58 protein-coding genes are annotated in these 57,671 nt (G+C 36.1%); 30 read left to right on the forward strand and 28 right to left on the reverse strand.

Going from position 1 to position 57,671, the window contains the following annotated elements; all coding sequences use genetic code 11:
* The coding region (locus DET49_RS12020; protein WP_166636574.1) for a transposase at positions 1–218 on the forward strand (218 nt) is incomplete at its 5' end.
* Positions 219–363: 145 nt separating this feature from the next.
* Here the strand turns inward: DET49_RS12020 and DET49_RS12025 are convergent.
* The 4 genes from DET49_RS12025 to DET49_RS12040 all read right to left on the reverse strand — a co-directional run bounded on the left by DET49_RS12025 (position 364) and on the right by DET49_RS12040 (position 4,214).
* Positions 364–636, reverse strand: coding sequence for an HU family DNA-binding protein (locus DET49_RS12025; RefSeq protein WP_006990442.1), 273 nt, complete (start codon positions 634–636; stop codon positions 364–366).
* A gap of 185 nt (positions 637–821) precedes the next feature.
* Positions 822–1,769: a methionyl-tRNA formyltransferase gene (gene fmt / locus DET49_RS12030; protein WP_133548439.1), complete on the reverse strand. Its 948-nt coding sequence runs from the start codon at positions 1,767–1,769 to the stop codon at positions 822–824.
* Entirely contained in the window at positions 1,769–3,670 is a 1,902-nt protein-coding gene (locus tag DET49_RS12035) for an ATP-dependent DNA helicase RecQ (protein WP_133548354.1), read from the reverse strand. The genes fmt and DET49_RS12035 overlap by 1 nt, the downstream gene beginning before the upstream one ends.
* 10 nt (positions 3,671–3,680) lie before the next feature.
* Entirely contained in the window at positions 3,681–4,214 is a 534-nt protein-coding gene (locus DET49_RS12040; protein ID WP_133548355.1) for an AAA family ATPase, read from the reverse strand.
* Between the two features lie 79 nt (positions 4,215–4,293).
* Here DET49_RS12040 and DET49_RS12045 point away from each other — a divergent pair, with 79 nt between their 5' ends.
* The 3 genes from DET49_RS12045 to murA all read left to right on the forward strand — a co-directional run bounded on the left by DET49_RS12045 (position 4,294) and on the right by murA (position 6,659).
* Positions 4,294–4,587 carry a DUF493 family protein gene (locus DET49_RS12045; RefSeq protein WP_133548356.1) on the forward strand — a complete coding sequence of 98 codons (294 nt, stop codon included), beginning with the start codon at positions 4,294–4,296 and terminating at the stop codon, positions 4,585–4,587.
* 94 nt (positions 4,588–4,681) lie between these two features.
* Positions 4,682–5,329, forward strand: coding sequence for a DUF4290 domain-containing protein (locus DET49_RS12050; RefSeq protein WP_133548357.1), 648 nt, complete (start codon positions 4,682–4,684; stop codon positions 5,327–5,329).
* Positions 5,330–5,345: 16 nt separating this feature from the next.
* Positions 5,346–6,659: a UDP-N-acetylglucosamine 1-carboxyvinyltransferase gene (murA, locus tag DET49_RS12055; RefSeq protein WP_133548358.1), complete on the forward strand. Its 1,314-nt coding sequence runs from the start codon at positions 5,346–5,348 to the stop codon at positions 6,657–6,659.
* A 76-nt stretch (positions 6,660–6,735) separates the two neighbouring features.
* On the opposite strand, the gene DET49_RS12060 is transcribed toward murA, so the two are convergent.
* A complete protein-coding gene (locus tag DET49_RS12060; protein WP_133548359.1) occupies positions 6,736–8,196 on the reverse strand; it encodes a TonB-dependent receptor in 1,461 nt (486 codons plus the stop codon).
* 105 nt (positions 8,197–8,301) lie between these two features.
* Between DET49_RS12060 and DET49_RS12065 the strand changes: the two genes are divergently transcribed.
* Together DET49_RS12065 and DET49_RS12070 are read left to right on the forward strand one after the other, a co-directional pair.
* Positions 8,302–9,063 carry an MBL fold metallo-hydrolase gene (locus tag DET49_RS12065; protein ID WP_133548360.1) on the forward strand — a complete coding sequence of 254 codons (762 nt, stop codon included), beginning with the start codon at positions 8,302–8,304 and terminating at the stop codon, positions 9,061–9,063.
* A gap of 1 nt (position 9,064) precedes the next feature.
* Entirely contained in the window at positions 9,065–9,562 is a 498-nt protein-coding gene (locus tag DET49_RS12070; protein ID WP_133548361.1) for a hypothetical protein, read from the forward strand.
* On the opposite strand, the gene DET49_RS12075 is transcribed toward DET49_RS12070, so the two are convergent.
* The 8 genes from DET49_RS12075 to DET49_RS12110 all read right to left on the reverse strand — a co-directional run bounded on the left by DET49_RS12075 (position 9,559) and on the right by DET49_RS12110 (position 17,929).
* Positions 9,559–10,218, reverse strand: a complete 660-nt coding sequence (locus tag DET49_RS12075) for an alpha/beta hydrolase (protein ID WP_133548362.1) — start codon at positions 10,216–10,218, stop codon at positions 9,559–9,561. The two genes, DET49_RS12070 and DET49_RS12075, sit on opposite strands and share 4 nt — an antisense overlap.
* Entirely contained in the window at positions 10,219–10,545 is a 327-nt protein-coding gene (locus DET49_RS12080) for a DUF4870 domain-containing protein (RefSeq protein ID WP_133548363.1), read from the reverse strand. It abuts the gene before it with no gap.
* A 32-nt stretch (positions 10,546–10,577) separates the two neighbouring features.
* Complete coding sequence (locus DET49_RS12085; RefSeq protein WP_133548364.1) at positions 10,578–11,840, reverse strand: dihydroorotase; 1,263 nt, start codon at positions 11,838–11,840, stop codon at positions 10,578–10,580.
* Between the two features lie 53 nt (positions 11,841–11,893).
* Positions 11,894–13,819, reverse strand: coding sequence for a BatA domain-containing protein (locus tag DET49_RS12090; RefSeq protein ID WP_133548365.1), 1,926 nt, complete (start codon positions 13,817–13,819; stop codon positions 11,894–11,896).
* Between the two features lie 43 nt (positions 13,820–13,862).
* On the reverse strand, positions 13,863–15,065 hold the full coding sequence (locus DET49_RS12095; RefSeq protein ID WP_133548366.1) for a sensor histidine kinase: 1,203 nt from the start codon (positions 15,063–15,065) through the stop codon (positions 13,863–13,865).
* A gap of 143 nt (positions 15,066–15,208) precedes the next feature.
* A complete protein-coding gene (locus DET49_RS12100; protein ID WP_133548367.1) occupies positions 15,209–16,426 on the reverse strand; it encodes a sensor histidine kinase in 1,218 nt (405 codons plus the stop codon).
* Positions 16,427–16,484: 58 nt separating this feature from the next.
* A complete protein-coding gene (locus tag DET49_RS12105; protein WP_133548368.1) occupies positions 16,485–17,249 on the reverse strand; it encodes a TIGR02757 family protein in 765 nt (254 codons plus the stop codon).
* A gap of 5 nt (positions 17,250–17,254) precedes the next feature.
* Positions 17,255–17,929 carry an ABC transporter ATP-binding protein gene (locus tag DET49_RS12110; RefSeq protein WP_133548369.1) on the reverse strand — a complete coding sequence of 225 codons (675 nt, stop codon included), beginning with the start codon at positions 17,927–17,929 and terminating at the stop codon, positions 17,255–17,257.
* Between the two features lie 151 nt (positions 17,930–18,080).
* Here DET49_RS12110 and msrA point away from each other — a divergent pair, with 151 nt between their 5' ends.
* From msrA to DET49_RS12130, 4 genes are all read left to right on the forward strand, one after another.
* Entirely contained in the window at positions 18,081–18,623 is a 543-nt protein-coding gene (gene msrA, locus DET49_RS12115) for a peptide-methionine (S)-S-oxide reductase MsrA (RefSeq protein ID WP_133548370.1), read from the forward strand.
* A 2-nt stretch (positions 18,624–18,625) separates the two neighbouring features.
* Positions 18,626–19,219, forward strand: coding sequence for a GTP cyclohydrolase I FolE (gene folE / locus DET49_RS12120; RefSeq protein WP_133548371.1), 594 nt, complete (start codon positions 18,626–18,628; stop codon positions 19,217–19,219).
* 44 nt (positions 19,220–19,263) lie between these two features.
* Positions 19,264–19,566: a hypothetical protein gene (locus DET49_RS12125; RefSeq protein ID WP_133548372.1), complete on the forward strand. Its 303-nt coding sequence runs from the start codon at positions 19,264–19,266 to the stop codon at positions 19,564–19,566.
* A gap of 159 nt (positions 19,567–19,725) precedes the next feature.
* Positions 19,726–19,992, forward strand: coding sequence for a hypothetical protein (locus tag DET49_RS12130; RefSeq protein ID WP_133548373.1), 267 nt, complete (start codon positions 19,726–19,728; stop codon positions 19,990–19,992).
* Positions 19,993–20,071: 79 nt separating this feature from the next.
* Here the strand turns inward: DET49_RS12130 and DET49_RS12135 are convergent, their stop codons facing one another.
* The 8 genes from DET49_RS12135 to DET49_RS12170 form a co-directional block, all read right to left on the reverse strand.
* Positions 20,072–22,381, reverse strand: coding sequence for a TonB-dependent receptor (locus DET49_RS12135; RefSeq protein ID WP_133548374.1), 2,310 nt, complete (start codon positions 22,379–22,381; stop codon positions 20,072–20,074).
* A gap of 45 nt (positions 22,382–22,426) precedes the next feature.
* Complete coding sequence (locus DET49_RS12140; protein ID WP_133548375.1) at positions 22,427–22,744, reverse strand: hypothetical protein; 318 nt, start codon at positions 22,742–22,744, stop codon at positions 22,427–22,429.
* Positions 22,745–22,749: 5 nt separating this feature from the next.
* On the reverse strand, positions 22,750–23,052 hold the full coding sequence (locus DET49_RS12145) for a DUF6787 family protein (protein WP_133548376.1): 303 nt from the start codon (positions 23,050–23,052) through the stop codon (positions 22,750–22,752).
* Between the two features lie 44 nt (positions 23,053–23,096).
* Positions 23,097–23,516 (reverse strand): DUF6146 family protein, encoded by a 420-nt coding sequence (locus DET49_RS12150; RefSeq protein WP_133548377.1) that lies wholly within the window; start codon positions 23,514–23,516, stop codon positions 23,097–23,099.
* Positions 23,517–23,585: 69 nt separating this feature from the next.
* Positions 23,586–24,206, reverse strand: a complete 621-nt coding sequence (locus tag DET49_RS12155; RefSeq protein WP_133548378.1) for a DUF937 domain-containing protein — start codon at positions 24,204–24,206, stop codon at positions 23,586–23,588.
* A 68-nt stretch (positions 24,207–24,274) separates the two neighbouring features.
* Positions 24,275–25,228 carry a D-2-hydroxyacid dehydrogenase gene (locus DET49_RS12160; RefSeq protein WP_133548440.1) on the reverse strand — a complete coding sequence of 318 codons (954 nt, stop codon included), beginning with the start codon at positions 25,226–25,228 and terminating at the stop codon, positions 24,275–24,277.
* Positions 25,229–25,297: 69 nt separating this feature from the next.
* Entirely contained in the window at positions 25,298–26,362 is a 1,065-nt protein-coding gene (gene serC, locus DET49_RS12165; protein ID WP_133548379.1) for a 3-phosphoserine/phosphohydroxythreonine transaminase, read from the reverse strand.
* Positions 26,363–26,413: 51 nt separating this feature from the next.
* Positions 26,414–27,463 carry an acyl-CoA reductase gene (locus tag DET49_RS12170; protein WP_133548380.1) on the reverse strand — a complete coding sequence of 350 codons (1,050 nt, stop codon included), beginning with the start codon at positions 27,461–27,463 and terminating at the stop codon, positions 26,414–26,416.
* Between the two features lie 133 nt (positions 27,464–27,596).
* Between DET49_RS12170 and DET49_RS12175 the strand changes: the two genes are divergently transcribed.
* A complete protein-coding gene (locus tag DET49_RS12175) occupies positions 27,597–27,950 on the forward strand; it encodes a 4Fe-4S dicluster domain-containing protein (RefSeq protein ID WP_133548381.1) in 354 nt (117 codons plus the stop codon).
* A 104-nt stretch (positions 27,951–28,054) separates the two neighbouring features.
* On the opposite strand, the gene DET49_RS12180 is transcribed toward DET49_RS12175, so the two are convergent.
* Positions 28,055–28,933 (reverse strand): AraC family transcriptional regulator, encoded by an 879-nt coding sequence (locus DET49_RS12180; RefSeq protein WP_133548382.1) that lies wholly within the window; start codon positions 28,931–28,933, stop codon positions 28,055–28,057.
* Positions 28,934–29,162: 229 nt separating this feature from the next.
* On the opposite strand from DET49_RS12180, the gene DET49_RS12185 reads away from it, so the two are divergent.
* From DET49_RS12185 to mscL, 7 genes are all read left to right on the forward strand, one after another.
* Positions 29,163–29,735 carry a T9SS type A sorting domain-containing protein gene (locus DET49_RS12185; RefSeq protein ID WP_133548383.1) on the forward strand — a complete coding sequence of 191 codons (573 nt, stop codon included), beginning with the start codon at positions 29,163–29,165 and terminating at the stop codon, positions 29,733–29,735.
* 323 nt (positions 29,736–30,058) lie between these two features.
* On the forward strand, positions 30,059–34,399 hold the full coding sequence (locus tag DET49_RS12190; RefSeq protein ID WP_133548384.1) for a PAS domain-containing protein: 4,341 nt from the start codon (positions 30,059–30,061) through the stop codon (positions 34,397–34,399).
* Positions 34,400–34,515: 116 nt separating this feature from the next.
* Positions 34,516–34,944: a response regulator gene (locus DET49_RS12195; RefSeq protein WP_133548385.1), complete on the forward strand. Its 429-nt coding sequence runs from the start codon at positions 34,516–34,518 to the stop codon at positions 34,942–34,944.
* Between the two features lie 123 nt (positions 34,945–35,067).
* Positions 35,068–36,930: a DNA topoisomerase IV subunit B gene (locus DET49_RS12200; protein WP_133548386.1), complete on the forward strand. Its 1,863-nt coding sequence runs from the start codon at positions 35,068–35,070 to the stop codon at positions 36,928–36,930.
* Positions 36,927–37,409, forward strand: coding sequence for a hypothetical protein (locus tag DET49_RS12205; RefSeq protein WP_133548387.1), 483 nt, complete (start codon positions 36,927–36,929; stop codon positions 37,407–37,409). The genes DET49_RS12200 and DET49_RS12205 overlap by 4 nt, the downstream gene beginning before the upstream one ends.
* Entirely contained in the window at positions 37,409–40,057 is a 2,649-nt protein-coding gene (locus DET49_RS12210) for a DNA gyrase/topoisomerase IV subunit A (RefSeq protein ID WP_133548388.1), read from the forward strand. The genes DET49_RS12205 and DET49_RS12210 overlap by 1 nt, the downstream gene beginning before the upstream one ends.
* Complete coding sequence (gene mscL, locus DET49_RS12215) at positions 40,058–40,513, forward strand: large conductance mechanosensitive channel protein MscL (RefSeq protein WP_133548389.1); 456 nt, start codon at positions 40,058–40,060, stop codon at positions 40,511–40,513.
* Between the two features lie 3 nt (positions 40,514–40,516).
* Here the strand turns inward: mscL and DET49_RS12220 are convergent, their stop codons facing one another.
* Together DET49_RS12220 and DET49_RS12225 are read right to left on the reverse strand one after the other, a co-directional pair.
* Positions 40,517–40,891 (reverse strand): DNA topoisomerase IV, encoded by a 375-nt coding sequence (locus DET49_RS12220; RefSeq protein ID WP_133548390.1) that lies wholly within the window; start codon positions 40,889–40,891, stop codon positions 40,517–40,519.
* Positions 40,892–40,936: 45 nt separating this feature from the next.
* Complete coding sequence (locus DET49_RS12225; protein WP_133548391.1) at positions 40,937–41,347, reverse strand: helix-turn-helix domain-containing protein; 411 nt, start codon at positions 41,345–41,347, stop codon at positions 40,937–40,939.
* A 287-nt stretch (positions 41,348–41,634) separates the two neighbouring features.
* Here DET49_RS12225 and DET49_RS12230 point away from each other — a divergent pair, with 287 nt between their 5' ends.
* The 6 genes from DET49_RS12230 to DET49_RS12255 all read left to right on the forward strand — a co-directional run bounded on the left by DET49_RS12230 (position 41,635) and on the right by DET49_RS12255 (position 48,225).
* Entirely contained in the window at positions 41,635–42,789 is a 1,155-nt protein-coding gene (locus DET49_RS12230) for a M14 metallopeptidase family protein (RefSeq protein WP_133548392.1), read from the forward strand.
* 75 nt (positions 42,790–42,864) lie between these two features.
* Positions 42,865–43,344, forward strand: a complete 480-nt coding sequence (locus DET49_RS12235) for an Lrp/AsnC family transcriptional regulator (protein ID WP_037314044.1) — start codon at positions 42,865–42,867, stop codon at positions 43,342–43,344.
* Between the two features lie 95 nt (positions 43,345–43,439).
* Entirely contained in the window at positions 43,440–46,013 is a 2,574-nt protein-coding gene (locus DET49_RS12240; protein ID WP_133548393.1) for a phosphoenolpyruvate carboxylase, read from the forward strand.
* A 1-nt stretch (position 46,014) separates the two neighbouring features.
* Positions 46,015–46,539, forward strand: a complete 525-nt coding sequence (locus DET49_RS12245; RefSeq protein ID WP_243729636.1) for a DinB family protein — start codon at positions 46,015–46,017, stop codon at positions 46,537–46,539.
* Entirely contained in the window at positions 46,536–47,546 is a 1,011-nt protein-coding gene (locus DET49_RS12250) for a YihY/virulence factor BrkB family protein (RefSeq protein WP_133548394.1), read from the forward strand. The genes DET49_RS12245 and DET49_RS12250 overlap by 4 nt, the downstream gene beginning before the upstream one ends.
* Positions 47,547–47,676: 130 nt before the next feature.
* Positions 47,677–48,225 (forward strand): type 1 glutamine amidotransferase domain-containing protein, encoded by a 549-nt coding sequence (locus DET49_RS12255; RefSeq protein ID WP_133548395.1) that lies wholly within the window; start codon positions 47,677–47,679, stop codon positions 48,223–48,225.
* A gap of 77 nt (positions 48,226–48,302) precedes the next feature.
* Here DET49_RS12255 and DET49_RS12260 read toward each other — a convergent pair whose 3' ends face one another.
* Positions 48,303–49,592: a dipeptidase gene (locus tag DET49_RS12260; protein WP_133548396.1), complete on the reverse strand. Its 1,290-nt coding sequence runs from the start codon at positions 49,590–49,592 to the stop codon at positions 48,303–48,305.
* Positions 49,593–49,731: 139 nt separating this feature from the next.
* Here DET49_RS12260 and DET49_RS12265 point away from each other — a divergent pair, with 139 nt between their 5' ends.
* The 3 genes from DET49_RS12265 to DET49_RS12275 are packed head-to-tail and all read left to right on the forward strand — an operon-like array spanning position 49,732 to position 53,087.
* Positions 49,732–51,183 (forward strand): RimK family protein, encoded by a 1,452-nt coding sequence (locus DET49_RS12265; protein WP_133548397.1) that lies wholly within the window; start codon positions 49,732–49,734, stop codon positions 51,181–51,183.
* A gap of 3 nt (positions 51,184–51,186) precedes the next feature.
* Entirely contained in the window at positions 51,187–52,407 is a 1,221-nt protein-coding gene (locus DET49_RS12270; RefSeq protein WP_133548398.1) for a glutamate-cysteine ligase family protein, read from the forward strand.
* Positions 52,404–53,087: an N-formylglutamate amidohydrolase gene (locus tag DET49_RS12275; RefSeq protein ID WP_133548399.1), complete on the forward strand. Its 684-nt coding sequence runs from the start codon at positions 52,404–52,406 to the stop codon at positions 53,085–53,087. Before DET49_RS12270 ends, DET49_RS12275 begins: the two co-directional genes overlap by 4 nt.
* A gap of 71 nt (positions 53,088–53,158) precedes the next feature.
* Here the strand turns inward: DET49_RS12275 and DET49_RS12280 are convergent, their stop codons facing one another.
* Both DET49_RS12280 and DET49_RS12285 read right to left on the reverse strand, forming a co-directional pair.
* Positions 53,159–53,572: an OsmC family protein gene (locus tag DET49_RS12280; RefSeq protein WP_133548400.1), complete on the reverse strand. Its 414-nt coding sequence runs from the start codon at positions 53,570–53,572 to the stop codon at positions 53,159–53,161.
* 153 nt (positions 53,573–53,725) lie between these two features.
* A complete protein-coding gene (locus DET49_RS12285; RefSeq protein ID WP_133548401.1) occupies positions 53,726–54,157 on the reverse strand; it encodes a peptidylprolyl isomerase in 432 nt (143 codons plus the stop codon).
* Positions 54,158–54,442: 285 nt separating this feature from the next.
* On the opposite strand from DET49_RS12285, the gene DET49_RS12290 reads away from it, so the two are divergent.
* From DET49_RS12290 to DET49_RS12300, 3 genes are read left to right on the forward strand one after another with little or no spacing between them, the layout of a single operon-like run.
* A complete protein-coding gene (locus DET49_RS12290; RefSeq protein WP_133548402.1) occupies positions 54,443–55,909 on the forward strand; it encodes a Gfo/Idh/MocA family protein in 1,467 nt (488 codons plus the stop codon).
* A gap of 24 nt (positions 55,910–55,933) precedes the next feature.
* On the forward strand, positions 55,934–56,392 hold the full coding sequence (locus tag DET49_RS12295; RefSeq protein WP_133548403.1) for a 3D domain-containing protein: 459 nt from the start codon (positions 55,934–55,936) through the stop codon (positions 56,390–56,392).
* Positions 56,389–57,459, forward strand: a complete 1,071-nt coding sequence (locus tag DET49_RS12300) for a transporter substrate-binding domain-containing protein (protein WP_133548404.1) — start codon at positions 56,389–56,391, stop codon at positions 57,457–57,459. The genes DET49_RS12295 and DET49_RS12300 overlap by 4 nt, the downstream gene beginning before the upstream one ends.
* On the opposite strand, the gene DET49_RS18840 is transcribed toward DET49_RS12300, so the two are convergent.
* Positions 57,460–57,591: a hypothetical protein gene (locus DET49_RS18840; RefSeq protein WP_262707992.1), complete on the reverse strand. Its 132-nt coding sequence runs from the start codon at positions 57,589–57,591 to the stop codon at positions 57,460–57,462. It lies immediately after the preceding gene.
* Positions 57,592–57,671 lie beyond the last annotated feature (80 nt).

A 57,671-nucleotide genomic window follows, 5' to 3' on the forward strand; every position in this document is an offset into this window, starting at 1 on the left:
ACCTGATTCGTCTCAAGAAAAAAGCCAGGAACCTATTATTAAGTGAGGAGGGAATAACACATCGCAAAAGAAGATGCTGGGATGTAGAAGCAGTCTTTGGAAATATCAAGCAAAATATGGGTTTTAAGCGATTTATGCTCCGGGGAATGGATAAAGTAACTACTGAAATAGGCCTAATAGCAATGGCACACAACTTAAAGAAGTTCAGTATAGCCTAGGCGAGGGGATCTCTCTGCCATTTTTTATCACAAAGAAGATTTACAAAAAGAAAAGTGCTTCTGTTAACAAAAAAATTATCAAAAAAAAAAGGCCATCTAAATACTTTTTAGACGGCCTCCTTAAAAGTTTTACTAATACAAATTATTAGTTTACAGCTTTTTGTAAATCTGCTCCGGCCTTAAATTTAACTACATTTTTAGCAGCAATTTTAATTGTTTTACCGGTTTGTGGGTTTCTTCCTTCACGGGCAGCTCTTTTAGAAACTGACCAAGATCCAAATCCTACCAAAGAAACACGATCCCCTTTTTTAAGAGATTTTTCAACGTTTTCTAAGAAAGATTCTAAGGCTTTTTTTGCTGCTGCTTTTGAGATTCCAGCGTTTTCAGCCATTGCATCAATTAAATCTGTTTTGTTCATAATTTGAATTTTAAATAAATTGTTGGTTAAACATTCTGTTAAATTGCTTTACAAATTTATATGGAATTCTCGGCCGTGCAAGTAATATCAAGGGAAATGCAGATTTTTGTTAATAAGTCGGCTATTTTGTTAATAAACAAGTCAGCTTTTAGTTGATTTTTATCCCTTTCAGCAACCATAAGGGCTTAGAAGAATTTTGCAGTTTCTGTAAAATTATATCCGTTTAAAAGTGATTTTATATCCATTTTTCGCTTTCCCGGAAGTTGTAATTCTTCAATTATTATGTAACCGCCCTGTGCCGCTACCTTCAGTATTTTATCTTCAACCAAAATACTTCCATTTTTTGTGTCATGAAATGCCGATTCCTTTCTACAACGATAAACCTTAACTTTTCCTTGTTTTCCATCGTTAAACAAAATGGACCAGGCCCCTGGATAAGGGTTTAGCCCTCGAATGAGGTTGTAAATTTGATCTATAGAACGATCCCAGTTAATTCTTGTGTTTTCTTTATCTAACTTTGGTGCCTCTTTAAGCATTTCTACCAAAGGTTGGTTAGTGGGTGTAAGCTTGTCTTTTTCTATAAGCTGAAGGGTCTCTATCACAAGCTTGGAACCAATTTTCATTAATTTGTCATGAAGTTCACCTGCGTTTGAATCAGCAGCAATATCAGTCTCCTTTTGTAGAATTATAGCGCCAGTATCTATTTTTTCATCCAGGAAAAAAGTTGATACCCCTGTTCTTGTTTCACTATTGATAATAGCCCAGTTTATGGGAGCAGCTCCGCGATATTGTGGTAAAAGGGAGGCATGAAGGTTGAAAGTGCCCAGCTCTGGTAAACTCCATACTATTTTGGGCAACATTCTAAAAGCAACTACCACCTGTACGGTGGGATTAAGTGTTTTAAGCTCTTCAATAAATTGCTCGTCTTTTAAATTTGTAGGCTGTAAAACTTTTAGGCCTTTTTTTAATGCGAATTGTTTGACAGCACTTTCTTGTAATTTTCTTCCACGTCCTGCAGGTTTATCAGGAGCGGTAATAACTCCAACTACATTGTAATTAGCATTTAAGATGCTTTCCAGGCTGGTCACCGCGAAATCTGGTGTACCCATAAATACTATTCTTAATGATTTCATCATTTATTTATTTTATAAATATTCCCTGATTTTATGGAAATTAATTCCTTTTCTATGAGTAATCGCAAAACTTCTAAAACCTGATCTTTAGGAAAATTTATAGTTTTGAAAAGCTCTTGAGAGGAAGTTTCAGAGCTTTTCAATACTTTCATTATTTCCTTATAAATCATATTTTTAAGTTCATTTGTCAAAGGTGCAGCTTGTTTTTGGCAAACAGAGCAAATTCCACAATTTTCAATTTGTACTTCTCCAAAGTATGTTAAAAGTTGTTTACTTCTGCAAATCGAATCGTTTTCTAAATAAGTTAAAACAGAATCGATTTTTTTTTGTTTAGATATATTATGTTGTCTTATATAAGGCACCAGTGGAAAAATCACGGAATCATCTTCCCTTGGAACCAAAAATAATACAGTTGAGTCTTGCTCTGCAAAAACATATTCTAAAACCTGATCTTTTTCCAGTTCTTTGAGAAATTTAAGGGCTATTTTTTGGTCCAACTTAGATTTTTTGCAAACCCAGGCCAGGTCAATAGCGGTTTTATTTTCCATAATTCCGCCATAGTTTCTCAAAATTGTTTTTACAAAATTTTCGTATTTCTGATTTTGATCTACGTAATACTGAAGTTGCTTGGCTGAAATAGTAAAATGAATACTGGTTTTCTTATGAAATTCCTTTGAAAGTTTAATTATGCTACACCGGTCTAAAAGCTGAAGTACTTGGTAGGTTTTTGAAAATGGAAGTTCGTACTGAGCGCAGAATTCGGAAAAACTAAAATTATATTCGGTCTGTGCTCCTTCGCCATAAGCGATTCTGAAGTAAGTATTCAGCTTTTTATAGACCAATTTAACATCTTCCAGTTGTGGTAAATTACCCAGAAACTGGTTCTTTAAAACAGGAATATCACTTTTATTGGAGATAATAGTTGCCACTGCTTTTTTTCCATCTCTTCCGGCTCTGCCAGCTTCCTGAAAATAACTTTCTAAGGATTCAGGAAGATTTAAATGAACCACCTGCCTTACATCGGATTTGTCAATTCCCATTCCGAATGCCGTAGTAGCAACGATTATATGGTTTTTGTTTTCTAACCAGTCATTTAACCTTTTGGTTTTTTCTTTTGGCAGTAATCCACCATGAAAAGTATCAGCTTTATAACCACTTTTGTTTAATAGATCAGCGATCTCCAGACTTGCCTTTCTACTTCTAACATAAACTATAGCCGTTTCATTTTTATTCTTCAGGAGTTGTTTTAATCGATTAAATTTGTTTTCGGCTATAGAAACATTGTATGAAATATTTTCACGATAAAAGGAATCTTTTAGCACTTCGATATCTTCCAGTGCTAACTCTTTTAGAATATCTTTTACCACGGTTAGGGTAGCCGTCGCAGTAAGAGCAATAAATGGGGTCCCATTTTTTAAATCTTTTAAAAAAGAAATATTGCGGTAAGCCGGTCTAAAATCATGACCCCATTGCGAAATGCAATGTGCCTCATCCACGGCGATAAGGTTCACATTCATCAGTTTAATACGCTCCTGCACCAGGTCCTGCTGGAGTCTTTCAGGGGATAAATAAAGAAATTTATAATTTCCATAGATACAATTATCAAGAGCGGTATCCAGTTCGCGATAACCCATACCTCCGGTTAGAGCCATCGCTTTTATACCTTTATTCTGAAGCCCTTTAACCTGATCCTCCATTAAAGCTACCAGGGGGGAAATCACAATACAAATTCCTTCCTGCATTAAAGAGGGGAGCTGAAAACAAAGGGATTTACCTCCACCTGTCGGCATTAAGGCAAGCACATTCTTTTGCTCCAGGAGCCTATTTATAATAGGTTCCTGGAGTGGCCTGAAAGATGTATGACCCCAGTATTTTTTTAATATATGTTGTGCATTTTGCAAATAGCCTTGATCAAATTTGGTTTAAAATAAACATGGTTCTATCAATTACTGAGGTTTTGGGAACTTCAATAGGGGTGTAGCCGTATGTTTTATAAGTTTCAAAAAGATGCTTTGAGATTAAACTCGCTTCTTTAAAAGATTCGTAACGCTCATTATCACTTTGGTAGATTTCTTCCCAGGGTGGTAAAAAGAAAATCTTGTCATACGAATACTCGGTACAGGCATCGGAGAAGTAAGTGGAATATTCGGTTTTAAAGTAATCCATATAAGCCAGTACATCAGGAATGCCGCGATCGATAAAAATAGTTGAAGCTGGAATCATATCTGCTTCACGATGCTGAATTTTTCGACCTTCTAGCAATTTTTCACTAAAGAACAAAGGTTTTTCAAGAAATAACTGATCTATTCCCTGTTTTTGAGCTTCTAAAGTTACCTGTCTTGAAATTTCATGAAGGCATTCGTAGCCGTGTTTTTCAAGTTGGCGAATTATAGAAGATTTTCCGGTACCGGGACCGCCGGTAATTACTATTTTCTGCTTTTTCACGCTGCAAATTTCGACATTTGAAATTGATTATAAAAATGTATGCATTCTATGTATCTTTGCAGCCTAAAATTAAGTTATTATGAGTGGAGCGAAAGATCAGGAAGAATTTTATACCAAATTGAAATCACAGTTACAGGATACATCTCTGTGGCCATCTGAATATCTCTATAAATTTATAGTTCCCGCAAAGTCAAATCAGGTGAAAATTATCGATAAGATTTTTGATAATATGGGAGCAGTTATTACCACCAGAAAATCCAAAAAAGGAACTTATATAAGTACTTCGGTTAATGTGCGAATGAAAAATCCAGATGCGGTAATAGAAAAGTATAAAGAAGTTGCTCAAAAGGTAGATGGTGTAATCTCCCTTTAATTTTAAATTCGTAAAATTTTATCTATCCCGATAATATTTAGTATTTTGCAGCGATTAACTTCTACATTAAAGTATCACCTTATAAATTTCAATTTTGACACACGCATTAGAATATAACTCCGAAAGGAGACACTTAATTATTCCCGAATACGGAAGACATCTTCAAAAAATGGTGGAAGAAGCCATAGAAATTGAAGACGATAAAGAGCGAAACCAGGTTGCGAAATCTATTATTGCGGTAATGGGCAATATGCAACCACACCTTCGTGACGTGCCCGATTTTCAGCATAAATTATGGGATCAGTTATTTATAATTAGTGATTTTAAGCTTGATGTGGAATCACCTTTTCCTAAGCCGACAAAGGAAATGCTAGCAGAGCGTCCAGAGATGCTAGGTTATCCTCAGAACTTTCCAAAATATCGTTTCTACGGAAATAATATAAACCGAATGATTAATGAGGTTAAGGATTGGGAAGAAGGACCCCTAAAAGAAGGTTTGGTTTTAACCATAGCCAACCATATGAAAAAGTCCTACCTGAATTGGAACCGGGATACCGTAGAAGATGATGTGATCTTTGAGCATCTTCGTGAACTTAGCGGGGGAAAAATTAATTTGAAAAACGCCGATGAAGATCTTAGCGATGCTTCCAACCTTATTAGAAATAAGAAAAAGCATACCGGTAAAAACAATAATCCTAAAAAATCCAACCGCAAAGGTGGAGGTGGACGTAAGCGCTACTAAATAATACTTTACTTTCATGGGAACTTTCCAAATTGAAGGCGGGCAGCAACTGAGTGGCGAAATTCAGCCTCAAGGTGCTAAAAATGAGGCCCTGCAAATTCTTTGTGCCGTTTTATTGACTTCAGATGAAATTGTAATTGAAAATATTCCGGATATTCTGGATGTGAATAAGCTAATTCAGCTTCTGGAACATCTGGGCGTTAAAATCAAAAAACTTGGAAAGGGAAGCTATTCCTTTAAAAGTAACGATCTGGATTTAGATTATCTAAGTAGTGATCAATTTAAAAAAGACGGTAGTGGGTTAAGAGGCTCAATTATGATCGTTGGACCATTACTTGCAAGGTTTGGAAAAGGATTTATACCAAAACCGGGAGGTGATAAAATTGGTAGAAGAAGATTAGATACCCATTTTGAAGGCTTTATTAAATTGGGCGCTGAATTCAGATACAATAAAGAAGAGCGGTTCTACGGAGTAGAAGCACCAAATGGATTAAAAGGGGCTTACATGCTTCTTGAAGAAGCTTCAGTTACCGGTACTGCTAATATTGTAATGGCTGCTGTGCTTGCTGAAGGAACAACTACGATTTACAACGCTGCCTGTGAGCCTTATCTCCAGCAACTTTGCAATATGTTGAACTCTATAGGTGCTAAAATCAGTGGTGTTGGTTCTAATCTTTTAAATATTGAGGGAGTGGATTCCTTAAAGGGTTGCCACCATAAAATTTTACCGGATATGGTCGAAATAGGCTCTTGGATAGGGCTTGCAGCTATGACCAAAAGCGAAATTACCATTAAAAATGTTCGATGGGATATGTTGGGTATCATTCCAACTACATTTAGAAAATTAGGAATTACCATTGAGCGTAAAGGGGATGATATTTTTATTCCGGCTCATACAAATGGTTATGAAGTGCAGAGTTTTATAGATGGCTCTATTATGAATATTAGTGATGCACCCTGGCCTGGTTTTACTCCAGATTTGTTGAGTATATTACTGGTAGTTGCTACTCAGGCTCGGGGGAGTGTACTTATTCATCAAAAAATGTTTGAAAGTCGTTTGTTCTTTGTAGATAAGTTAATTGATATGGGGGCCAAGATTATTTTATGTGATCCTCATCGAGCTACGGTAATTGGACATGATTTTCAATCGCAATTAAAAGCTACGACAATGACATCTCCAGATATTCGAGCGGGGATTTCCTTGCTTATTGCGGCACTTTCAGCTAAAGGAACATCCACTATACATAATATTGAACAAATAGACAGGGGTTACGAAAATATTGACGAACGTTTAAAAGCACTTGGTGCTAGAATAGAGCGGGTAGCATAAGGCGCTGTTTGTAAAATAATTTCATAAAAAAATCCGGATTGATCATCCGGATTTTTTTGTTTAAACGTTTCAGGAACTAAACTTCAGTTTCTGCTTTTTTCTTGTTCTCTTTATAGTGAAAAAGATTGTGCTCCTTAATCATTTTTGTAGTTGTTTCCGGCAACATATCTTCCCAGCCTTCTTTTCCCTCACTTATCATTTGAAGCACTTCTCTTGAGTAAATATCCAGAATTTCGGGATTGTAATTTTCAATATCCTCAACTCTTCCATTATATTTAAAAAATTTGTACAACTCTTTCATTCTAGGATGAACTTTCAGGTTTTCGCTGGTTGTGATCTCTCCTGTCTCAGGATCTTTAAGCGGATAGAGGTATACCTTGAGATCCTTAAAGAACAGTTTTCCAAAGGCTTCCAGGATGCCACCACTTAGATGTCTGTAATATTTTTCATCGAATACGTCAACCAGGTTATTGACTCCCATAGTTAATCCCATTCGTTGCTTTGAATATCTGGAGAAATATTCAACCACGCGATAATACTCCTGAAAATTGGAGATCATTACCGTTTGTCCCAGGGAACATAGTAGTTCAGCCCGGTCCATAAAATCGCGTTCATCAATTTCACCTTCAGCTCTAAGGTTGGAAAGTGTTATTTCAAAAATTACTTCAGTGTTTTCTTTCTCAACCTTGCTCTCTTTTAAAAATAATTCCAGCGAACGTTCATACATGTCCATATTTACCTTGGTCACCGGTCTAAAACTTCCTCGCAGGGCTAGAATGTTCTTCTTATAAAGAATTTTTGCAGGAAGTACATTATTACCATCAGGGGCAAACATTACGGCATCAGTCATTCCATTTTTAACCAGTTGTAGGCTCATAAGACGATTGTCTACTCCTTCAAAACGCGGTCCACTAAAATTTATAGTATCGATTTCAATTTGGTCCTTATCTATATGATCGTAGAGATAACGCAATAGTTTCTTAGGGTTATCGTATTTATAGTATGCACCATAAATAAGATTTACACCAAGGATTCCAAGGGTATTTTGCTGGTGACGGGCATCGGTTTCGTGGAATCTTACATGAAGAATAATTTCGTTATAATCTTCCTTAGGGCTTACCTGGTATTTAATTCCTACCCATCCATGTCCTTTATATTTTTTTGCAAAATCTATAGTTGCAACCGTATTGGCGTAGCTAAAGAAAAGTTTATCGGGGTGTTTTTCGCGAGAAATTCGCTGCTCAATTAAGCCAATTTCATGGGAAAGCATTTTTTTTAACCTCGCTTCCGTTACATATCTTCTGTCATTTTCAACTCCATAAATTGCATCACTAAAGTCTTTATCATAAGCACTCATCGCCTTAGCAATAGTTCCCGATGCACCTCCGGCTCTAAAAAAATTCCTAACAGTTTCCTGACCAGCACCGATTTCTGAAAACGTTCCGTAAATATTTTCATTTAAATTAATGCGGAGTGCTTTGCTTTTTATAGAAGGAACATTTTCAAATTCCTTATCGCCCATTATTGTAATTGGCATAATTTTTCTTTTAGGTGTGATTTCTTTTTTGTGTATATCAAAGGTACTAAAAACGGTAAGGTATTGAAAAAAAATATCTTTACTTTTGCTTAAAACAAACAATTCTTGGAAGTAATATTTTTAGGCACTGGCACCTCACAGGGAATTCCCATTATTGGTAGCAAACACCCGGTTTGTCTAAGTGAAAATCCTAAAGACAAACGCCTGCGTGTGTCGGTTTTGGTAAAGTGGGAGGGCTATAACATTCTTATAGATTGCGGGCCTGATTTCAGGATGCAAATGCTTGCCAATCCGGTAGAAAGCCTGGATGCCATTCTATATACTCACGAGCACAATGACCATACCGCGGGTTTAGATGATATTAGACCTTTTTTCTTCCGGCAGGGAGATATCCCAATTTTTGCCCATAAACGTGTTTTAGAATCTTTACGAAAACGTTTCGAATATATTTTCACGTCAACCAATAAATATCCGGGGGCACCGGGTGTAATTGAACACGAAATTGTAAACGAGGCATTTTATTTTAAGGATTTAAAAATTACGCCTATAGATTTTAAACACAACCGATTGCAGGTTTTTGGATTCAGACTTAAAGATTTCGCCTACCTCACCGATCTTAAATCTATTGAAGAAAAGGAGGTACAAAAGCTTGATGGTGTAAAAGTTCTGGTAATTACTGCTTTAAGAATTGAGCCCCATCATTCTCATTTAAACCTGGAAGAAGCTTTAGAATTTATTGCCAGGGTTAAGCCAGAGAAAGCATATTTAACCCATATAAGTCATTTGCTCGGCTTTCACGATGAAGTGCAGCAGAAACTCCCGGAAAATGTATATGTTGCATATGATAACCTAAAAATCCACATTTAAAATGAGTAAAAATTTATTGCTTTACCTGTTTATTTTTTCTCTATTGTTTACCATTTTTATTTATGTGAATGATAAAAAAATTCTTGATTCCAGGGATGCCGATATTCAGGCTTTGAGAGAAGAAGTCCAAAACCTGGAACTAAAAAACGATTCTATAGCCTTACTTAACAAGAATTCCGATTATTTTACTTTGTTAGATAATGGAGACGCGATGAGCTATTTTGAAGACAGAGGTATTGAAGCCGTAACTGTTTCTGAAGCTATTGAAAACGAGTTAATAGGGCACAATGAGGTGAATACCGATAATTCGTATGTACCATTTGCGGGAATGGATGGCAATATGCACATCAATAAAATCAAGATATTAAACCATAAATGGATAATTGCCGATTTTACAGATGGAACTTACTGGGGTGAGGTCTTTTTCACCTATTCAATAGATGAGGAAGGTAAACTCGATCTTAAGGCGGAAAAATCCTTTCTTTATCCGTCGAATTAAATTCGGGTTTTAAGCCATTCACGTAATTCGAAAAAATTCTGCGGAGCCACGCCGTGACCTACCGGAAATTCGGAATAGCTGTTTTCAATGTTAAGTTCATCCAATACAGGTTTGGTCTTTCTCGCCCATTCTACTGGAATTACCTGGTCAGCAGAACCGTGAGAACAGTAAAATGATAAGTTTGAAAAATCGTTTTTCTCAAATCCTGTTTTTAATATCCCCTTATTTATATAACCGCTAAGGGCTATAACATTTTTGACTTTTTCAGGGTAGGAGAGTGCAACCGCATAGCTTAAAATACTGCCCTGGCTAAAACCTAGAAGAGTAACGTTTTCAGCATCCAGATTGTAGGCCTCAATGGCTTGATCAATAAACTTTGAAATTAGCTCCCTGGATTCTTTAGCCTGATGGTCGTCACTAAATTTCCCATCCTGGTTATCCCAGTGAATTTCATACCATGCATTTCCATAAGGCTGCATTGCCAAAGGCGCTCTTACCGAAATAATAAATAATTCATCTGGTAATTCTTCAGCAAAAGAGAAAAGATCACTCTCATCGCTTCCATATCCGTGAAGCATAAGGAGTAATGGTGACTTTTTTGTCTGTTTTTTCGGTTTTCTTATAAGATATTCCAGTGAAAGTGCTTTGGTATCCATCTATTGTATTGTACTAAACCATTTTTGAAAATATGTGCCCATAATAGGCACTTCTTTTTGTTCGCCCTGTATTGCTGTTACCAGGCCGTATATTCCTAATACTGCTATAAAGACATAAAAGGCGGATGTAATTAACCAGCTGTCAAACAGACCGACCAAAACTCCAAGAACGTAAAAAGTTACATGAATACCAAATGCCTGTCTAATATGAAATGAAGCAAACGGATTTTTATGTTCATTATTCATAAAATAGGCGATAATAGTGCCAATTATGGTAAGATAGGCAACAATAGCAGGTGTTTTTCCTTCTTCGGCTACAGTTTTCATAAGGTGTTATTTTAATTTATAAAGGTAATAAATTAAGTAAGGAAATTTAAACCGAAATCTCCTGCCTTGGTAATAATTCCCAGAGCTTTTCCTTTTAGTTGATGGCCTACAAAAATGCTATTTTTTGAAGTTGAAAAAATATTTGCCTTAGAAAACACATAATTTTCATCCGGAATAAACAAACTCAGATCTGCAGGATTGCCCTCTTTAATTTCCCTGTCTTCAAGACCAAACCTTTGTTTTCCCCTGCATAGGATTTCAACAACATCTTCAGTTGAAAAAAGAGTATGCAAAGCTCCAAATGCAGATTCCAGGCCGATACTTCCATACAGGGCATTGTCGAATTCCACCTTTTTATGTTCTATGTCAATCGGAGAATGATCGCTGGTAATCATATCTATAGTTCCATCTTTTACTCCTTTTAGTAGCGCTTTTATATCTTCTTTGGTTCTTAGTGGTGGCAAAACTTTAGCATTGGTGTCAAAATCATTTAAGAGCTCATCGGTAAAGATCAAGTTATGAATAGCAACGCTGCAGCTTACATCCAGACCTTTCTTTTTGGCCTGGCGGATCAAGGCCACCGATTTCTTAGTGGAAACAGTAGGAATATGCAGTTTTCCACCGGTGTACTCCAAAAGATAGAGATCTCTGGTAATCTGTAATTCTTCGGCCAGGTTTGGGATACCTTTTAAACCCAAAGAGGTGCTGTTTTTTTCTTCATTCACCATTCCCTTGCCTGCGATTCGATCTTCCTGTGGAAAAGATTGCACTAAAGCATCAAAATTTTGGGCGTATTGGAGTGCTATTTTTAGCAAATTGGGGTTTTTTACTGCTCGTTTATAATCTCCGAAGGCTATAGCTCCTCCTTGTTTCATATCAAAAAGTTCGGCTAAATCTACACCTTCACTTTTTATAGTTAGCGCGCCGGTTGGAAAAAGTGTTACCGGGTGATTCATCGCTTTCGAAATTATAGAAGTAATCGCACTATTATTATCGATTACCGGGTAAGTATTTGGATTTAAAACAATGTTGGTAAATCCACTTTTAGCGGCAGTATCCAGGCCGTTTTCTATAGTTTCACGCTCTTCAAAACCTGGTTCTCCAAAACTTACACTACTATCAAACCAGCCCCTTGAAATGTGAAGATTCTTATGGCTAAGAATTTTAGCCGCTTTAATGGTAAGATCTTTTCCAATTTTTTTTATAATCCCGTTTTCAATTAGAATATCCAGCTTTTTATTGTGGTAAGCTGTGTGCTTATCTATAATTTTAACCGATTTTACGAGTATCTTCATTTATTTATAATTTTAATCCTATTTGGGTTTGCCAAAATTTATAACCAGTCTGGTCATTTAAGATATTTCAAAAAAAGCATTTCTATGGTTAAAAATAACAATGCAAAAATAACAAAGGGTTTCCAAAGCTCGTTGCTTTGGTCATTTGCTTTTATTTCATCAAAATAAGACGCTATATTGGGGTGTCTATTTATGGAACCTTTTTCTTCTGGGATTTTATATTCCAATTTACTTTCATTTCTGGGGGAATTAAAACTTATGTAGCCCTGGTTTTCATTTTTATATTCCAATGTATAGTTCCCTGGGGCAATATCGAGTTTCCCCAGATTAATTTCCAGGTTATTGCCTAGTGACTCTTGCTGAGGAATTAAATCTTGAGAATCGGAAACGATATGCAAGACTTCATCCTGACCGGTACGTAGCGGAATTTTAATTTTATCTTCTTTATTTATTTCATAATACAGATTCGGCAATTCTAAAGCGGTAAGTCCCATATTATAAAAAACCGGTACTATTAGGGGAGAGTTTCTGAAATTAGAATTTTCAGAATTCAAAGCCGCAGAAAATAAATAAATCCCATTTTCTTCCAGTAAAAATCCTGCATTATTCTGAAAGGAAATAATCCGGTTCCCTCTGGTTACATTATAATAGGACCGGACCTTTGGATAATCAAAATTCTCGACTCGTTCTTTAAAAACTCCGGTTAATAAAGGATGATCAAAACTAAGTTCGGTGATTAAATTCTCCTGGGTTTTTAATTCTTGAAATTTTGGTGCATTAAGAAGATTTAGAAAATGGTTAAAGGAATTTAAAGAAATATTTTTAGATGGAATAATTACCAAGCCCGCTCCATTGTTTTTAAGATTTACCAGGTTTGATTCCAAAGCTCCTGAGAGCGATTCCAACTCGTTGAGAATAATTAAGTCTGCCTTATTAAGGGTGTTGAAATCAATTTGATCAATCTCAAAAATTTTAGTATGAAACTCTGGGAGAGTAAGGATACCGGGTATAAAACTGGCATCTATATCATTGGTTATGATCACTACCTGAGCAGGTTTAAGTTTATTGATGCTAAAAAATAAGGAGTTATCGTATGTTAAAGAAGCATCTTCAATGCTTATAATACCGGTAGAAATTTCTTCAGCATTAATTTTAAAACTGGTTTCTGCATGCAGATTATCTCGGAAGCTTACAGCAGTTTTGGCTATAAGTTCTTGGTTATTATAGACTGAAATACTTACCGGTTCTAGAATCTTTGAAGTACTGCTAAGTAAAACCTCTAAATTAATGTCATTGGCTTCCCGATTACTTATACCCATCGAATCTATACTGATATTTTGAGTGTTTTCAGGAATATACGGTATGAAATGGTAGTTGATTTTTGGGGTGCCAGTCAATTTTTCTAGCTTAAGGTTTTTCTGAAAATCTGAAATTAAAATGAAATCTATTTCTCCTTCAGTATCCTCTAAAAGTTGTTCTGCCTTTAGTTTCAAAGTATTAAAATCTAATGAACTTTCAGCAAAATTAAGATCTTGAAGTTCCTTAGTTAATTCCTCTGCAGAGTAACCCCGAAACTCTTTATCATGAGTTAAAAGATTTATTTCTTCCTTCCCCGGCAGGCTTTCTAGTAACTCCTGAGTGGCTGTGGCCAAAAGTTCACCCTTTGCACCAGTGGCCTGCATGCTATAGGAATTATCTAAAAAGATCACCTTAGGGTTTGATACTTTTTCAGGATTTTCGGCCGGAAAATAGGGCTGGGCAAACGCGAGAATTAATGCTATTAACATTAGCATCCTGCTGGCAAGAACCAGCCATTTTTTTAACTGTGAGCTTTTTCTGGTTTGCCGAATAACTTTTTTTAGAAATTTCACATTTGTGAAATCTTCTTTTTGAAATCGACGTAATTGAAATAAATGAACAGCCAGTGGTATGAGTAGTAAAAACAGGGCATAAAGTAATTCCGGCTGTTTAAATTCCATAAAGCTTTCAAAAGTTTTTCAAATATATGAAATGGAATTTAAGCTAGGGTCGTTTAATTTTGAATTTAAAAGTACTGCCTTTTCCCTTTTCTGAAATAACATCAATGGAACCCTGCATTTGATCTATGTGTTTTTTTACCGTAGCAAGTCCAATGCCGCTGCCGGGATTCCCCTCCCTATCCTTAGCATCTAGAGTGGAGAAGAGTTGAAAGATCTTCCCGGTATCATTAGTATTCATCCCATTCCCATTATCACTTACAGAAAAGCAATAATAAGTTTCTGTGGTCTTAAAGCTAATATCAACTTTCCGAACGTCCTTATTGTTATATTTTAAAGCATTACTGATTAAGTTCATAAAAACCTGGCTAAGCGCAGCTTTATTTACATTTTTTAGATGACCATAGTCCGGATAAGTGATCTGTACATTTTCATCCAACGAATATAAATCGGTAATCTTTTTTAATAATGCCGGCAGGTGAACATCCTCAAAATCTTTTTCAAGAATATGATCACTGCGGTAAAAACTTAGGATTCCGTCTACATAATTTCGAAGTGAATAGGAAGACTCTACTAAAAAATCCAGATACTGCCTGCTTTGTTCGTCTAGTTTTTCTTTGTTTTCATCCTTGAGCAATTCAGTTAAGGAAATAATGTTCGCCAAGGGCGATTTAATATCATGTGAGACCAGGCTCGCAAATTTTTCCAGGTCTTTGTATTTTTGCTTTAATTTTCGTTGAACGTGTTGCAGTTTAGTTCTTTGTTTCCGAGATTCAAATAGATTAAGACTCTGGTTTGCCAAAGCGAGCAGTGCTTTTTTCTGCTCTTCGTCTAAATTTCTGATTTGGGTGTCAAAAATGCAAAAAACTGCTATGGCGTGACCTTGCGGGTTTAATAATGGTACACCAGCATAGAAATGAAACTCACGATCGTAGATTTCTTTTGCATTCCTAAAGAACTCGGAATGGTCTCTGGAATTAATGATAAAGATTTTCTCATCGGCATAAATAGTACGTTCGCAAAAGGAATTCTCACGCGGAATTTCCTCTAACTGGGCTCCGTAAACGGATTTATACCAAATATCATTTTTTCCTATAATACTAATGGTGGCTATAGGAGTTTGGCAAATTTTTGCAGCTAAAAAAGTGAGTTGATCGTAATCTTTATCCTCACCCGATTTGAAAATAGCATATTCGGCCAGTGCTGCCCTACGTAGTTTTTCGTTTGAAGAAACATATCCTTGTTGCATTTTATCTGCTATTTTCTACTTACCGGGCGAGACTTTCCATCTGGATAAAGCGGTGAAACTTTCCAGTTTTTAATCATTTAAGATTACCTCCTCACTGGTTATTATAAGTTAATAAAAATTCTGGAATTATCCATAAAAAGCAGCTAGGATTGAGGTTTTATTCTTATCGAAAAATTAAAACACGTGCCTTTGCCCAATTTGGAATCTACTTTTAGATTTCCTCCCAAATTACCAACTAGTCTTTTAACAGTAGAAAGGCCGATGCCATTACCTTTATTTCCGGAACGATCAGTTTTAGCTACAGTAGTAAATATTTTGAAAATATCGTCCTCTTTTTCCTTGGGAATCCCTATACCGTTGTCTTTAATACTGAAATAGTAAAAATCAGGATTATGAGAGCATTCAATATCGATGATAATTTTTGGTTTATCATTGTATTTTAGACTGTTTCCCAATAAATTTAAAAATATCTGCTCCAATGCGGCACGGTTAGAGCTAATAATTGTATTCTCTTCAGGAAGATTAATGATGCAATCTTCAGTAATATTAAAAAGATCTATGATTTCTTCTAATAATTGATGAACGTCAAATTCTTCATTAGTAGATGCAGCAATTTTATCACTTTCATAATGGTCCAAAATTCCATTGATATAACCACTAAGTCTTAATCCAGCTTGTTTTAAGTTTTTTAAATACTCCAATCCTTCTTCCCCCAGTTTTCCCCCAAACTTTGCTTTGAGTATATCTGCTGTGATAATCATATTTGCCAGTGGCATTTTCATATCGTGGGAAACCACCCCTGCAAAATCTTTAAGCAAGGTATTATGTTCGTTTAGCTCTTTTTTAATATTTTCTAAATAATCATTCTTACGTTTCAATTCGAGAAGAATCTCTACCTGCTTGGCTAAAGACCTTAAAGCCTTTTTCTGTGCAACGTCTAATTTGTTTGGTTGAGAATCTATCACACAAAGCGTTCCTAAAACCATTTGATTGTGATCCTTAAGAGGCATTCCTGCGTAATAAATTATAGGGTCCTTTTCAGCTGTTACAAAAGGATTATCATGGAAACGAACGTCTAACCTAGTGTCCTCAATTTCCATTAATTTTTCGGGCTCTAATATCGCGTGGCTGCAAAAAGAAAGATCTCGATCTGAAGAGCAGAGCTTTGTGCCAAATTTTGATTTAAACCATTGCTCCTTTTCACCAACCAGGGAAATTAATGCTATGGGTGTCTTACAGATAAAGGAAGCCAGCTGAGTGATATTATCGAATTCTTCTTCAGAAGGGGAGTACAAAATATTGGCATCCTGAAGCGCTTTCAGTCGTTGGCTTTCGTTATCTGGAATCGCTGGATGTAACATAGGATAAATTGAATTTAATCAAATTTAACAAAATTAAACATAACTTGTTAAATTTATCCTAATATTTTTCAAACACTCCTAGGCCAAATAAAGCAAAATCATATTTAACGGGATCTGCCGGATCCAGCTTCCTAAGGGCAGTATCCAATTCAACTAAAGCCTTGGCATCATTAGCTTTTCGTTTTAACAAGTTTAATTTTCTAGCCACATTCCCCGAATGCACATCTAAAGGACAACTTAATTGAGCGGAATGTAATTTTTTCCATATTCCAAAATCAACACCCGACTGGTCTTTCCTTACCATCCATCTCAGGTACATGTTTATTCGCTTGGCAGCAGAATTTTTCAAGGGATCGCTGACGTGCTTTTGTGTTCGCAGTGAATGTGGGATTTCAAAAAATATTTTTTTGAATTTATGAATGGAGAGTTGAAGTGAATCTTTTTCAGCGTTTTTAGTAAAAACGGTTTCCAGCCCCTCATGGTTTTTGTAAATATTTTTTAAGGCTTTAATAAAATAAAGTAAATCAGCTTCGTTGAAAGTGCGGTGTACAAATCCGGTGAGATTTTCTAAATCACTTTGCGAGTGATTCAAAACAAAGTCGTATGGACTGCGATCCAGCATATCCATTAAAAGATTAGCGTTTTTAAGAATACTTTTTCGATTTCCCCAGGAGATGGTGGCAGTAAGAAAACCTGAGATTTCAATATCTTCTTTTTGATTGAAATGGTGAGGAATTTGTATGGGATCTGATTCTATGAATTCTGGAGTATTATACTGCTCCGCTTTAAAATCGAGAAATGATTTGAGTTCACTTTTGTTCAAACTGATTAAATTTCTTTTTTGTCTATAATCATCCCATCTTGCATTATTATCTTTCTATCGGCCATATCCGCCAGTTCTTCGTTATGGGTTACAATTACAAAAGTTTGTTGGAACTCATCCCTTAATTTAAAAAATAATCGGTGAAGGTTTTCGGCAGATTCGGTATCTAAATTTCCGGAAGGTTCATCAGCAAAAATTACGGCGGGATTGTTAATTAAGGCCCTGGCCACTGCAATTCGTTGTTGTTCGCCTCCACTAAGTTCTCCCGGTTTATGCCTTGCGCGGTTTTGAAGCCCTAAGAAACCTAAAAGTTCAGTAGCCCGTAATTCAGCCTTTTTTTTTGGCATATTCTGGATAAATGCCGGAATACAAATGTTTTCTATAGCCGTAAATTCAGGTAATAACTGGTGGAACTGAAAAATAAAACCAATGTTTTTATTTCTAAATTTAGATAGTTCCTTCGAGGATAGTCCATAAATATCAATATTGTTAATTTGTAGTGTGGAATCTTTGTCTTTTTGTGGTTTATCCAAAGTCCCCAATATTTGAAGTAAAGTGGTTTTCCCCGCTCCAGATGCTCCTACGATAGAAACAATTTCACTTTTTTCGATATGAAGATCAAGACCTTTTAGAACGTGTAGGTCTCCGTAATATTTATGAATATTTTTAGCTAATATCATTTTTTTGCTTTAAGGCTCGGGAAAATTAGCCAAATTAAAGAAAACTCCAAAGCTATAAGTAGTATGTTTAATGAAAAATCGATTTAAAATCCCGTTAAATTATAAGTTATTTGTTTATTAATACCTTAAATTTGCTAAACAAAATTAATTTATGAATTCAGACAATTTAGAACTGGTGACCTTGGCAGGAGGTTGTTTCTGGTGTACGGAAGCAGTTTTTCAACGTTTAAAGGGCGTAGAACAAGTGCTTTCGGGATTTACCGGAGGATCTATAAAAAATCCTGCTTATCGTGAAATTATTACTGGAAGAACCGGCCATGCCGAAGCAATTCAGATTAGATTTAATCCTGAAGTCATAAGTTTTCAGGATTTATTATATGTGTTTTTTGCAACCCACGACCCAACCACCTTAAATCGACAACAAAATGATGTAGGTACTCAGTATCGCAGTGCTATTTTTTATCATTCCCAGGTTCAAAAAGAAATTGCAGAAAAAGTGATGGAGGAGTTGGAGAAAAAAGGCATTTTTGATAAGAGGATCGTAACAGAATTAAGTGCTGTAAAGGATTTTTATATTGCAGAAAAGGAACATCAGGATTTTTATAATCAGCATAGACAACAACCATATTGCCAATTTATCATAGATCCTAAAATAAAAAAATTAACTGAAGTCTTCTCAGATAAACTGAAATAGCAATGTATAAATTTAAAGAAGAATATAATATTGAAGTTACAGATGGACTTCAGAAAAATTACCAGGCAATCCTTGAAGGAATTGGGGAAGATATTAGTAGAGAAGGGATAGAAAAAACACCAGAGCGCGCGGCAAAAGCTATGCAGTTTCTTACTCAGGGGTATAAAATGGATGCGGAAACCATCCTTAAAGAAGCTATGTTTAAAGAGAGTTATGATGAAATGGTGGTGGTAAAAGACATAGAATTGTATTCGCTTTGTGAACATCATATGCTGCCTTTTTTCGGGAAAGCCCATATAGCCTATATACCCAACGGACATATTGTAGGCTTAAGCAAGTTACCACGTGTTGTAGATGTTTTTGCTCGTAGGTTACAGGTACAAGAGCGTTTAACACATAATATTTTAGAATGCATTAACAATACGCTGCAACCAAAAGGAGTTGCGGTGGTTATCGAAGCTGTGCATATGTGTATGATGATGCGCGGGGTACAAAAGCAAAATAGCGCCACAACCACTTCCGGATTTCGAGGACAATTTGAAAAAATTGAAACTCGAAATGAGTTTTTAAAACTCATTAGCTCCAATCTTAAATAGTAATCTGGCACTTTATTTGTTCAGCATTGAATAAAGATATTAAGATGAAACTTTTAAAAAATAAATTACTTATAAAAAGTCTGGGCTATGATGCTATTGGTATGGCTACTATAGCAATTCCTTTTGTAGGACCATTTCTAGATTTATTATGGGCACCATTTGCAGCCAGAAAAATGAGTGAAATGTATCCTGGAAAAAAAGGTAAATTTGCCTCCGTATTTGTCTTTTTGGAGGAAATACTGCCGGGAACGGACCTTATTCCAACTTTTACCCTGATGTATTTATATACTTTTATATGGAAGAAGGAAATGAATGAACCAAGAACAATAGAGGTTGAGAGTTATTAGCAATATTTTTTAGGGGAATTTGAAATGGGAAATCAATTAAAGGGTTTCCCTTTTTTTTGGTTTTAATTTTGAATGTAAACCGTTAAATCTGTGTTATTTGAAACCTCTTTAACGTTCCGAAAGCAGAATTACCGCGATATTTATAGCATAAAGATTAGTTTGGATAAATTCAATAAAAATAAAATCATGAATAATCAAGTAGTAAAAAAAGGAATTACCTGGCTGAAAAGGGCTGTGATTTTTAAAGCGGGAAAAATGATCCTCAAAAAACCGGCAAGTGCACTTGGAGTAGGAGCAGTAGCGGCTGGAGCTGGAATTGCGGCGTATAGCTTTTTGAAAGATAGGAAGAAAAAAGATTTAACTCGCATTGACGATATTGAAAAAAATAATCCCGAGGTTGAAGGCAAAAAGAAAATTGTAGTATAATAAAACAAGACCTCTAAGGTATAAAGCCTGCGAGGTCTTGTATATATAAATTTAAGGGACTTTTATAAGGATATTTATATTAAAACAACCACCTAACCGAAACGGAAATATTTCTTCCAATATTGGAGATGCCGTCTGGTTTTAACCGGGATAAATGAGAGATATAGTCTTTATTCAAGATGTTATTCGCACTTACCCCGATCCTCATTTCTGTAGCATTGATCGCTAATTGACCACCGAATCCCGCCCCTAGAAGTCCATAACCATCGGTGCGAGTTTCAAATTCACTTACATTATTTTGACCGAAAACATTTTTATGTCTTAAAAAAATATATTTGCTATAGATCTTTTCTTTTGCATTTTCGAATTCTAATCGCAACGTATTGGTTAGGGAATTGGCTGGGATTAGCGGTAGATATGTACCATTATCCCGTTTACCAGTAACAGTTTCAAAAGTGCTTTCTAAATGTAACCAGTCTAACGGATGGGGGTGAATATGTACGCCAATTTCCCCTCCGTACAATTCAGCATCATTTTGAATATATTCGAAAACCGGGTTTTCTTCTAATAGCGCACCAGTGGGTTGCAAATAAATATAATTATTTATCGTATTGTGAAATCCATTAACGAAAGCTTCAAAATGTTTATTTCGCCATTCTAAGGAAAGATCTACCTGGAAATTCTGTTCATTATCGAGATTCTCATTTCCGACTTCATAGCGGTTGGTCCCGTGATGAGCCCCGTTGGAGGTTAATTCCGATAAATTAGGTGCCCTGAAACCAGTAGCAAAATTAAGCCTTGTGCTTAATTTTTCGGAAAGATTATACTTCGCACCTAATGCCCCGTTGATGCTTTTATAAGCATTATTTATAGCCGCAATGTCTCCTCCTTCCGCATGTGCTTCACCATTATGTTCATCTTCAAGATGTACTTCTACAGCTTCACTATCAATATGGCGGGTATCAAATCTTAATCCTCCCTGAAAATCCCAGTTATCGAAATGAACGTGCGTAGTGGCAAAAACTCCAAAATCCGTAGTTGTAGCATTCGGGATTAAAATTTCTTCACCGTAATTGGTATTTGTTTGATGCATTCCTTGCAGACCCAAAATAGTTTCAAACCTTCCGCTTTTGGGTAAATTATACTTCAGGTTATAGTTTAAGGTTTCAAGATGCATTTCCAAAGCAGCATGCTTCGTATCTTCTTCCTCTTGGTGTTCCATATGTTCTCCAGGTTCTTCTTCACTATGGTCTTCTTCATGATGATGTTCTTCAAATTCCTTTCGGTTATTATACTGATAACCAACTTTAAAGTCTAGACTGGAATTTTTTAAATAAAGTTTATTTTCCAGACTTACAATATGATTGTCAATTTCCTGATAGGGTAGAAGTGGTGTTTTCTGTGTTGTCTGCAACCCAATTTCCTCTGGTATTCCTATCTTAGATTTATTGAAATTGTACCTAAGGTCAGTTTTGAATTTAGCATCCTGGTATCCCACTCCCGCTTTAAAATCGGTCTCATCAAAACGCGTATTGGTTACTCTTTCACCGTTCCCAGTCTCGTAATCACTATGAGCCGCATAACTTCCACGTGCCAGGAATTTTAATTTTTCACCCGAAGTTTTTGCCATTACACTTCCCTGGTAGCCCAGCGTATTACTAAAGTAAGTTAGATCTATTTCCCCGTCGGTTTTATTTTGGGGAGCGTAGCGTTCAGGGTTCAGGTACAGTACACCACCAATAGCATCACTTCCGTATAGCAGGGATGCGGGACCTTTAATTACCTCAACACTAGCAATACCTTTTGAACTTATACCAAGACCGTGTTCGTCACCATATTGTTGGTTTTCCAACCGAATACCCTGTGTATAAACCAAAACGCGGTTTGAACTTAAACCTCTAATTACTGGTTTTCCAATTCCTACCCCGGTAGTTAAACTTTCTACTCCGGCTATTTGGGTTAAGCCATCACTTAAGGTTATGGCCCCTTTCCGATTTAATTCTGCGACATTTTCACGTTCCACACGCATTACATTTTCACTTTGTAACTGGTGAAACGGTGTAGATACAATCACTTCTTCCATTTCTATGGCTGATTTCTCTAAAGTGATATTTAAATTTTTTGTTTCGGGAAAACTTAGTTCTTGCGAATAGGTGGCAAACCCAACCGAGGAGATTACGATCTTGAAGGTTCCGTTGGGTATATTTTTTATGTGGAAATTTCCATTAATATCGGTCATTTCGCCTTTACTTAGTTCTGGAAAATAAACATTTGTACTAAAAACCGGATCTCCGTTTTCAGCATTGGTAATTTGGCCCGAGAGACTATTTTGGGCATATATAATAGGGCTCAGTGCTAAGAATAGCAATGAGAAAAGTAAACTTTTCATAATGTGTTTTTAAATAATTATACTTCTAACAAATTAAACGAAATGTTAGGCTGCCAATGGTGGGCCGCGAAGCTCGAAAGAGAGCTTCTGATAATCACTTAAAAATTGATAAAAATCAAAGAATTGTTTTTTAACCTGCTTTTCCTGAAGAGTTTCAAAATAGGGAAAGGCTGCAGTTAATGCCGGGTTTTGATGATAGGAATAAACATCGCAATCTAGGTTGCTTTGGTGAAAATGTTCATCGGCATAATTAATACATAATTCGTGGCCGTGACCACTGAAAATATGAGAGAAACTAATTACAACTGGAAGTAAAAGTAAGGCTCCCAGTAATATCGCGAATATGTGCTTTAAAATTTTCAAGAAATTTATTGAAGTAATTTAGAAAATCCCAGTCGGCTTAACATTTTCTTTTCAAATGCCCAGAAGAACTGAAACTGGCCAAAGATCCAGCCAAAGCTAACTAATAACACCTGATAAATAGGAAATATTAGAATAATTCTGGCACTCCAGTAAACTGCCCAATGCGATGAGGATTCGTAGATTCCCAAAAGGTTACATACAGGTTCAGCCAACTTGGCTGAAGTAGAACCCGTAATGGCGAAAACCAATAGTATAATAAAAATTTGCCAATTAGAATCTATACCCCAACGTGCTTTTAATTTATTCATACGGCAAAAGTACTAAAAGCTTTGAAGAATTAAAATAATCAGTGTTAAATACGCGTAGGTACAGAAAAATCCTGATTGTAATGCCTACTGAAAAAAACGAAATAATTGTACAATAAATAATTTACCTCGTAACCATAATCTATCGATGGGTTATAATTGATTTGTTGTAAATAAAGGTTCGGGTTATAGCGCTGGGGTTGTCTCACTCTTTGATTATACTCGGAAACAAGCAAACGGTTTTTGTTTTCCAGGTACTGCTGAGAGTAATAACCTTCTGGCTTTGCGATAGAATTTATAAAAAGATTAAATCCTGGTTCAATAATTATAATTTCATACTCAAGGCTATCATTAGCAATTCGCACGGTATCCTCATTAATCTGAGAATCTCCCAGATTTCTATTTCGCGTGCTGCCACAACTATAAATAAATAATCCAAGTAATAATATGTATATGAAATTTTTCATTGTTGTTTTTTATTCACACGGGGTGATTTTTAACTCTGTAAAAATATAGTGCAAAATATATTCCTAAATTTATTTCCCACCTAGCATTCCACCAAGTAAGCTTCCACCTTTCTTTCCTTTTTTACCACCAAAGATCATCCCTGCCACATCATCAGTAATCTTACCGTCACCATTGGCATCCAATAAAGTTTCTAACAAAGACTGATCGTGCGAAGAACTGGAACCCATAACCGAATCTAAAAGATCTGATAACCCGGAAGCACCCACATTATCTTTCCTTTTTTGCTGGCCCAGTAAACCCATCACCACAGGCGCAGCCATTTCAAGGATTCTGTTAACCGAAGCTTCATTCATATTGAGGGCACCAGCAACAGTTTTGCTGACTCCACTTTGATTAGTACCCAATACATGATTTAAAATTTTACTACCTTCTCCTATAAGTTCTTCCGGATTTTTATCCTCCAGCTTATTTAATACATCACCATTATGCTTTTCATTTTGTAAAGCTTTATTTAAGCTCTCGGCACCTTGTGGATCTTTTGTATTGCGTCTCATTGCACCAAGAATCAGCGGTAAAGCCATACCAAGCACGGAAGTTACTTTCCCTTCTTCTTCGGAAGTTTTCATGCTAGCTTTACTAACCAACTGATTTCCGGTCTGAGTATTTAATAAATCCAAAATAGAAGCCATAATCATTATTTTTATAAAATGAATTTACGTCTTTTAAAGAATTCAGGGCGTTAAAGCTTTATTATAATCTACTTTTTAAAGTATGAAATTATTTGATTTGAAAGTTCTAAAGCTATACGTTCTTGTGCTTCCAAGGTAGAAGCTCCAATATGTGGGCTTAAGGATAGTTTTTCGTTCATAAGTAGTTTAATGGCTGGTCTTGGTTCTGCTTCAAAAGTATCTAAACCGGCAAAAGCTACTTTCCCATTTTCTATAGCCTCTAGAAGGGCAACCTCATCTATTACACCACCTCGAGCAGTGTTAATAATACCAACCCCCGGCTTCATTGCTTTAAGTTCTTCTTTACCAATTATAGGTTTAGGCTGAGCCGGTACATGTAATGTTATAAAATCCGAATGTTTTATAAGTTCTTCCACCGGTTCCGTTTTTATAGGGATTTCTATACTTTGATGATTATAGAATTCCAGGCAGATTTTAACTTCCCCAACCTCATTATCACTGGCAATGACTTTCATACCCAGGCCCAAGGCTATTTTTGCCACTTCTCGACCAATTCTACCAAAACCAATAATTCCCAAGGTCTTTCCTCTAAGTTCAATTCCTGCAGAATAAGATTTTTTAAGCGCGTTAAATCGAGATTCACCTTCTAAGGGCATATTCCTATTGGCATCGAATAATTTTCTAACTCCACTGAAAAGATGTGCAAACACAAGTTCAGCTACGGAGCCAGAAGCCGCCTGCGGAGTATTAAACACCTTTATATTTTTGCTTTCCGCATAATCTACGGCAATATTATCAAGGCCAACCCCACCGCGGCCTATTAATTTTAAGTCTTTGCAGGCATCAATTAAGCTTTTGTCCACCGTAGTTGCACTTCTGACCAGCAAGACACTAATATTTTTGGAATTTATATATTCTGCCAATTGTTCCTGGGCTACTTTGGTACTAATTACTTGAAATCCAGCATTTTCCAAAGCTGCTATACCGGCTTTGGCAAGGCCATCGTTGGCAAGAACTTTGATCTTTTCAGGTCGGGTTGAGGATGTGGATTTGTTAAAAAAATCTTCAGGTTTCATTTATTGCTTTTTGATTTATGACTGTTGTTCGAGTTGTTGCATCGCCTTTACTAGAACTTTTACGCTTTCTAGCTCCAGGGCATTATACATTGAGGCGCGGTAGCCTCCAACGCTTCGGTGGCCGTTAAGTCCGTTAATGCCCGCATCTTTCCAAAGTTTATCGAAAGCTTCTTTTTTACTATTGTCTGTAAGGTTGAAGGTGGCATTCATAGCGGAACGATCCTCCACTTGAGCAAAGCCTTTAAATAGAGAGTTTCGGTCTATTTCACTATATAGTAGGTTGGATTTTTCAGCATTGCGTTTTTCCATCGCTTTTATTCCGCCATGGTTTTTAATCCACCTCAGGGTTAAAAGTGACACATAAACCGCATATACCGCCGGGGTATTAAACATACTGTCCTTTTCCAGGTGTATTTTGTAGTTTAACATGGAAGGAATCTCCCGCTCTACTTTACCTAAAATATCTTCTTTGATAACAACTAGGGTAGTTCCCGCAGGTCCCATATTCTTTTGGGCTCCGGCATAAATAAGATCGAATTTAGAGAAATCCAGTTGCCGGGAAAAGATATCGCTGCTCATATCGCAAACCAGGGGGGCGTCAACTTCAGGGAAGTTTTTAATCTGAGTTCCGAAAATCGTGTTGTTACTTGTACAGTGAAAGTAATCTACATCCCTGGGAATTTGATAGTTCTTTGGAATATAATTGAAATTTTTGTCTTTAGAAGAAGCTACTTCATCAATTTCCCCAAAAAGTTTAGCTTCCTTTATTGCTTTTGAAGACCAGGTTCCGGTATTTAGATAAGCCGCTTTTTTATTTAATAAATTATAAGCGGTCATTAAAAACTGTAAACTTGCGCCTCCCTGTAAGAATAATGACTTGTAACCTTTATTTTCAAGCCCTAGAAGTTCCAGGGAAAGGCTTCGAGCTTCTTCCATCACCTCTACAAAAGCAGTGCTGCGATGTGAAATTTCCAAAATAGATAATCCTGAAGCCTGGTAATCTAAGATTCCCTGAGCGGCTTCTTTAAAAACTTCTTGCGGTAGAATACACGGACCAGCGCTGTAATTATGTTTTTTCATAGTTGGTTTATTAGTTGTTAATTTCTCAGGGTTTACCAGGAGAATCTTTATTTAAAGGTTTTCTAAAAATTTCAAAGTGTCTACACCATCTGCATAATCCCATAATTTGGGTTTTTGGGTGTGACCAAAATTAACGTCAAAATCATTACCTACAACGCATTGGAGGTTTTCTTTATTTCTCAGAAGCTTTTCCTGTAAATCCTTATCACTTTCATATTCATCATAAAATAAGGTAGCAATAGGAGAGCCGAAACTTTCGTCTTTCTTTAGGATGAGAAATCCGTTTTCCAGTAATTTGAATTCACTCATTAAATACACCGCCTTATTATAATCGTAATTATTAGCATATTTAGCTGAATTCAATAAGGTTTTCCAAGGATACATCGCTTTAAAGAAATTGTCAAAATCATATTCCATGGGAACATATAATTTAGAAACATTACGACAGCCCAATCCGAAATATCTAAAAACGTCTTCACCAAGGGCTTCGAGTTCTTCTTTACTTTCTTTTCCATTGAGAATAGCAACTGAGTTTCTATTTTTTCGTATGATATTTGGTTTTTCTGAGAAATAATATTCGAAATATCTTGCGGTATTGTTGCTTCCTGTAGCAATAATTGCTTCAAAACCCGAGAGTTTGTCTTGGGTGAATTTTATGCGATCTTCAAATTCCGGCGCAATTTTTATTAAGAAGTCTACAATTACCGGCAATAATTCTTTGTCGTTAGAAGATTGTTTTACCAATACTTTATGCCCTGAAATTAAAACCGAAAGAAAATCATGAAAACCAACAAGCGGTATATTTCCAGCCATAATTATGGCCACGGTTTTTTGCGTTGTTTTATCAAATTCATAGGGTGTCAGCCATTGATCCAAATTGCTTTTTGTTAACGCTTTGCTCCACTGTTGAAGAGCATAAATGACATTTTCCCTGGTAAACCAACCATTATAATGAATAGACTGGTCGATTTTATCGTTCAGATTATTATAATATCTTTTGTCTTGGGGTGTTATTGTTACTGAATCATTAATGTCATCCCTAAAAAGGCCCAGGAATTTTCCCAGTTGAACAAAATATGATTTTCTTTCTTCGATTGTCATTTCCTTATTTGGTTATGATAGCCAATGGCTTTAAATTTGTATCGCGAAATTAAAACTTAAGCGGTCAAACTCCTAAAAAAGGAAGGGAAATACTACCAAGTTTTAACTTAATTAAATTACAAACAAAAAAGATATGGCAATTGTTATAACAGATGAATGCATAAACTGCGGAGCTTGTGAGCCCGAGTGCCCTAATACAGCGATTTATGAAGGTGCAGACGACTGGCGTTATGCGGATGGTACTGACCTTGAAGGCAATGTGGTTTTACCAAATGGCAAAGAAGCCAATGCCAATGAGGCGCAGGAACCTATAAGTGATGAGATCTATTATATTGTACCCGATAAGTGTACCGAATGCAAAGGATTTCATGAAGAACCACAGTGTGCTGCGGTTTGTCCGGTGGATTGTTGTGTACCCGATGATGAGCACGTGGAAACTGAAGAAGAATTACTCACCAAGCAGAAATTCATGCACGAGAACGAATAGGTACTATTCGGACTTTAAATATTAAAAATCCTGTTTCTTATGAATCAGGATTTTTGCGTTTCAATGCTAATACTGATAATTTTTATAGGCTATTTTTTAGGTACCTAAGAAACAGAAAATTTTATTTCATTTCTATAGATTGAAGGCGATTTTCCGGTAAATTTTTTGAACTGCTTATTAAAATGACTGAAATTATTAAAGCCACTTTCAAAGCACACATCGTTGATACTTATTTGTTTTTCGTGCAATAATTTTGCAGCGTGTACAAGACGGTATTCATTTACGAATTGAATAAAGGTTTTTCCGGTGGTTTTTTTAAAATACCGGCAGAATGCAGGTACAGTCATACTGACCAAATCAGCAATTTCTTCCAGAGCGATATTTCTTTTAAATTCATTTTTGACAAAATTAAAGATCACGTTAATTCTATTGTTGTCTCCCAATGCCGTATCCAATACAAAGCCTTCCGCATTTAAGAGTGTAAAATCTTTGGCATTTTCTAGCATATTGAGGACTTCAAGTAATCCTAGTAATCTTTTGTAATTAGTCAGGGAATTTAAGGCCTCTATTTTTCTTCCAATTATCTCTTTGTCTTCCCCGTGAAAAACAATTCCATTTTTAGCCCGTTCCAATAGCACCCTTACATTTTTCATTTCCGGGATTTCCCAGAAATTTTTTCCGAGGAAATCTGCACTAAACTGAATCACGGTTTCCTTATCGTGATCGGTTAAGCTATCTGTGAATCCGCAATGCGGTAAGTTAGCACCTATTAAAATAAGGTCTCCGTGTTGATAATAAGAGACGTGACTCCCAATCTGCCTTTTCCCTGACCCATCATTTACATACACCAGTTCAATTTCGGGGTGATAGTGCCAGAATGTATGGTTTTTATTCTGATGTTTTTGGTTAAAACTCTTGAATGAAAAGGAACTGCCAAAACTGGGATCAACTTTTTCAAAAGAGGGCTTACTTGATTTTATCATATTCATAATAAATTAACCTTTATATAACTTAGAAATAAAGTAAAAATAAAACAGTATTCCTTTACGAAATTAACTAAAAAATATGCTATATAAACAATTATTGAATATTAAATAATTGTAAAGGTTAATATAGGACATTTTCTTGTTTATTCAGTACTTTTCAGAAGGAGTTTTCAGACATATCTTTGTAAATGTAAAAAGGATGTATTAACATTTAAAAATCATTATTATGGAAAAAGTATTGAAAAATTCATTATTATTAGTTGCCTTGGTAACAGGAATTAGTCTATATGCGGCTGATCGTGTGGAAGTTAGTGTAGATGAAGCTCAAACATTAATTGTGGAACTAGATCAGGTAAAAACGATAAGTTTAGAAGATGCTTCCGGATTCACTCTGTTCAAAGATAGTCCGGTCCTGGAAGGAAACTATAAAAAGCAAATAGATTTTACCCGTATTCCTAAAGGGACATATTTTCTCCACGCTGAGGACCTATATGGAGTTTATACTACGGTAATTAATAAGACGTCAAAGGGTATAATGATAGAAAAGAAAACTCCCGCGGTAGTATTCAAACCGATTTATAAGATTGAGGCTGATCAGGTTAAATTCTTTTTAACCAATCCAGCAAAAACATTTGCGAGCCTTAGCGTATACGATGCTAAAGGTGAACTGGTTGGAGAGGTTAAAGATAAGGCATATACTATGAATAAAACATTTGACTTTTCCAATATGCCAAAGGGTCAGTACACTTTTAGATTACGTGTTTCCGGTGAGGTTTTTATTGAAAAGCTTTCTATTTAATTAGCTTCATTAGAACCATAGAATATAAACGGTCTAATTATTATCAAAGAAAGGTTATGCAACATTAATGATGGCTTTAAAAGCCAGGAGGTTATCGAAAATAATTATATAGAAGTCGCCAGATTCTTTGAACTGATATAAACAGGGACGAGGCCAAAGTTTAAAGCTCGATAATTAGAGTTAATTAAAGGAGTATTTTTAAAACCGGAGTAGAGCACTTCGGTTTTTTTCTACCGGCTTATCAACCTATATCATAGATTTTAAGTATTTTCAAAGGCAAAACAGAGTTTTCATTTGTTAAAACTCCATAATTTTAATTAATAATGATTACCCCCGCGCAATTAAAGGAAGTTTTTCAATCTTTTCCTGACAACTGTTTATTATTAAAACCAGATGCTCCAAGATTTACCATAGCTAAGGTAAACCGGGCTTTTGAGGAAAGTTTCCTTCTGACAAGCGAGCAACTTTTAGGGAATAGTTTCCTGGAAGCCCTGGATAGTCGAACCGGAGATAAAGCATATATCGATACCCTTTCAGATGCTTTGGAAAAAACATTAGAATTGGGTAAACCGCACCATATACCAGAGCTTAGATATGATATTACCGATCCAAAAACAGGCATTTTAATCGAAAGATTTTGGGAAGTAGATAATATTCCTGTTAATAATGCTATTGGTGAAACTGAATTTATCTTGCATCGCGTTCGTGATATTACCCATATTATTAGAACAAAAGAAAAAGAAATAGCTTCATTAAGGAGGTTGAAGAAAAGCGAAAGAGTATTAGAGCAAACCCAGGAAATCGCTAAAATAGGTAGCTGGGAACTAGATTTGGAAAAAAACACGCTTTTTTGGTCCGGAACATTAAAGAAAATACACGAAGTACCACAAAATTTTATTCCATCTCTTGAGACAGCTATTGATTTTTATAAAACTGATAAGGACAAAAGCACCATCAGAGAGGTTATTGCAAATGCGATTAAAACGGGGGGAGGTTTTGACCTCGAACTTGAAATTGTTACCGCGAATAGAAATGAAAAATGGATAAGAGCAACTGGTAAAGCTGAATTTAAAAACGGTAAGTGTATACGTGTTTTTGGTGCCACCCAGGATATTACCACCCGTAAACTAGCCGAGATAAGGCTTGAAAATATTAACGATAATATTCCTGGAGTTGTTTTTAGATATAAACTTAAACCTAATGGAGAAGATCAATTGATGTATATCAGTGAAGGCGCCAGGGATGTTTGGGGTATTGCTCCCGAGGAAGCAGCGAGTAATAATGCACGAGTTTGGGAGATTTATTATGAAGAAGATGTGGAGGCGCATAATGAGAGTATTCGTAATTCAGCCCGTAATTTATGTTTATGGACGAATGAATGGCGTATAAAACATCCGGAAAAGGGGATTAGATGGAATAGGGGGTTTGGTTCTCCTCAAAAAGGCTCAGACGGCAGCATTATTTGGGATGCTATAATTTTGGATGTTACCGAAGAGAAACTTGCTTATGAATTGTTGGAGTTGAATGAAGCCCGTCAGCGTGGTTTACTGGAATCCCAAACCAATTATGTGATTAGAACAGATATAGAAGGAAATTACACGTATTATAATAATAAATTTGAGGAAGATTTTGGTTGGATTCATCAGAGAGAAGGATTAATTGGTGAGACCTGTATGATTGCAGTAATTGAGAAAGACCGGTCTAAAGTAGAGGAAACAGCATTTAAATGTCTTGAAAACCCAGATGAAACTTTTCAAATAGAAATTGGAAAACCTAAACGTGATGGGGAGGTTCGCACAACGGTTTGGGACTTTACAGCTTTAAGTGATGCGGAAGGAAATCCTACAGAAATTCAGTGTATTGGGATAGATATTTCAGAAAAAAAAGAGGCTGAACTCGCATTAAATAAAATAAAGGAGCAATATGAAGTACTCATAGAAAGTATAGAAGGAGTTTTCTGGGAATTAAATGTGGAAACTTTTGAGTTTACTTTCGTTAGCGAGCAAGCTTCCATTCTTTTAGGAATTAAACCTAAAGATTGGTACAATAAACCTAAATTTTGGGAAAATCATATTCACCCTGAAGACCGAGCGTACGCTATTAATTTTTGTATGAGTCAGGTGGAGAAAGGAAAGAACCATAGTTTTGAGTATCGAATGCAAAGAGCTGATGGTAGTTACATCTGGATAAGCGATATGGTTTCGGTAGTCAAAGAAAATGGAAAACCGCGGTGGTTAAGAGGTATTATGACTGATATTTCTAAAAGAAAACACACCGAGGAGCAGCTTCAACTAAGTGAACAGCGTTTTAAAGGTTTAGTGCAGGAGGGAGGAGACCTTATTGCTCTCTTAGATGAAAGTGGTGACTATATGTATGCTAGTCCTACCTCAATTTCTGTATTAGGCTATACCCCGGAAGATTTTAAGAATCGAAATGCATTTGAATTTATTCATCCCAGGGATATTGGAAAAGTTCAGAAAAAATTTGAAGAGATAAGCAGACAAAAAAGAGTACAAATCAGCGCCTTTAGGTTTAAGCATAAAAACGGGGGATGGCGCTGGTTGGAAACAACAGTAACCAATCTTTTAGATGACCCAGCAGTAAAAGGTATCGTATCCAATGCCCGGGACATTACCGATAAAAAGCGGTTTCAGGAATTGGAAAACCTTGAGCGCAAGGTATTGGAAATGAATTTCAAAAAAGATTCCAGGTTGACTAAAATCCTGAATTTTTATGTCGAAAATCTGGAAAATATAAATCCCAATGCTTATTTCATTATTCACAAACTGGAGCATGAAAAATTATACAAATGGGCCGCAGGAGCGCTACCTGAAAATTTAACAAAATTATTGGAAGGGCATGCCCTTCAGGAAAAAGACAATGCTTGTTTTTTCTTTCATCAGAAAGAACACAAAATATTAAAAATTGATACCGCTGATAATTCAGAATTAAAATCGATAGCCATAAAAAATGAAATTGATTCCTGTTATTCCTATCCAATTGTAGATTCAAAAAGCCAGAGGTTGGGAGTTTTTACGGTTTTCTATAAAAGCGATCCTTTCTCAGAAGAAAAGCAAGAGCAAAGAGGTATTAAAAGATCGGTTGGTTTATTGCAGTTAATCATTGAATTTCAACTTAACGAACTGGCTTTAAAACGCAGCAACCAACGATATGAATTTGTAAACAAAGCTACCGAAGATGCAATTTATGACTGGGACGTAGTAAATAACGAATTGAAATGGGGGGATGGATTCTATAAAATGCTTGACCTGGATAGAGAGAATGGCAAATTCCCCCTTGAGAAATGGAGTGAAAGAATTCATCACGATAATATAAACGAAGTCAATAAAAGTCTGGAGAAAAGTTTAGAGGATAAAAGCAAGAATAAATGGAGTTCGGAATACCTTTTTAGAAAAAATAATGGCACTTATCTTGATATAATAGAAAACGGGTATATCATTAGAAATGATACAGGAGAACCCTTAAGAATGATCGGAGTTTTACGTGATATTACCGATTTAAAAGCCTACGAAAAAGAGCTGAAGAGTGCCAATGAAAGATATCGCTATGTCACCAAAGCCACTTCAGATGCTATCTGGGATTATGATATTGAACAGGGGACTGTATTTTGGGGGGGCGGTTTCGAAACTTTATTTGGTTATAATTTAGAAAAAATTAAACCCGATTTGTCTCCCCGCTATGAGAATATTCATCCTGATGATCTAAGGCGAACTATAAAGAGTTTTCTGGATGTTATTGAGAGTGGTGATACTATTTGGGAAGAAGAATATAAATATAGAAATGTACACGGGGAGTATTTAGATATTTTTGATAGAGGTTTTGTAGTTCGCGATAAAAAAGGAAAAGCAGTTAGAATGGTAGGGGCAATGCAAGATATTAGCCGAAAAAAACAGTACGAGATTTCTCTTACTAAATTAAATGAAGATTTAAAGAAAAGAGCCAAAGAACTGGTTATTTCCAATGCCGAATTAGAGCAGTTTGCTTATGTTGCTTCCCACGACCTTCAAGAGCCGCTACGTATGGTCACAAGTTTTCTTACCCAACTGGAAAAAAAATATGCAGAAGTTTTAGATGAGAAAGCTTTGTTATACATTGATTTTGCTGTAGATGGAGCTAAAAGAATGCGTCAAATTATTCTTGATCTTCTAGAGTTTTCCAGGGTGGGCAGAACGGAAGACAAACTAGAAGAGCTGGCCTTAAATGAAATTTTGGAGGAAATAAAACATTTATACCGAAAAAGAATTGAAGAACGCAATGTGAGGATTATAAGTGGAAATTTACCGGTCATAAAGGCTCCTAAAAGTCCAATTCGGCAAGTATTTCAAAATCTTATAAGCAATGCAATAAAATACAGTAAAGAAGATGTTCATCCAGAAATTGCTATAGAATTTAAAGAGATTCAAGATTTTTGGGAGTTTAGTATTAAAGACAATGGCATAGGAATAGCTGAAGAATATTTTGACCGCATATTTGTTATCTTTCAACGTTTACATCGTCGGGAGGAATATTCGGGAACTGGAATGGGGTTAGCAGTTACTAAAAAAATCATTGAAAATCTGGGTGGCAAAATTTGGTTAGAATCACTCGAGGGAGAAGGAAGTACTTTTCATTTTACCATTTCAAAAAACATTGCGAAATTGTAATATTTTTCTTACACTTACAATGGCTCCTGTCATGCTGAAAAAGTAGACCTAATCGCTGTTAATATGCTTATTATTCGTATATTTTATACTGAAATATTTAACGAACTTTTTTAATCATGGAATCTATTCACATACTTTTAGTTGAAGATAACGAAGGAGATATACTGCTTACCAGAGAAGCCCTGGAAGAAGGCAAAATTCTGAATAAGTTAAGTGTGGTAAGAGATGGAAAAGAAGCCATCAATTTTCTTAATAAGAAAGAAGAATTTAAAAAGGAACATAGACCAGATCTAATTTTACTGGATGTAAATCTTCCAAAAATGAATGGCCATGAAGTGCTCAAATATATAAAACAGCATAAAGGTCTGAAGACAATCCCAGTGATTATGCTTACGACTTCCTCTTCTCAGGAGGATATAAAAAGCTCCTATCAAAATTATGCGAATTGCTATATTACAAAACCCATTGAAGTTGGTGATTTTATCAAAGCAGTTAACCAAATTGAAGAATTTTGGGTCAATTTGGTAAAGCTTCCTAAGGAATAACTATTTTTCTGAAAAAATGTAATTAACAAGAAATTTTAAATCTTTGTTAATTAAAATATCAATGCTTTGTTTTAACTTTTTACCCTAAGCCTTATATTAGCGCTACAACTCCATGAATTACTTATGAGCCAGGAAACCAAGTATACCGAAGATAACATACGGTCTTTAGACTGGAAGGAACATATTAGAATGCGTCCGGGGATGTACATTGGAAAACTTGGGGACGGTTCAAGTGCTGATGACGGGATTTATATTCTCCTTAAGGAGGTGCTGGATAACAGTATCGATGAATTTGTCATGGGCTCTGGGAAAACCATAGAAATTTCAGTTCAAAACCAGCGAGTTATAGTTCGGGATTATGGTCGAGGAATTCCCTTAGGGAAAGTAGTGGATGTAGTATCTAAAATGAACACCGGGGGAAAATATGATTCACGTGCCTTTAAGAAGTCCGTTGGGCTCAACGGGGTTGGAACTAAAGCCGTAAATGCCCTTTCTTCCTATTTTAGGGTAGAATCTTCCAGGGATGGTAAATCTCACGCTGCCGAATTTGAACAAGGTGAACTAAAAGAGGAGGAACATCTGGATGAAACTTCCCGTCGCCGAGGTACCAAAGTAACCTTTGTGCCCGATGAGGTTATCTTTAAAAATTTTAAATTCCGGAATGAGTACATAGAGAAAATGCTCAAAAATTATGTTTATCTGAATCCTGGATTAACCATAATTTTTAACGGGGAGAAATTTTATTCAGAAAACGGACTTAAAGATCTTTTAAAAGATAGTATTCCGGAAGATGAGCGATTATATGATATCATTCATATGCGGGGAGATGATATTGAAGTTGCTATAACTCATAGTAAAGCTCAGTATAGCGAAGAATATCACTCTTTTGTTAATGGTCAGAACACCTCTCAAGGGGGGACACATCTAGCCGCTTTTAGAGAAGCAGTTGTAAAGACAGTCCGTGAGTTTTACGGAAAAAACTATGATGCTAGCGATATTCGCAAATCTATAGTATCAGCGATCAGTATTAAGGTAATGGAGCCGGTTTTTGAAAGTCAGACCAAGACAAAGCTGGGTTCTACCGATATGGGTGGGGATATGCCAACTGTGCGGACTCATATTAATGACTTTTTAAAAACACAACTGGATAATTACCTGCATAAAAATCAGGAGACAGCCGATAGACTACAACGAAAAATATTACAGGCTGAAAGGGAGCGCAAAGACCTATCTGGAATTAGGAAACTTGCAAAGGACCGTGCGAAAAAAGCCAGCTTGCATAATAAAAAATTGCGGGACTGCCGTATTCATCTCGGGGACAGCAAAAAAGAGCGCTATCTGGAGACCACCTTGTTTATTACCGAGGGCGATTCGGCCAGTGGTTCTATTACCAAATCTCGAGATGTGAATACCCAGGCGGTATTCAGCTTAAAAGGGAAACCTTTAAACAGTTATGGCTTAAGCAAGAAAATTGTATATGAAAATGAGGAATTCAATTTACTGCAAGCAGCCCTGAATATAGAAGAATCTTTAGAAGATCTAAGATATAATAATATTGTAATTGCTACTGATGCTGATGTGGATGGAATGCACATCAGGTTATTACTTATCACCTTTTTCCTTCAGTTTTTCCCTGAATTGATCAAGGAAAATCATTTGTACATTTTGCAAACACCATTATTTAGGGTTCGCAATAAAAAAGAAACTATTTATTGTTATAGCGAAACCGAAAGAAAAAATGCGGTAAATAAACTATCCGGCAAAGCCGAAATTACCCGATTTAAGGGTTTGGGTGAAATTTCTCCCGATGAATTCAAGCATTTTATCGGCGATAATATTCGCCTGGATCCAGTAATGCTCGATAAGGAGAAGTCTATCGAGGAAATGCTTAATTTCTATATGGGTAAGAATACCCCGGATAGGCAGGAATTTATTATTGATAATCTTAAAGTTGAACTTGATCTTATCGAAGAGTTAGGCTTATGAGATTCACCAATAAGAATGAAGTGAAAATAGTTCCCTCGATTTACATTGTTTTGGTGGCGATTTTCGTGACTAATATTTTTGTAAATATAGAGCTGATGAGTAGTGATGAACCGGTTAGGTTTAGTCATTATCTTCCCAATATAGTAGTTCTTTTTCTTGGTTTTTATGTGCATAGAATAGGGCAGAGTTTTGATTTTGATAGTGATGGCGAAACTTTAAACCTTAAAAATAACGGCGTATTCTTTTCAAAATTCATGGAATACCGCGTAAAAAAGGCCGAATTTCCCAAAAGAAAACTTGGAAAATTTAGGGTGAGCGATTACTATTTCTATGCTTCCGTAACAATTTATATAAGTTCAAGCAGAAGACGCGGTTTTAAAAAATATACCTTTAACACTACTTTTCTCAACCGTAAAAAGAAGCGTGGCATGATAGCTTCGATGCAGAAAATAGTAGACAATCAAAAAAGTACAGCTTAATGGAAGAAAACCACGAAGAAGCTAATGAAGAACATTTAGAGCAGCCTAAAGAAGAGCTTATAAAGGTAACCGGGATGTACAAGGACTGGTTTCTTGATTATGCATCTTATGTGATTCTCGAACGTGCGGTACCAGCCATGGAGGACGGGTTTAAACCTGTGCAACGCCGTATCATGCATTCTATGAAAGATCTTGACGATGGACGTTACAATAAAGTGGCCAATATTGTCGGACATACTATGCAATATCACCCACACGGGGATGCTAGTATTGGTGATGCTATGGTACAAATCGGCCAGAAAGATATCCTTATTGATACCCAGGGGAACTGGGGTAATATTTTAACCGGAGATCGATCCGCAGCACCAAGATATATTGAAGCCCGTTTATCTAAATTTGCCCTGGAAGTTCTTTTTAACCCAAAGTTGACCGAATGGCAACTTTCTTATGACGGTAGAAAGAAAGAACCCGTTAATTTACCGGTGAAATTTCCCATGTTGCTGGCCCAGGGAGCAGAAGGAATTGCGGTGGGCTTGAGCACCCGAGTGCTTCCGCATAACTTCAATGAACTTATAGATGCTTCCATAAAACATTTAAAAGGGAAGAAATTTACGATATTCCCAGATTTTCCAACCGGCGGAATTGCTGATATTTCCAATTATAACGACGGGAAACGGGGTGGTCGCGTAAGAGTACGGGCAAAAATTAGTCAATACGATAAAAACACCTTGACTATTACGGAAATCCCCTATGGAACTACAACTACTACCTTAATCGATTCCATTTTAAAGGCGAATGATAAAGGTAAGATCAAAGTCAAGAAAATTGAGGATAATACTGCTGCCGAGGTAGAAATTCTTATCCATTTACCTAGTAACATTTCACCGGACAGAACTATAGATGCGCTTTATGCTTTTACCTATTGCGAGAATTCTATAGCACCACTGGGGTGTGTAATTATAGATAACAAACCTATTTTTCTGGGAGTTTCAGAAATATTAAGAACCTCTACGGACCATACCCTTCATTTGCTGAAGAGAGAATTAGAGATTACCCTTGAGGAACTTGAGGAACAATGGCATTTTTCGTCATTAGAGCGAATTTTTATTGAAAAACGAATCTATCGTGAAATTGAGGAAGAAGAAACCTGGGATGGTGTCATCAATGCTATAGATGAAGGATTAAAGCCGCATATAAAACACTTAAGGCGGGCCGTAACTAGGGATGATATTTCAAGGCTTACGGAAATTAGGATCAAAAGAATTTCGAAATTTGATTTAGATAAGGCACAGCAAAAAATTGAATCTCTGGAAGATGAAATCGCAAAGGTGAAACATCACCTAGATCATTTGGTGGATTATGCAGTTGCATATTTCACGAAACTTAAAAATGATTATGGACGAGATAGAGACCGGAAAACCGAATTGCGCATATTTGACGATATCGAAGCCACCAAAGTTGTGATTAGAAATTCCAAGCTTTATGTAAATAGAAAAGAAGGATTTATCGGTACAGCACTTAAAAAAGACGAATATGTTACCGATTGCAGTGATATAGATGATATAATCTGTTTTACTGCTGATGGAAAAATGATGGTTACCAAAGTAGATAGCAAGACCTTCATTGGAAAAGATATAATTCACGTTGCCATTTTTAAGAAAAAGGATAAACGTACTATTTATAATATGATTTATCGTGACGGAAAAAATGGAGCATCATATATAAAACGATTTTCAGTAACCTCGGTTACCCGGGACAGGGAATATGATCTGTCTCAAGGAAAAAAAGATTCTAAAGTACATTATTTTTCAGCAAACCCTAATGGGGAGGCCGAAGTAGTAACCATTTTCCTTAGACAGGTAGGAAGCATCAAAAAATTGAAATTTGATGTTGATTTCGCTGATATGCTTATTAAAGGTAGAAATGTAAAAGGAAATATTGTTACAAAATATGCCGTAAAACGAGTAGAATTAAAAGAAGAAGGCGTTTCAACTTTAAAGCCTAGGAGAATCTGGTTTGATGAGACAGTTAAAAGGTTGAACGTAGATGAACGCGGAGAACTTCTTGGTGAATTCAGAGGTGACGATCGTATTTTAATAATTACCCAGGACGGAATTGCAAAAACCATTATTCCTGAGCTCACTACTCGTTTTGATGAAGAAATGGTCGTCCTTGAAAAATGGATGCCCAAAAAACCAATCTCAGCAATTTACTGGGAACCTGAAAAAGAGCGTTTCTATGTAAAGCGGTTTTTAATCGAAAACCCGGAAAGGGAGGAGAAATTTATTAGTGAACACCAGAACTCTTATTTAGAATTAGTATCTACCGATTATTACCCTCAGGCGGAAATCGTTTTCTCCAAACCGCGCGGTAAAGAACAGCGCCCGAATGAAGAAATTAATATTGAAGAATTTATTTCGGTGAAAGGGATTAAGGCTCTTGGAAACCAGTTAACTACAGATAAGGTAAAACAGATAAATCCTTTAGAGCCTTTACCTTATGAAGAGGAGAAGGAAATTCATGCTGAAGATCTTGAAGTTGTAGAAGAAGAATCCGTTTCTGAAGAAAAAAACACGCTTAATATCGTTCGGAAAAAAGAAGATTCCGATAATTCGTCCCAAAGTCAGACTAAGTTATTTGATGAGTAAATGAGCATATTACAAGAGTTTAAGGAATTTGCCATTAAAGGAAATATGGTAGATATGGCCGTGGGAATTATAATCGGCACGGCTTTTAATTCAGTCGTTAATACTCTGGTCCAACAAGTGGTGATGCCCCCCCTGAGTTTAATGACTAACGGCATTGACTTCGCGAATAAAAAGTGGATTCTTAGGGATAGCGTTGCCAGCGCTGAAGGTGACTTGGTTATCGAAGAAGTCGCTGTAGGTTATGGAGCTTTAATAGAGTCCCTGTTGGATTTTTTAATTATTGGTCTTACAATTTTCGTAGTGGTAAGATTTATGAATCGCTTTAGAAAGAAGGCTGAAAATCCAGAAGATAAACGGGAGGTTACTCCCAAAGATATAGAGCTTTTAGCCAAAATGAATCATCTTATGGAAGAGCAAAATCTTCTGCTCAAAAGAAATTTTTCAGAACGGAAATAATTTTTATCTAACGCGATTAACCGAACCGCGTTGTTTTTTATCCTGCCCCACAATCCCGTACTCAAAGGTATAACCATCTTTATTTGTAGTAAGTATTTTTATATGTATCGGCTTTTCTTCCGCCATGCTATTGGGATTTAAATTTCTCAGAATGTATTCGCAATCATTTATCCATCTGACTGAAGAAGTATCAGATTTCCCCTGGAATTTATCTATTTCTATAGAATCGTTTCTTATAAAAGTAGAAGTGGCTAATTCACCGTTTAAATAGGTTTTATATTCGAATGTTCCAGTTTTATAATCGATGCAATTTCTTTCCGGTTGAAAGCAGCCGGAAAATATAAAAACAAGACTACAGAACACTAAAAGTTTCTTCATGACATTTCTTTTGAACTGCAAAATAAGTCATTTATAACGGGACTTTCAATTTTCAAAGGCTTCAAAAGTACCATCTTGGTAAAAAATCACAATTTTTCTAATAGGTTTGCTTTTTCCGGATTTGCTAAAAGAAAATGGCATTTCATTTTTCTCTGGACTACTATTTTCTTGGTGGTTTAAAGTGGATGAGGTGTCCTTTATAGCTTCCTGGGGAGCGATAGGTTTACCAGAAGGAGGAAAGCTTCCTTTTCCATTTAATAGCCAATATAATTCCACTTCGGGAAATGACTTTATAACCTTCATTACAAAATCCAAACTAGGCTTGTTTCTGCCCGATAAAATATGCGAAATAGAAGATCGTCCAACTTCAATTTTATCAGCAAAACCTGCAGCCGATAATTCATAAAATTCGAGGATTTTATGCAAGCGTTTAGAAAAATCCTCGGTGTTTACCATTGTAAATAATACTGTAGTGAATTGTTATTTACAAATGTAATCAAACCTATTGTAGCCTGCAAATTACAATTGTAATTAAATCAAACAGGGTAAACTTATACTTTAATTGAACGAGTTTAAAAAACTAAAAATAAGAATATTATATGTAAAATATAATTCAGTTGGAGAAATTCCATGTCTCTGGCATTTTGAAATCAATTAGTGTTTACAGATGTAACTAATAAAAGTTAATTTAATCGTTTACAATTGTGAATTTTGTATTGTTTACTTTTGTAAACATGAAAAAAATGACATTATACAAACAACTTTTGCAGGACTATAATTTGTTTAAAGAAGAGGGAGTTTCCGGAAGGTATGTTCGATATGCTGATATCCAAATTTTACTCAAAAAATTGGGAGATGAATTCCTTTTGGAAGAAATTGGAGAATCGGTTTTGGGAAAGCCTATCGATGGGATTCAATTCGGCAGTGGAAAAATTAGAATTCTTGCCTGGTCCCAAATGCACGGAAATGAATCTACCACTACAAAAGCTATTTTTGACCTGCTTAATTATATTTATAAATACAAAAAAGAAGCTTTTGTGATATCGCTGTTGGAGAAATGTAGTTTCTATATTCTCCCCATGTTGAATCCTGATGGCGCTCAGGCGTATACCCGTGTTAATTCCAATAAGGTTGATCTAAACCGAGATGCCCAGGATTTAAGTCAGCCCGAAAGTAGGATTCTTCGAAAAGTTTTTGAAAAATTTAAACCTGACTTCTGTTTAAACCTCCACGACCAGCGCACTATTTTTAGTGTCGGCAATAAGCCAGATCCTGCAGTGCTCTCTTTTTTAACGCCTTCTATGGATAAGGAACGACGAATTTTTCCTTCCAGGATTAAAAGTATGCAGCTTATTGCAAAAATTGTCGATGATCTTTCCGATTTGTTACCCAATAGAATAGGCAGGTATGATGATGGATTTAATATTAATTGTACAGGAGATACTTTTCAAAGTACCCAAACTCCTACGATTCTTTTTGAAGCCGGCCATTTTCCGGGGGATTACCAGAGAGAAGAAACCCGGAAATATGTGTTTTTAGCTTTAATATCTGTTTTGAAAGCTATTAGTGAAAAAAGTTTCGAAAATTTGGATTATAATAAATACCAGGCAATTCCAGAGAATAAAAAGCTTTTCAATGATGTTATTCTAAGAGGGGTTAATTCAGAAAATGGCATAGTAGATATCGCCATTCAATATAAAGAAGAGGTAAAAAATAAAGAACTGGTCTTTATTCCAATAATCGAAAAAATAGCTCCTAAAATTAGCAGATTTGCACATAAAGAAATCATTTGTGAGAATAAAAAAATTACCATTAATCACAAATCTATACTTACCGAAAACGTTATAGTTAATAAAATCGCCTTAAATGGTGTAGAATTACAGTTTAAATGTGAATAATTCTCAAAAACCTTAGCAATTATTCAAGGATTTTGTATTAATTTTGAATTTCATATAAATAAAGAAATTTAAAAAATGGCCAAGTTTAAATTAGACGAAACAGATCACCAAATTCTCGATATGTTAATTGAGAATACTAGGACTCCATTTACCGATATCGCGAAGAAACTTTTAATATCGGCAGGAACTGTACATGTAAGGGTTAAAAAAATGGAAGAAGCAGGAATTATAAAAGGTTCCTCTTTAACCCTTGACTACAAGAAATTGGGTTATGCGTTTATTGCCTATGTTGGTGTATTTTTAAAGAATACTTCGCAAACTAAATTCGTACTGGAACGTATTAATGAAATTCCATTCGTAACTGTTGCCCACGTAACTACAGGTAAATTTAACGTGTTTTGCAAAATTAGAGCACGAAATACTCAGCACGCTAAGGAAGTTATCTTTCAATTAGACGATATTGAAGGAGTTTACAGAACAGAAACTATGATTTCTTTAGAAGAGAGCTTAAACGATAAAAAACGTTTAATGCACTCTATTTTTCAGGACATGTAAACAAGCCTAAATTTATTATAAAAACCCTTTAGGCTACTGTGTTTAAAGGGTTTTTTTATAATTTTAAAATCAATCTTAATCAACTAAAATTTATTATGAACAGAGAACCAAAACTGGAACGTTTTAACGAAAGTGTGCTTTCAAAATACCAGGTTTATAACAGTATATTTTTAACCCTGCCTTTTGACGATATTAGCAAAACAGGATCCCTGCTACCTCTATTTCAGGAGTTATGTGAAGCCGGTTTTAAGCAGAATAAAAATCCTTCAGAAATTATTGAAACCTTCTTCAGTAAATATCAGGATGATCCTTCCGAAGAACTTCAGATCAGTTTATTATTTAGGTTTATCCAATACATAGAGCGGCAGGTAGTACTTTTTGATGCTATTGAAGACGCTTCTTTTCCGATAGTGAATAATATGGACGGTCGCGGTACTCTTAGAAACGTTAAAGAGGAAGCCGAAGCAAAGGATAAAACACCGGAATTACGTGAATATCTGAAACGCTTTAATGTAAGGCCAACTTTGACAGCGCACCCCACGCAGTTTTATCCAGGGGCTGTTTTAGGAATTATTACTGATCTAGACAAAGCTATCCAAAAGAACGATATTACCCTAATTAAAAAATTACTATCACAACTCGGGAAAACCCCGTTTTTCAAGAAAGAAAAGCCAACACCATATGATGAGGCGGTTAGTCTAATCTGGTATTTTGAAAATGTATTTTACCAGAGTGTCAGTAAAATCTATAATTACATTCAACAAAATATTTTTGAAGGACAGGATATTGGCAATCAGGTTATCAATTTAGGATTCTGGCCAGGCGGAGACCGTGATGGAAATCCTTTTGTAACTACTGAGATCACCTTAAAGGTTGCTCAAAGATTGAGAAGCACAATTTTACTTAATTATTATCGTGATATTAGAGCACTTAAAAGAAGGGTAACCTTTAATGAAGTTGATCTAATTATCGCTGAAATGGAAACCGCGCTTTATCAGAGTGCAATCTCCAGATCCGGAAAGATTAAAATGTCACTTGAAGACTTTAAATCAAAACTACAACAGATCAGGGAAATAGTTGAAGAAAAACACCAGGGGCTGTTTATTGAAGAAATAAATGATTTAATCAATAAGGTTAATATCTTCGGTTACCATTTTGCTACTTTAGACATCCGTCAGGATTCAGGAATTCATGATGAGGTTCTTAAAGAAATCCTTAAAAAACACGCGGATTTATTTCCTGAAAATTATGCTTCGCTCTCTAATGAAGAGCAAATTGAAACCCTTACCAAGGTTCAAGGGAATATAGATCCCGATCATTTTGAGGATGGAATAGTTAAATCTACCCTTTCTTCCATTTATGCGATGAAGGAAATTCAGGGAAAAAATGGAGAAAATGGAGCTAACAGGTATATAATTAGTCATAGTGAAGTCCCTCAAAGTATTTTAGAACCCTTTGCATTCTTAAGGCTATGCGGTTGGAAAAAGCCGACGGTAGATATTATCCCACTTTTCGAAACAGTTCCTGATTTAAAAGCTTCCCCAGATGTCATGGAAACATTGTATAAAAACCAGGTTTATCGTGAGCATTTGAAAAGCAGAGGTGATAAGCAAACGATTATGCTCGGATTCAGTGACGGGACTAAAGACGGCGGTTATTTAATGGCTAATTGGAGTATTTACAAAGCCAAGGAAATGCTTACCGAGGTTTCCAGAAAATATGGTATCAAGGTCGTTTTCTTTGATGGTAGAGGAGGACCACCGGCTCGTGGCGGCGGTAAAACCCACCAGTTCTACGCATCTTTAGGTTCTGGTATTGAAAATGAAGAAATCCAGTTGACCGTGCAAGGGCAAACGATTAGTTCTAATTTCGGAACCCGGGATTCGTGTAGATATAACCTGGAGCAATTGCTTAGTTCCGGAGTTTCTAACGAGATCTTTAGTAAAGGGGAAAATCAATTAACTGATGAAGACCGGGAAACCATGACAAATCTTGCTGAAATTAGTTATGAGACTTACACTAATTTCAAGGAGCATGAGAAGTTTATTCCTTATTTGGAAAAAATGAGTACCCTAAAATATTACTCTAAAACCAATATTGGAAGTCGTCCTTCAAAAAGAAATAAATCAGCTAAATTAAATTTAACCGATTTAAGGGCCATTCCGTTTGTGGGAAGCTGGAGCCAGTTGAAACAGAATGTTCCAGGATTTTTCGGAGTAGGAACTGCCTTGGAGAAGTATGAAAAAGCAGGAGAATTTCATAAAGTCAAACAACTTTATAACAATTCGGTTTTCTTTAAAACGCTACTGGAAAATTCTATGATGAGCCTTACCAAATCTTTCTTTGCACTTACAGCTTATATGGAGAAAGACAAGGAATTTGGTGATTTTTGGAAAATTATTTATGCTGAATACAAACGTAGTCATGCCATGTTATTGAAAGTAACCGGTTACCAGGAACTGATGGAAAATCAACCAGCAGGAAGAGCTTCTATTCAAGCTCGTGAGCGCATTGTATTGCCATTGTTAACCATTCAACAGCATGCCCTTAGAAAAGTACAGGAGCTTCAGAAACAAGGTAAGAGCAAAGAGGAGTTGCTTGAGGTATACGAGAAAATGGTAACCCGTTCTCTTTACGGTAATATTAATGCAAGCAGAAATTCAGCTTAATATGATAGCAAATAGTTTAGAATCTAATGAGTACAATGCGTACTACGACAGATATTTGCAAAAAATCCCCGGCACTTTAGAGCTGGGGATTTTACTTCTTGAAAACAGGGAAGAATTTCTTCAGCTTTTAGATAAAATAAGGCCAGAAGATCTAAAGTATAGTTATGCCAAAGGAAAATGGACCATAGCTGAAGTACTTCAGCACCTTATAGATGTAGAAAGAATTTTTCAATACAGGTCGCTCACTCTGGCAAGGGAACCCGGAATTAAATTACCGGGATTTGATCATAACGCATACACTCCTATGAGTTCTGCACAAAACCGGAATTTAAAAAGTTTTAAAAAAGAATTTAAAACGGTAAGAAATGCAGGTATTTCTCTTTATCGTAGTTTTTCAAAAGAAATGCTGGAGCGTCAGGGGTTTGTAAGTGGGAGTCCAACGAGCTGCCGTGCTTTAGGTTTTATAACAGCAGGCCATACCAAACATCATATTGAAATATTCAAAGATAATTATCGAATTTTATGAAGTTCTTTAAAACTTCCTGGTCATTGTTGAAGCAGGCTTATCTAAGCTGGAATAGAAATGAGCCTTTTGCTCGTAGCGCAACCATTGCATATTACGCATTATTTTCCCTGCCTTCTTTATTAATAATTGTTGTAACCATTGCCGGTTATTTTTTTGAACAAAAGGCAGTTCAGGGAAGATTGACTTCAGAAATCAGTGGTTTTATAGGCCAGGAACCTGCTAAGGCTATTGAAGAAATGATTGCCAGCGCTGCCTTGGCAACAGAATCTACCTGGGCAATTATATTTGGTATAGGAATGTTGCTATTTGGTGCTACCGGAGTGTTTTTTCAGCTTAAAATGGCGATGAATAATATTTGGAATGTTGCTGCTAAACAAACTAATTTCGTGGGAATTTTATTAGATCGGCTTATTTCGTTCGGTATGGTAATGGTAATCGGTCTTTTACTTTTATTATCCCTGGTTATCTCTGCTTTAATCACCATTTTAAAGGAGGAAATCAAACATTATGCCCCAAATGTAACTGAATTTATGGTTGAGGCTGCCAATTCCGGCATTTCATTTCTGGTAATTACTACTTTGTTTGCTGCTATTTTTAAGTTACTCCCAGATATTAAATTACGTTGGAGAATTACTTATTTGGGAGCAGCAGTTACTACTATTTTATTTCTGATAGGAGAAGGCTTAATTAGCTTTTATTTCGGAAAAAGTGAACCAGCTTCTGTCTACGGAGGTGCTTCCTCTGTCGTACTCATTTTACTTTGGGTTTATTATACCTGTTTAATATTGTTTTTTGGTGCTGAATTTACTGTACAATATGCCCTTCTTAGAAATGAACGGGTAATCCCTAATAAATATGGAGAACCTGCAATTTATCAGGAATTGGAAAAACTACAGCAAAAGCGTACCCAACTAGGGGAAGAGAAGGAAATTATCGACACCCTTAAAAATAATATGGATTGGGAGAAAAATCGTGGGAAAAATCAGAAAATAAAAAATAAGAAATAGCTCTAATTTAAATACTTTTAAGAGAATTAATCAAAGTTTAACTTTAGACGGAATCCTTTTATAAAGACCTTAGCACACTATGGGCTTTACATATTTTATCTTTGAATGAACTAAAAATGAAGATGAAATTATGGAAAAGAGAATAGCAATTTTAGCTACAAACGGATTTGAAAAAAGTGAATTATTTTCACCAAAAGAAGCTTTGGAAAATGAAGGCTTTAAAGTAGATATCGTAAGTCTCGAAAAAGGAAAAATTAAAGGCTGGGAAGGCACCAACTGGTCAGGAGAAATAGAGGTTAATTATTCCGTTAAGGAAGTAAGTGCGAAAGATTATAATGCATTAGTACTTCCTGGAGGTGTTTTAAACCCGGATCAGTTAAGGAGAAACGAAGATGCACTTGTGTTTGTGCGTGATTTCTTTAAGCAAAGTAAGCCTGTAGGTGCTATTTGCCACGCGGCCTGGACCTTGATTAGTGCTGAAGTTGTAGAGGGACGAACTATGACTTCCTTTAAGTCAATCAAAAAAGATCTTGAAAATGCCGGTGCACTTTGGGTAGATAAAGAGGTTGTTGTCGATGAAGCCTTTGTGACGTCAAGAAACCCTGATGATCTTCCTGCTTTTAATGCTAAGATGATCGAGGAGATTAAAGAAGGTAAACACGATTTGCAACACGCATAATCCAGTTTAAAAGTAGATACAAAAAAGCTGTATGGAATAAGTTCCCTACAGCTTTTTTTGTGTTCTAAAATCACTGATTATGCTTTCTGGAGTTTGGTTGCCACATCATTAACTTCATTCATCACCCTTAGTAGATTCTCTCCCCAGAGTTTGGCGATTTCATCCCTTGAATAACCGCGTTTAACCAGTTCTTTGGTAATATTCAAAGTTTGAGAAGCATCCTGCCAGCCTTCAATTCCGCCTCCACCATCGAAATCTGAGCTTATTCCAACATGCTCAATTCCAATTAAATTAACCATATAGTCTATGTGGTCTACGAAATCGGCAACATCTACAGGTTCAATTTTCTGCTTTAATAATTCTATTTCAGGAATTGCTGCAGTTTTTACTTGGTGGTGTTTTGCATAATACCTATTTCTATCAATGTTGCTTAGTGTTCTTAAAGTATCATCAGGCAAGATCTCAAAATTCATTTCCTCTGCTTTCTTATTATAGATTATCGCACTTGCTTCTTCGAAGGCTTTATTCTTTTGGTTATTGACATATGCACTAAAAGCCACAGTTTGTACTACGCCACCATGTTTTTTAAAGAGTAATAAAAGTTCATCGTCCAAATTTCGACTGTGATCGCAAAGTTGCCGGGCAGAGGAGTGGGAGGCAATAAGCGGGGCTTTAGAAAGTTCAAACATCTGCTTAATGGCTTTCTTAGAAGGATGAGAAACATCTATCATCATACCCAGACGATTCATTTCAACGATAACCTTCTTTCCTAAATCGCTAAGGCCATTGTGCAACCAGTCCTGGTTTTCTTCTCCAGTATTTGAATCGCTTAACTGGCTATGTCCCTGGTGAGCTAAAGACATATACCTAGCACCCAGGTCATAAAATTTTTCAACGTTTTCAATATCTTTCCCAATAGAATAACCGTTTTCAACACCAATCATTGCCACTTTTTTCCCTTCAGAAATTAAATTTCGAACTTCTTTAGAATTCGTTGCTAAACCTATTTGATTCGGAGCAAAATCATTCACCAGTTTATGGATCGCTTTAAACTTACTCATCGCGTTTTGATAAGCATTTCTATAACCTTCATCGGTAAGTTTATCCTGCCCGGTATACACGATAAACCAGGCCACATCAAGCCCGCCAGCTTCCATTTTTGGTAAGGTTACTTGGTTTTCCAATGCCATCGAATAATTTCTATCTTTTGTGAAATTGTTGATATTAATATCGGCATGAGTATCTATCGTAATTACATTTTCGTGAATTTCTTTTGCTTTTTTTAATAAAATTTCATCTTTGTGTTGTTGGCCAAAAGCAAGATTTCCTGTAAAAATTAGTGTAAGGCTCAGTAGGTATAATTTCATATTAATGAGTTTGCTTTTTGTTGAAGCTCTCAAATTACTAATAAAAATTAAATGATTAAAAAGAAAGTCTTAATTTGCTAAAAATGATTAAAAACATAATCAATTTTCTACTACATTTGATAGAATTTTCAACCGCTCAATGAATAAATATATAATTGTAAACCAGCCTGAAAAGTGGAAATTAAAACTTGACCACGTAGAAATTATTTCAGCGCAATCCTATCTCACCAATCCTAACTTCGCTAAGATCAAAAACGCAAGGATATTCAACCTATGCAAGGATTATTCTTATCAGTCGAAAGGTTATTATGTTTCACTTTTAGCCGAGGCCCGAGGCCATTTAGCGATTCCAACAGTAAAAAATATAGTTGATTTGAGGGAACCTAAACTGGTTAAAATAGTATCAGAGGAGTTTGATGATTTAATGCAAACCAGCTTAAAAGGCATCAAATCCCAGGAGTTTACCCTCAGTATTTATTTTGGCCAAAATGTTGCGCAGAAATATAAGGAGTTGAGTGCCATGTTTCATAGACATTTTCAAATTCCATTCTTGCGAGTAAAATTCAACTACACAACCAAATGGAATATAAAAAGCATCAAAGCAATTTCCGAAGCAGAAATTCCGGAAGAGCATTTAGAAAGCATGTACGAGTTTGCGGCTCAATATTTTGCTAAAAAGCGTTACGATACACCACGAACCAATATTGCCGAATACGATTTAGCTATTTTAGTACAGGCCGATGATCCTGCTCCGCCAAGTAATGCAAAGGCCTTAAAAAAATTCATTGAGATAGCTGAAAAAATGGACTTCTACGTAGAAATCGTTTCTCCCAAAGATCTTTCTCGTCTATCGGCATTTGATGCCTTATTTATTCGGCAAAGTACCGAGGTGAATAATGAGGCTTACGCTTTTGCTAGAAAAGCTCAGCAGGAAGGTATAGCCATTGTAGATTATCCAGATGCAATCCTAAGGTGTTGTAACAAAGTTTATATGGCAGAAGCATTAGAGAACGCTAATATACCAACTCCTAAAACAGTAATAATTCATAAAGAAAACATAGATAAGGTACTTGAAATTACTGGGCTACCGGTGGTTTTAAAATCACCTGATTCTACTTTTTCTTTTGGAGTGAAAAAAGCAACTACAACGGCAGAGTACCAAGAATTGGTAACCATGATGCTTAAAAAATCAGAATTAGTGATTGCGCAAGAATTTTCACCATCAGAGTATGATTGGAGAATAGGGGTCTTGGATAATAAACCTTTTTATGCCTGCCGTTATTATATGGCCAAGGGGCATTGGCAGATTTATAATTGGGATGCAAAAGTAAAAGACGACCAGGACGGAAATGCCGATTGCCTTCCTATAGAAAAGGTCCCAAAAAAAATACTTGAGGCCGCTTTAAAATCAGCTAAATTAATGGGTATGGGCCTTTATGGAATAGATATAAAAGAAGTTGGCGGAAAGCCTTTGGTTATTGAGATAAACGATAACCCGAATATAGATTTTGGAGTTGAAGATGCTTATTACGGAGAACAGGTTTACATGGAAATTTTGGCAGCTTTAAAAAACCGACTGGTAAAGAAATAATTTATGAAGTATCATCTTTTTGAAGTTTTTGGGATCGAACTGGAATATATGCTTGTTAATGCCTCAAGTTTTAAGGTTAATCCAATTGTAGACCAGCTTTTTATAAATAAAAATGGAGTAATTACCTCGGACATTGAAAATGGACAAATACAATGGAGCAATGAATTAGTGGCACATGTAGTGGAATTAAAGACCAATGGCCCAACCGGGGATTTGGACCAATTAGATCTTCATTTTTCTAAAAATATCAAAGAAATAAACGCTTTGCTAAAGAGGCAAAACACCATGCTTTTACCTTCAGCAGTACACCCTCTAATGAACCCTGCCATGGAGACGAAGTTGTGGGAGCATAGCTACAGCAAAATTTATGCACTTTATAACCGCATTTTTGACTGCAGTGGTCACGGCTGGAGCAATGTTCAAAGTATGCATATAAATCTTCCCTTTTTTGATGATAATGAATTTGAAAAATTACACGCAGCGGTGCGTTTGCTTTTGCCAATAATTCCGGCTTTAAGTGCTAGTTCTCCGGTGGTCGAAGGTAAAAATACTGGCTTTAAGGATTTTAGAATGCAGGTGTATAAAACCAACCAAAAGGAAATCCCACAAATGACAGGGAAAGTAATTCCCGAGCAAGTTTTTTCTAAAGATAATTATTATAGAACTATTTTTGAGCCCATAAATATTGCGATAAAACCTCACGATACGGAAAATATTTTGGATCATCATTTTTTAAATTCTAGAGGGGCCATTGCAAGGTTTGATAGAAATGCAATAGAGATTCGAGTAATAGATATTCAGGAATGCCCCAAAGCTGATATGGCGATCGCAATTCTTATTATTGAATGCTTAAAATTGCTGGTGAGTGAAGAATTAGTTTCTATAGAAGAACAAAAGAATTGGAATGAAGATGAACTTTTTGAAATATTCAATGCTGTAATTAAAGATGCTGAAAACACTAAAATCAGCAATAAAGATTACCTCAAAATCTTTGGACTTTCTCAGCCTATAGAAATTAAGGAAATATGGCGAATTTTATTCTCTAAAGTAAAAAGGAATATGGCCATCAGACATCAGGAGAGCATTAAGTTCCTTTTAAGCAATGGAAGTCTATCTACCAGAATTTTAAAAGCTCTAAGGAATGATTTTTCTGATGAAAATATTAGCAGGACCTATTTCAAATTGGCTGATTGCCTAGAGTCAAACAAATTTTTTAAGCCGTGAAACTGGTTTTAACTTGCGAACACGCTTTTAATTCAATTCCGCAGGAATACAAAAATTTATTTATAAATGCTGAAGAGGTCCTAGAATCGCACAGAGGTTATGATCCCGGGGCCTTAAATTTATTTAGGAAATTGGAAGCCCTAGCCAGTTTTACTAAGCTTCAGGAAGCTAGTAGGTTATTGATTGAAGTCAACCGATCTAAAGCTCATCCGTATTTATTTTCTGAATTCACTAGGAAGTTATCGTTACATCAGAAATCAAAAATTTTCGACCAGTTTTATCTTCCTTATCGCCGGGCGGTGGAAAAGAAAGTTTTAGAATATACAAGAACAGGGGAGAAAGTCTTACACCTTTCAGTTCATACCTTTACGCCGGAATTAAACGGAAATATAAGAAATACAGATATTGGAATACTTTATAATCCTAAAAGGCAGAAAGAAAAAGCATTTAGCAGAAGTTTCAAAGGAAATTTGCAGTATCAGAAACCTGATTTAAAAGTAAGGTTTAATTATCCATATCTGGGAAAGGCAGACGGTTTTACAACATATTTACGTAAAAAATTCCCCGAGAATTATTTGGGAATTGAACTGGAGGTAAATCAAAAATTTGTGTCTAAAAACCAAATGGATCATCAGATTAATAATGCAGTGTTTTGGGCATTGAAAGGTTTATTAAAATAAAGAAAGCCCCGAATTCACAAATATATAAGTGAATATGGGGCTAATATTTTTATTGTGGTGTCTTTTTAACCCTATTGAACTAATTCAGATTCCAAAGTGATTTCTGTGTTGAGTAATTTAGAAATTGGACAATTCTCTTTAGCATCTGTGGCAATTTTATCAAATTGAGCTTTATCAATTCCTTTTACTTTCGCTTTCAAAATTAAGTGTGATTTTTTAACAGTGCCATCTTCAAAAGTAATTTCAGCTTTGGTTTCCAATTCATCAGGCTCGAAACCTTCTTGAGAAAGATTAGCGGCAAGCTGCATTGAAAAGCAGCCAGAGTGGGCGGCGCCTATAAGTTCTTCAGGATTGGTGCCTTTACCGTCTTCAAATCTGGTTTTAAACGAATACTTCGTTTTATCCAAAACCCCACTTTGGGTACTAATTATACCATTTCCCTCTTTAAGGTTACCTTTCCACACTGCGGTTCCATTTCTTTTCATAATTCTAATTTTTATGTTGATTTATCCTAATATAGAAATGATAATGCTTATCAAAAAATTATTATCAAAACCTTAACCTATAGTCTGAGTTTTAAACCAAAAAAGCCCGAAACCTAATAGCTTCGAGCTTTTAAAGTATAAGTTATTAAGAACTTATTTGATCTCTACTACTTCAAGATCAAATACTAAGTCTTTTCCTGCTAACGGGTGATTTCCGTCTACCACGATAGTTTCTTCCTTTACATCTTTTACCACGAGATTCATTTCCTGACCATCAGGGCTTTTGGAAACAAGTCCCATTCCAACTTCTGGCTTAATATCTTCTGGAAGTTGACTTTTTTGCACCTCTTGAACAAGTTCTTCTCTTGGCTCTCCGTAAGCTTCCTCTTTAGGAATATTTATGGTTTTTTTCTCGTTCACTTTCATATCAATCAGGCCATTCTCAAAACCAGGAATAAGCTGTCCTTGCCCCATAGTAAATTCTATAGGCTCTCCTCTTTCTACAGAGCTGTCAAAAACCTGCCCGTCAGATAGTTTACCTGTGTAATGTACCTTTACTGTGTCATTTGCTTTTACTTGACTCATAATGTTGTTTTTCAAAAATTATAATGGGCTTTGTTAACAATATGCCCGTTAAAGAGTGCAAAGGTACAGTTATAATATACGCTTCCAAATTATCATGACTTTAATCCCGGAATCTTTTAAAAATATTAACATTTAACGATGAGCCTGATTTCGAGATGTTACTTTCTGACTGACAATAGCTTAAAATTTAAATTGGAATTTCCGGAATTAGTAAATACATTTATTAACTTAAATTTTTGAAAAATTTCAAATTAGCTAAAGCAATTAAAATTAAATTTCTGTCCAATGAAAAAAGACCAAACCCCTAACTCAAATTCCAGAAGAAACTTTCTTAAAACTACCGCCCTTGCCACCGCCGGAATCAGTATAATCCCAAGACATGTAATGGGTGGCCCCGGATTTTTGGCTCCCAGTGATAAACTGGTAGTTGCTGGAATTGGAGTAGGTGGAAAAGGAGAGAGTGACCTTCAAAGTTTTTATCAATCAGGAAAGGCTGATATAGGTTTTTTGTGTGATGTAGATAAAAAAAGAGCAGCAAATTCAATTGCTCGGTTTCCAAAGGCTAAATTTTATACCGACTACAGGGAGATGTTGGAGAAGGAATCTAAAAATATTGATGCAGTTTCTGTTTCCACTCCAGATCATGGTCACGCTGTGCAGGCTTTAGCGGCTATGGAATTAGGTAAACCAGTATATGTTCAAAAACCATTAACTCATGATATTTATGAAGCCCGACAATTAACGGAAGCTGCTAAAAAATACCAGGTGGTTACCCAGATGGGAAATCAAGGCGCCTCTGGAGATGGAGTGAGAAAAATGCGGGAATGGTATGATGCTGATGTGATTGGTAAAGTACATACGGTATATGTATGGACAGACCGTCCAGTTTGGCCACAAGGAATCCCATGGCCTAAAGGAAAAACCGCAGCAATACCCGAAGGTTTAGACTGGGATTTATGGTTGAATACTGCTCCTTACAAGAATTATATTGATGGTTTGGTCCCGTTTAACTGGCGTGGTTGGTGGGATTATGGAACGGGCGCCCTCGGCGATATGGGTTGCCACTTAATAGAAGCTCCTTATCGTGTATTAGGCCTGGGCCATCCGAAAGATGTTCAGTGTAGTGTGGGAAGTGTATATGTAGATGAATTTCAAAGAGGTTATTTCCCAGAAAGCTGTCCGCCCTCAAGCCACGCGGTAATGACTTTTCCTAAAACGGATAAAACCAGTGAAGATGTAACATTACACTGGATGGACGGTGGTATTAAACCAAAAAGACCGGAAGAACTGGGACCAAATGAAACATTTGGTGATGGAGGCAACGGTGTGCTGTTTATCGGGGATAAAGGAAAAATGATGTGTGGTACTTACGGCCGAAACCCACGTTTATTACCCACTTCTAAAACTGATCAAGTGAATGTTGCTCAAAAATATGATCGCGTTCCCGGGGGAGAAGAAGGGCATTATGCACAATGGGTAGAAGGAGCGATTGCCGGCTATGGAAAAAAAGAATTGAGTTCTCCTTTCGAAATCGCTGGACCACTAACCGAAACTTTATTGATTGCGAATCTAGCTATTAGAGGCTATGACGTAAGAAACAAAAAGACACGGGATAATGGGGATACTTACTTTGAATATCCAGGGCGTGATATAAAAATGCTTTGGGATTCAGAAAATATGCGGGTAACCAACTTCGATGAAGCCAATCAATTTGTACGAAGAGAATATCGCGATGGCTGGGAATTGAGCTAGAAAAATAATTTTGGGATTATAGGTATGAAAGTCGAGGTAGTAATATGGTTAATAGTTTTTTACTTCAGTTTTTCAGCATGTAATTTCAGTAATCAAAAGTCTAAGGAACCAAAAACCGTTTGGGATACTTTAGAAGTTACGGCTTCGGCATATAATTCTCTGAGTTGGCAAACGGGAGCCGGAGGAGCTAATATAACCGCCTGGGGAGATACTTTGAAGACCGGCCTTAAAGCAATTGCAGTTTCTAGGGATTTAATAGAAAAAGGTTTAGATCACAATACCCCCGTTAAAATCGAAGGATTTGACGGGGTTTTTCTGGTAAAGGATAAAATGCACTATCGCTGGAAGAATAAAATCGATATTTATATGGATGAAGATGTCGAAAAAGCCAGGAAATTTGGACGGAGGAAATTAAAGATCTATTATGAGGTTCCTTACAGCTCAATTTCAGAGAATAAAAAATCAAAAAATAATTCTGAATGATTAAAAAATACTTTCTGGCATTCATCTTTTTATTTTCAAGTTTAAATATTAATGCACAACAGGCTTTGGATAGTCTGGATCTATCCAAAACATTTTTGATTGGTGTGACCACCACACCACCTTTTGTGATGCAAGAAAATGGAGAATACACAGGCTTAAGTATAGATTCCTGGGAATTGGTAAATGAAGGCCTGGACCTAGATTATGAATATAAAGAATATGCTACACTTAAGGCATTACTAAATGGAATTGAAAACAGGGAGGTAGATTTTAGTATTAATCCCGTTACGGTAACCAATAGCCGAATGCAGCGAATGGATTTCTCCCAACCTTACTTTATCTCGCATACCGGTGTTGCAAAAAGAAGTGAATCGCAAATTTTTAATTATTTAGGTAACTTATTTAGCTGGAATTTTATTTCAGCAATACTTATTTTACTCGCCGTAATTTTTATTTTCGGATTTTTAGTTTGGATCTTTGAACGAAAAAAGAATGTTGAGGAATTTGGTGGTGGTTCCCGCGGAATCCTTCAGGGTTTTTGGTGGAGTGCAGTAACGATGACAACGGTAGGTTACGGCGATAAATCGCCTAAAACTATCGGCGGGAGGGTAATTGCCCTTGTTTGGATGTTTATGGCCATAATTATAATTTCCAGTTTAACGGCCGGTATCGCTTCTTCTTTAACAGTGCAATCCATGAACGATGAAATAAATTCTGTGCAGGATCTTTCAAAATTTGATGTAAGCAGTGTAGAAAGTAGTAGTGCCCAGGAGTTGTTAGATCTTTACAATATCGACCATACCACTGTTCTCGATGAAAAGGAAGGAATTGATTTACTTGAAAATAGAGAAATCAAACTATTTGTTTACGATGAGCCCATACTACGCTATGAAATTAAACAAAGTGGTCTCGAAGGTGAAATTGAAATCCTTCCAAAAACGCTAAAGATGGATTATTACGGCTATAGTTTCCCGAGGAATTCCCCATTATTAAAAAAGATTGATCCGGTACTCATAGGGGTAATGAAAACAATGGAGTGGAATTCTATTATGTCTGAATATGAGTAATTAACCCAGTCCCAAATAACCCAGGATAATCCAAAGGATTACAAACATTACAATTATCCCAATACATCCGCAACCCCCACCTAGTTTTTTGGCTCCCCAGCCTGCAAGGATCGCTCTGATAATACTTTTCATAATTATCTAAATTTAGGTTAAGTTGGGCTAAATTAGGGGAAAACAAATTTGGAAATCGAGAATTAGCAAATATTTAGCAG

The organism is Salegentibacter sp. 24, from assembly GCF_004362395.1.
In the GTDB taxonomy this organism is placed as follows: Bacteria; Bacteroidota; Bacteroidia; order Flavobacteriales; family Flavobacteriaceae; genus Salegentibacter.

What these genes read in the sequence shown, in the direction of transcription:
- DET49_RS12025 (WP_006990442.1), bottom strand. Translation starts at nt 636, where the DNA reads ATGAACAAAACAGATTTAATTGATGCAATGGCTGAAAACGCTGGAATC.
- fmt (WP_133548439.1), bottom strand. Translation starts at nt 1,769, where the DNA reads ATGAAATCATTAAGAATAGTATTTATGGGTACACCAGATTTCGCGGTG.
- DET49_RS12045 (WP_133548356.1), top strand. Translation starts at nt 4,294, where the DNA reads ATGAGTGGAGCGAAAGATCAGGAAGAATTTTATACCAAATTGAAATCA.
- murA (WP_133548358.1), top strand. Translation starts at nt 5,346, where the DNA reads ATGGGAACTTTCCAAATTGAAGGCGGGCAGCAACTGAGTGGCGAAATT.
- DET49_RS12060 (WP_133548359.1), bottom strand. Translation starts at nt 8,196, where the DNA reads ATGCCAATTACAATAATGGGCGATAAGGAATTTGAAAATGTTCCTTCT.
- DET49_RS12070 (WP_133548361.1), top strand. Translation starts at nt 9,065, where the DNA reads ATGAGTAAAAATTTATTGCTTTACCTGTTTATTTTTTCTCTATTGTTT.
- DET49_RS12075 (WP_133548362.1), bottom strand. Translation starts at nt 10,218, where the DNA reads ATGGATACCAAAGCACTTTCACTGGAATATCTTATAAGAAAACCGAAA.
- DET49_RS12080 (WP_133548363.1), bottom strand. Translation starts at nt 10,545, where the DNA reads ATGAAAACTGTAGCCGAAGAAGGAAAAACACCTGCTATTGTTGCCTAT.
- DET49_RS12085 (WP_133548364.1), bottom strand. Translation starts at nt 11,840, where the DNA reads ATGAAGATACTCGTAAAATCGGTTAAAATTATAGATAAGCACACAGCT.
- DET49_RS12090 (WP_133548365.1), bottom strand. Translation starts at nt 13,819, where the DNA reads ATGGAATTTAAACAGCCGGAATTACTTTATGCCCTGTTTTTACTACTC.
- DET49_RS12095 (WP_133548366.1), bottom strand. Translation starts at nt 15,065, where the DNA reads ATGCAACAAGGATATGTTTCTTCAAACGAAAAACTACGTAGGGCAGCA.
- DET49_RS12100 (WP_133548367.1), bottom strand. Translation starts at nt 16,426, where the DNA reads ATGTTACATCCAGCGATTCCAGATAACGAAAGCCAACGACTGAAAGCG.
- DET49_RS12110 (WP_133548369.1), bottom strand. Translation starts at nt 17,929, where the DNA reads ATGATATTAGCTAAAAATATTCATAAATATTACGGAGACCTACACGTT.
- msrA (WP_133548370.1), top strand. Translation starts at nt 18,081, where the DNA reads ATGAATTCAGACAATTTAGAACTGGTGACCTTGGCAGGAGGTTGTTTC.
- folE (WP_133548371.1), top strand. Translation starts at nt 18,626, where the DNA reads ATGTATAAATTTAAAGAAGAATATAATATTGAAGTTACAGATGGACTT.
- DET49_RS12125 (WP_133548372.1), top strand. Translation starts at nt 19,264, where the DNA reads ATGAAACTTTTAAAAAATAAATTACTTATAAAAAGTCTGGGCTATGAT.
- DET49_RS12135 (WP_133548374.1), bottom strand. Translation starts at nt 22,381, where the DNA reads ATGAAAAGTTTACTTTTCTCATTGCTATTCTTAGCACTGAGCCCTATT.
- DET49_RS12145 (WP_133548376.1), bottom strand. Translation starts at nt 23,052, where the DNA reads ATGAATAAATTAAAAGCACGTTGGGGTATAGATTCTAATTGGCAAATT.
- DET49_RS12150 (WP_133548377.1), bottom strand. Translation starts at nt 23,516, where the DNA reads ATGAAAAATTTCATATACATATTATTACTTGGATTATTTATTTATAGT.
- DET49_RS12155 (WP_133548378.1), bottom strand. Translation starts at nt 24,206, where the DNA reads ATGGCTTCTATTTTGGATTTATTAAATACTCAGACCGGAAATCAGTTG.
- serC (WP_133548379.1), bottom strand. Translation starts at nt 26,362, where the DNA reads ATGAAAAAACATAATTACAGCGCTGGTCCGTGTATTCTACCGCAAGAA.
- DET49_RS12170 (WP_133548380.1), bottom strand. Translation starts at nt 27,463, where the DNA reads ATGACAATCGAAGAAAGAAAATCATATTTTGTTCAACTGGGAAAATTC.
- DET49_RS12175 (WP_133548381.1), top strand. Translation starts at nt 27,597, where the DNA reads ATGGCAATTGTTATAACAGATGAATGCATAAACTGCGGAGCTTGTGAG.
- DET49_RS12180 (WP_133548382.1), bottom strand. Translation starts at nt 28,933, where the DNA reads ATGATAAAATCAAGTAAGCCCTCTTTTGAAAAAGTTGATCCCAGTTTT.
- DET49_RS12185 (WP_133548383.1), top strand. Translation starts at nt 29,163, where the DNA reads ATGGAAAAAGTATTGAAAAATTCATTATTATTAGTTGCCTTGGTAACA.
- DET49_RS12190 (WP_133548384.1), top strand. Translation starts at nt 30,059, where the DNA reads ATGATTACCCCCGCGCAATTAAAGGAAGTTTTTCAATCTTTTCCTGAC.
- DET49_RS12195 (WP_133548385.1), top strand. Translation starts at nt 34,516, where the DNA reads ATGGAATCTATTCACATACTTTTAGTTGAAGATAACGAAGGAGATATA.
- DET49_RS12200 (WP_133548386.1), top strand. Translation starts at nt 35,068, where the DNA reads ATGAGCCAGGAAACCAAGTATACCGAAGATAACATACGGTCTTTAGAC.
- DET49_RS12205 (WP_133548387.1), top strand. Translation starts at nt 36,927, where the DNA reads ATGAGATTCACCAATAAGAATGAAGTGAAAATAGTTCCCTCGATTTAC.
- DET49_RS12210 (WP_133548388.1), top strand. Translation starts at nt 37,409, where the DNA reads ATGGAAGAAAACCACGAAGAAGCTAATGAAGAACATTTAGAGCAGCCT.
- mscL (WP_133548389.1), top strand. Translation starts at nt 40,058, where the DNA reads ATGAGCATATTACAAGAGTTTAAGGAATTTGCCATTAAAGGAAATATG.
- DET49_RS12220 (WP_133548390.1), bottom strand. Translation starts at nt 40,891, where the DNA reads ATGAAGAAACTTTTAGTGTTCTGTAGTCTTGTTTTTATATTTTCCGGC.
- DET49_RS12225 (WP_133548391.1), bottom strand. Translation starts at nt 41,347, where the DNA reads ATGGTAAACACCGAGGATTTTTCTAAACGCTTGCATAAAATCCTCGAA.
- DET49_RS12230 (WP_133548392.1), top strand. Translation starts at nt 41,635, where the DNA reads ATGACATTATACAAACAACTTTTGCAGGACTATAATTTGTTTAAAGAA.
- DET49_RS12235 (WP_037314044.1), top strand. Translation starts at nt 42,865, where the DNA reads ATGGCCAAGTTTAAATTAGACGAAACAGATCACCAAATTCTCGATATG.
- DET49_RS12240 (WP_133548393.1), top strand. Translation starts at nt 43,440, where the DNA reads ATGAACAGAGAACCAAAACTGGAACGTTTTAACGAAAGTGTGCTTTCA.
- DET49_RS12245 (WP_243729636.1), top strand. Translation starts at nt 46,015, where the DNA reads ATGATAGCAAATAGTTTAGAATCTAATGAGTACAATGCGTACTACGAC.
- DET49_RS12250 (WP_133548394.1), top strand. Translation starts at nt 46,536, where the DNA reads ATGAAGTTCTTTAAAACTTCCTGGTCATTGTTGAAGCAGGCTTATCTA.
- DET49_RS12255 (WP_133548395.1), top strand. Translation starts at nt 47,677, where the DNA reads ATGGAAAAGAGAATAGCAATTTTAGCTACAAACGGATTTGAAAAAAGT.
- DET49_RS12260 (WP_133548396.1), bottom strand. Translation starts at nt 49,592, where the DNA reads ATGAAATTATACCTACTGAGCCTTACACTAATTTTTACAGGAAATCTT.
- DET49_RS12265 (WP_133548397.1), top strand. Translation starts at nt 49,732, where the DNA reads ATGAATAAATATATAATTGTAAACCAGCCTGAAAAGTGGAAATTAAAA.
- DET49_RS12270 (WP_133548398.1), top strand. Translation starts at nt 51,187, where the DNA reads ATGAAGTATCATCTTTTTGAAGTTTTTGGGATCGAACTGGAATATATG.
- DET49_RS12280 (WP_133548400.1), bottom strand. Translation starts at nt 53,572, where the DNA reads ATGAAAAGAAATGGAACCGCAGTGTGGAAAGGTAACCTTAAAGAGGGA.
- DET49_RS12285 (WP_133548401.1), bottom strand. Translation starts at nt 54,157, where the DNA reads ATGAGTCAAGTAAAAGCAAATGACACAGTAAAGGTACATTACACAGGT.
- DET49_RS12290 (WP_133548402.1), top strand. Translation starts at nt 54,443, where the DNA reads ATGAAAAAAGACCAAACCCCTAACTCAAATTCCAGAAGAAACTTTCTT.
- DET49_RS12295 (WP_133548403.1), top strand. Translation starts at nt 55,934, where the DNA reads ATGAAAGTCGAGGTAGTAATATGGTTAATAGTTTTTTACTTCAGTTTT.
- DET49_RS12300 (WP_133548404.1), top strand. Translation starts at nt 56,389, where the DNA reads ATGATTAAAAAATACTTTCTGGCATTCATCTTTTTATTTTCAAGTTTA.
- DET49_RS18840 (WP_262707992.1), bottom strand. Translation starts at nt 57,591, where the DNA reads ATGAAAAGTATTATCAGAGCGATCCTTGCAGGCTGGGGAGCCAAAAAA.